The following is a 54,568-nucleotide window of genomic DNA, read 5'->3' as shown; positions in this document are numbered from 1 at the left end:
ACAAAGCCCGCCTGGCTTTCAATCGCATCAGTGACCTCTCGTAACTGGCTAATCACCACCAGGTAAAGCACGACGCCCAGCACCACCGCGATAAACGTCCGCAGGGGCTTGGGCACGCCCAGGCGATCCAGCTTGCTGGCGCCCACGATCAGCAGGATGGCGGCGGCACCGTATAGCAGCACGCGGCCAAATTCGCCGGGTAGCGCAGTGCCCCAAAAGGCATCATTAACCGGCACGCTGAAAAACATGGCGCAGAAGCCGCCCAGAGCAACAAAGCCCATCACACCGGCGTTAAACTGCCCGGCGTAGCCCCACTGAATGGTTAATCCCAGCGCCAGAATGGCGTAACAAGCTGCTTCTACCAGCATGCGCGTGCTGTAGGCGGCGCCCATGATGGCATAGACCGCTAACACCGCGACCAGCAGTACCCCGAACAGGATCAGTTCGCGCAGTGGAAAGCGGCGTTGTTGGGTGGCATCTTGGGGCGTGTAGGCAGGGTTGCGGGTATTTTCTGAGTTACTCATTAGATCACCTTGCCCTTGAATAGTCCGGTGGGGCGCCACACCAGAATGGCCACCAGAATGAAAAACGGCACCACAATTTTGTACTCGGTGCCCACAAAGGCCAGATTTGAGGGTAGCTCTAACCAGGTAGGCAGGCTGTCGCGGAAGGGGCGCAGTAGCACGTTCCAGTTAAACACCGCCAGTGTCTCGGCAAAGCCAACCACAAAACCACCGACAATGGCCCCGTAAGGGTGGCCAACGCCGCCGACAATGGCGGCAGCGAAGATAGGCAGTAGCAGGAAGAAGCTTAAGTCGGGCTTGAAAGTGACATCCAGGGAGAGCAGTGTGCCAGCAATGGCGGCCAACGCCCCGGCAATTATCCAGGTGACCGCCACAATGGTATTGGTATTGATCCCCGAAGCCTGGGCAAGCTCAGGATTATCCGACATGGCGCGCATCGCCTTGCCTAACCGTGAACGGTTAAGGAAAAGGTGCAGCGCCACCACGGCGACGAGGGTAATCACAAACAGGTAGATCTGCGGTTCGGTCACCACGATAGGTGCCCGTACGCCCTCAAGGGGCAGCGCCAGGCGAAAAATCTCTTTGCGGTCATCCACGTAGAGGCTCTGCCCGCCGGTGCCGGAAAACAGCCGGATCAGCCCCTGCAGGATCAAGGTGACACCCAGCGAACCAATCACCAACACGATGGGTTTTACCCCATGAGCGCGTAGCGGCTTATAGAAGGTTTTGTCGATACCCACCGCCAAGGCGGCGGTGAGCAGCATCGCCAGCGGCAGCATTAACACCGCCGTTGGCACGCCAATGCTGGCGCCCGCTGCTGGGAACAGCGTGGTCAGCAGCAGCACCATAAAGGCACCGAAGGTCATCATGTCAGCGTGGGCGAAGTGGGCAAAGCGCATTATGCTGAAAATCAGCGTCACCCCGATTGCCCCGATGGCATAAATGGAGCCACTCACGCTGCCCGAAATCACCACATTATTGATGAAAAAAACCAGTTCGTTCACGTCTATCTCCCTGGGGCTAGCCGCCCAAAAAGCTTTTGGCGACATCGGGGTCGGCAAGTAATGCCGCCCCGGTGTCGGTAAAGCGGTTTTGGCCAGCGGCCAGTACAAAGCCTTTATCGGCGATCGCTAGCGCCTGCTTGGCGTTCTGTTCCACCATCAAAATACCCACGCCAGCGGCGTTGATCTGTTTGACGCGGTCAAAGATTTCATTCATGTACAGCGGAGAAAGCCCCGCAGTGGGCTCATCAAGCAGTAGCAGGCTTGGCTCGGCCATCAAGGCGCGCCCCATGGCGACCATCTGGCGCTGTCCACCGGAAAGCTCACCCGCTGGCTGGCGGCGCTTCTCATACAGCGGTGGAAAAAACTCATATACCTGAGTGAGCATGCGCTTAACGTTCTGCGGCTTTAAAAACGCGCCCATCTCCAGGTTCTCTTGCACTGAAAGGCTGGGAAAAACGTTCTTTTCCTGGGGGACAAAGCCCATGCCGCGCTGCACCAGCTGGTTAGGCGGCAAGTTTTGGATCGGCTGGCCGTTAAGCAGTATGTCGCCCTGATTGACGTGCAGCAGGCCGAAGATTGCTTTCAACATGGTGGATTTGCCCGCCCCGTTAGGGCCGACGATAACCCCGACCTCGTCGGCTTCCAGCGTCATGTTTACCCCGTTAAGGATATTCATGCCGCCATAGCCGCCGTGCACATCCCGTGCCTCGATTAATGGCCTGGTGGTTGATGACATAAGCAAAGAGTCTCAGCAAGGTCGCTTTACAGCGATATCATTATAGTAATTGGCTAATGGGAGAAAATGTCGCGCTTAAGCAGCATCGTTACCAAAGTAGGCCTCAATGACCTCAGGATTGTTCTGAATCTCGTCAATATGGCCCTCGACCATGACGCTGCCTTGGGCCAGTACGATCACCGGGTCGCACAGACGGGCAATCATCTCCATATCGTGCTCAATGACCAGGAAGGTGTAGCCCATCTCGCGGTTGAGGCGCTCAATATTGCCGATCAAGTCGCCCAGTAGAGTGCGGTTAACCCCGGCGGCGATCTCATCAAGAAGCACTACCTTGGCGTCGGTCATCATGGTGCGGCCAAGTTCCAGTAGTTTCTTTTGCCCCCCAGACAAATTGCCTGCCAGCTCGTTGCGCACATGGTGCAGGCCGACAAAGTCGATCACCTCCAGGGCGCGGCGGCGTACCTCGGCCTCTTCCCGGTGCACCTTGCCGGGCTTTAACCAGGCGCTGAAAAGGTCTTCACCGGCTTGCTTGGGCGGCACCATCATCAGATTTTCCAACGCGCTCATCTGGCTGAACTCGTGGGCGATCTGAAAGGTGCGCAGTAACCCGCGATGAAAGCGCTGGTCGGCGCTGAGCGAGGTGATGTCTTCACCGTCGAGTAGCACGCGACCGCTATCCGGGGCTAAAGCACCGGCAATCAGATTAAATAGAGTGGACTTACCCGCGCCGTTAGGGCCAATCATGCCGGTAATGGAGCCCTTCTCCACCTGTATGGAGCAGTCGTTAATCACCTTTAGGCCGCCGAACGCTTTGTTGATTCGCTGTACATCAATAAGAGGGGTCATGGTGTCTCCACGCGATACAGGCGGCTAAAAGCCGCCTGCGCACTATTTATTAAGTTGTTTGTCGCGGTTTTTTTAGCCACCGTTGGCTGGCGGCAAAGGCACCGATAATGAGCAGTGCGCCGAGGGTGGGAATAAGGTAGCCCTCTACCAGCGGAATGGTGCGTAAAAATACAAAGGCCACGGCGGCGGGGGCCACAAAGCGTACTAGAAAACGCCAGAATTTAAACCAGGTGATGTTAGTGCCTAGCTCTTTCATCGCTTCGTTCTGGGTCAATGCCCAGCCTGCGAATAGGGCGATCAGTAGGCCGCCCACCGGCATAAAGATATTGGTCAGGAGCTCGATAAAGTCAAAGGCGCTGCGTCCAAATAGGGTGTGGAAAATCGTTCCCTCCGCCCAGATGTTAAAGCTAACCACGGTGAGTAAGCCCATCGCCCAGGCAGCGACGACCATCAACATGACCGCCTGTGGCCGGGTCATATCAAAGCGTTCCACTAGGTAAGCAGCAACGGGCTCGATTAGCGAAATGGAGGAACTGATTGCGGCGCCGAGCACCAGGATAAAGAACACGCCGCCGACCAAAGCGCCAAACGGCATCTCGGCAAATGCCAGCGGCAGGGTGACAAACATCAACCCAGGCCCTTGCCCGGTTTCCAACCCCGCTCCAAACACCAGTGCAAAAATGGCCAGCCCCGCCACCATGGCAACGGCGGTATCGACAATGGCCACAGCAAAGGCCGTGCGGGTCAGCGACACATCGCTGGGCATATAGGCGCCGTAAGCCATGATGGCCCCCATGCCCAGACTAAGGGTAAAGAATGACTGGCCCATGGCCTGCAGCCAGCCTTCGAGGCTGAGGTCGGCGATATTAAAGGTAAACAGGAAGCTGGCGGCGGCGCCTATATCGCCATTCATCACGCCGTAGGCCAGCACCACCAGCAGGATCACAAACAGCGCGGGCATCATAATGCGCAGGCCCGACTCGATGCCTTTGTGAATACCCATGCCGACTATTAGCGCGGACGCGGCAATGAAAAGGGTGTGATAGAGCGTCATCAGAGCGGGGGATGCCAGCAGAGCGTCAAAGCCGGTGCTAATGGTCTGTGCATCGGCGCCCACCAGCGAGCCGGTCAGCATTAGCCAGGTGTAGTGAATCGCCCAGCCGGCGATCACCGAGTAGAAGCTTAAAATCAAAAACGCCGAGGCGGCGCCCAGCCAGCCGATGGTTTCCCAAGCCCGTGAGGTGCCATGGGTTTTGGTCAGGTGGCGCATACCCATAATCGGGCTCTGGCGACTGGTGCGCCCCAGCATGATCTCGGCAATCAGGATCGGGATGCCGACGGCAAAGATCGTCAGTGCGTAGACCAGTATAAAGGCACCGCCGCCGTTTTCACCGGTGAGGTAGGGGAAGCGCCAAAGGTTACCCAGACCAACGGCTGAGCCAACCGCAGCGAGAAGAAAAGTGCCTTTATGCGTCCATACGTTATGACCGCTCATGGGTAAGAGTGCCCGTATTGGGGTGTCAGAATGGGGGTGGTATCCAAACACCTGTATGAATATAGCGATGTCAGCGTGCTCTGGACGCGCTGAAGTTAGCGTTACTGTGCGATAGAACGCGACTCCTTTCCAGCGTATTAGCGTTTAGGCTGCGTTTAGGGAGCTATCTTGGCAAAGATCATGGCAGAGGGATGAACGCAGAAGGCTGCTGTTAGCGCAGAAGCGGGAGGGCATAAAAAAACCCGCTTGCGCGGGTTTTCAGACAGCTAACTGCTTGGAGCGGTTTACTTCTTGCTGAAACGCTTACGCTCGGTCTCTTTCAGCAGCTTTTTGCGCAGACGGATATGCGCTGGCGTCACTTCGACGAGCTCGTCAGAGTCGAGGAACTCGATGGCCTGCTCCAGAGAGAACTTAATCGGCGGGGTTAAGACGATGTTCTCATCGTTACCGGTGGAGCGCATGTTGTCGAGCTTCTTGCCTTTAGTGGGGTTAACCACCATGTCATTGGCGCGGTTGTTGATACCGATCAGCATGCCTTCGTAAACTTCCGTGGCGTGATCGATAATCAGCTTGCCGCGCTCTTGCAGCGCATACAGCGCATAGGCAAGGGCTTTACCGTCAACCATTGAAACCAGTACGCCGTTGCGACGCTCAATGGAGGCGTCAGGCTTCAGCGGGCCGTAGTGATCAAAACGGCTTGTCAGGATGCCGGTGCCAGAAGTCAGGGTCAAAAACTGACCACGGAAACCGATCAAGCCACGGGCAGGAATGATGAAGTCCAGGCGAACCCGGCCTTTACCGTCCGGCAGCATGTTAGTCATCTCGCCTTTACGGTAGCCCAGCTCTTCCATGATCGAGCCCTGGTGCTGCTCTTCACAGTCGATGATGACTTCTTCGTAGGGCTCCTGCTTCTCACCGTCGATCTCTTTGATGATAACTTCCGGACGACCTACGGCTAGCTCAAAGCCTTCACGACGCATGGTCTCGATCAGCACCGAGAGGTGCAGTTCGCCACGGCCAGACACCTTGAACTTCTCGGGGGTTTCACCCTGTTCAACGCGCAGTGCCACGTTGTGAATCAGCTCTTGATCAAGGCGGTCCTTGATATTACGGCTGGTCACAAACTTGCCATCTTTACCGGCGAACGGCGAATCGTTGACCTGGAAGGTCATTGAAACAGTCGGTTCGTCAACGGACAGAGGCGGCAATGCTTCGACCTTGACCGGGTCGCATAACGTATCGGAAATCGCCAGATCGTCGATGCCGGTGACACAGACGATATCGCCCGCGGTGGCTTCGGTGGTCTGCACGCGCTCAAGACCCATATGGGTCATGACCTGGCCGATTTTGCCCTTACGCACATTGCCGTCAACGCCGATGATCGATACTTGCTGGTTCGGTTTCACCGCGCCGCGCTTGATGCGACCCAGGCCGATAACCCCGACGTAGCTGTTGTAGTCCAGTGCGGAGATCTGCATCTGGAAGGGGCCGTTGAGCTCAACCTGGGGCGGGTCAACGATATCGACGATGGCCTGGAACATGGGATCCATGTTATCTGCCAGCTCTTCTGGATCCATACCGGCAATGCCGTTTAGGGCAGAGCAGTAGATGATCGGGAAATCGAGCTGTTCATCAGACGCGCCCAGGTTGTCGAACAGATCAAAAATCTGGTCGATAACCCAGTCAGGGCGTGCGCCGGGACGGTCAATTTTGTTGACGACCACAATCGGCTTTAGACCCTGGGCGAAGGCTTTTTGAGTCACGAAGCGAGTTTGCGGCATCGGGCCATCAACGGCATCTACTAACAGTAGTACCGAGTCGACCATCGACATGACGCGCTCAACTTCACCGCCGAAATCGGCGTGCCCAGGCGTATCCACGATGTTGATGTGGTAGCCGTTACCTTGGCTGTCTTGCCATTGAATGGCCGTATTCTTGGCCAAAATGGTAATGCCACGCTCTTTCTCCTGGTCGTTTGAGTCCATGATGCGCTCTTGACCTTCTGCTTTACGGTCAAGGGTGCCGGACTGGCTCAGGAGTTTGTCGACCAGTGTGGTTTTACCATGGTCAACGTGGGCAATGATCGCTACGTTGCGCAGGTTATTAACCGCGCTGGAGTTTTGCTGGTTTTGCATGCTGAGAGAGAACTCTTGTGAACACCCGTTTGTCCACGGGTCGGAAAATGCGGGTCGCAAGGGCTGGCAATTGCCGACCATCTTGGCTCAGGGCTTGCGTCCAACGGCTATTCTAGCATGTCAAAGGCGTCGCTGATATTACTGGCGCGTATATCGACCTTAGTCGCCCCCAGGAAAGTTTTCCGAGCGCTCCCCCATCCGCTAGAATAGCCCTTTTCCCATTGGGGCAGGAGCATGACCATCGGCAACCTGATGCGTTTGTTAAGCGATGGCGAGGTTCACTCTGGCGAGCAGCTAGGTGAAACGCTGGGTATTTCTCGTGCTGCGGTGTGGAAGCAGTTAAAAAAACTAGAAGCGCTCGGGGTCGAGCTGGTCGCCGTAAAAGGGCGTGGCTACCGATTGGCGCGGCGGCTGGAGCCGCTGGAAGGGGCCAAGATCGTCGAGCGGTTGCCCGCCTCGGCGCGTCATCACCTTGCCCGGCTATTCGTTGAAGATCAGTTACCCTCCAGTAACGAATATCTGCGTCAACGCTTTGAGCAGGGTGCGGGGCATGGCGAAGTGTGCCTGGTTGAGCTGCAGACGGCGGGGCGTGGACGGCGTGGTCGTGTCTGGTCGACACCCTGGGGGCAAAGCCTCATGCTCTCGGTGGGCTGGCGCTTTGAGTCGGGTATCGCGGTGTTGGAAGGCTTGAGTTTGGCGGCGGGCGTTGTCGTTGCCCAGGTGCTCGAAAAGCATGGTGTGATGCCTAAGCTTAAGTGGCCTAACGATATCCTGCTCTCTGAGCAGGGGGATCGGCCGGGTGATGAGCTAGGCAAGCTGGCCGGCATTCTTATTGAAGTCACCGGGGACGCGGCAGGCCCCTGTGAGGTAGTCATCGGCATTGGCATGAATCTCTGGCTGCCCGAGGCGCAGCGAGCCGCCATCGACCAGCCTGTGGCAGCGCTTTTCGAGCGGCTGCCCAATGTCTCACGCAACCAGTTAGCCTCGGAGGAGGTGGCAGGGCTATTGGCTATGCTGGCTAATTTTGAGCAGGATGGCTTTAGCGCTTGGCGTGATGCTTGGAATCAACGTCACGCCTATGCTGGGCTGCCTATTCGGGTGATCCAGGGGCAGCAGACCAGCGATGCCGTCGCGGGGGATGTGGATGAGAGTGGCAACCTGTGGGTTGCCGAAAATGGTCACTCGCGACGCCTAGCTGGCGGTGAGATTAGCGTACGCAGGCGTTTATGATTCTGGATCTTGATATCGGCAACACCCTGTCTAAGTGGCGGCTCAAGGACGCCGAAAGTAGCGAGATACGTTCCCGTGGAGCGGTGTGGACCCGGGAGGAGTGGCGTCCCGGGGCCGATATTCCCGATCTTGATGTGGTTGAGGCGGTGCGTATATCCAGCGTCGCCAGGGCGGCCGTACTGGAAGAGACGGTCGCCTTGTTGCGTCGTCGGGTGCGTCATGTGTACGTGGCGCGCTCTACCCAGGAGGCCCTAGGCGTCGTTAACGGCTACGAAGAGCCGGGGCGTTTAGGTGTTGATCGCTGGATGGGGGCGCTGGCGGGCTATCAATTGGCGGGCGGTTGCTGCGCGGTGGATTGCGGCAGCGCGATTACCATCGACTTTGTGTTGCCGGGGGGTAGCCACCTGGGTGGCTTTATTGTTCCCGGCCTGCGCTTGATGAAAGAGAGCTTGAAGCTCGGCACCCGCAATGTGGCCATCGATCCTGAAAGTGAAGCCGATGAGCTTTTGGAGCCTGGTCGGCGTACCGTTGATGCTGTCAATCACGGTATCTACATGGCGGCCGTCAGTGCCATTAATCGCATCTATAGTGAAGTATGTGACCAAGAGGGCGTGGCGCTGCCGATGCTGTTAACCGGGGGCGATGCGCGGGTTGTCTCGAGGGGGGTGCAGGTTCCCCATGCGGTATGGCCCGATATGGTTTACGGTGGCTTGGAGGCGTGCTTTCCGATGACCCTCGCCGAGCGAGCGGGCAAAATGTCGGGCGCGCCGCGGGTGCCTGAGCCTGTGGCGCTAGAAAAGATTCGTGCAGGACTTGCTTTCTCTATGCTGCTTTGACAGAATGCAGCGCGTTCCAAGGCAGTCATTTGATGCGCTAGCATCGCAAGCTACGATAAATTAAGTAAATATCTCGCTTGACACTGTTTTGAAGGCTGGCATAATGTGCCGCCACAGTTGGAGAGGTTCCCGAGTGGCCAAAGGGAGCAGACTGTAAATCTGCCGCGAAAGCTTCGAAGGTTCGAATCCTTCCCTCTCCACCAAATTAAGTAGCATCGATTGAGTCGGTGCTGCTGAATGAAAAGCCGGTAGCGGGCATGGTCTACACTTTATAGCTTTTCTACTTATCGTTTCTTGTGAGTTGAAGTTATAAGGCGGCGCGCAGCGGATCGTCATTCTAAGACAGGTTCTGCGGGCGTAGTTCAATGGTAGAACCTCAGCCTTCCAAGCTGATGGTGCGGGTTCGATTCCCGCCGCCCGCTCCAGTTGATGTGTTTAGCTCATGTAGCTCAGGGGTAGAGCACACCCTTGGTAAGGGTGAGGTCGACGGTTCAATTCCGTCCATGAGCTCCATATTGCAGATCAAGCGAGCAAAGCTCGCTTTTTTTGTCTCTGCGTTTAGGTGAGGATTGCAATGCCTAGGCGTAAAGAAGGGGTTGCCAGGGGTGGGTTTCTTCGCTACCATGGCGCCCGCTGTTGTATAGGCGATTGAAAACGCTTGTCGACAGAAGTAAAAGCAAAAGTGGTAGCAAAGAAAGTAGTAGTAAAGAAAGTAGTAGCAAAAATAGAAAGTCAGTACGACGATACAGGCCAGTAGCTCAATTGGCAGAGCAGCGGTCTCCAAAACCGCAGGTTGGGGGTTCGATTCCCTCCTGGCCTGCCAGCCTTCCCCAGGTTGGTATGTCTTTTTCCAAATTCTTTTATCGTTCGCCGTACCCTGAGGAGTCTCGTTTTTATGAAGCCTGGTTCTGTAAAACATGGCGCCGAGGTGCAACAGACGCGCCATGACGGGCTCAAGTGGGCGGCGGTCGTAGCGCTGCTTGTCATTGCTGTTGTTGGTAATACCTATTTCGCCGATATTGGCCTGCTCTACCGCGTGCTCGGTGTAGTGGTGTTGTGTGCGATTGCAGGTTTGATCGCGCTAACCACTACCAAGGGTCGCGATTTAGTAGAGCTTGCCAGAAGCGCCAAGAAAGAGATTCAGCGCGTTGTATGGCCGACCCGTGCCGAAACCATTCAAACCACAGCCATTGTGCTGGTGGCTGTTATGGTGGTGGGGTTGATGCTGTGGTTGATCGATACTCTTCTTGGCTGGGCGATGTCCGGCGTCATTGGTTAGGAGTTTTCATGTCCAAACGTTGGTACGTCGTTCACGCTTATTCTGGGTTTGAAAAGCATGTCATGCGTTCACTGATTGAGCGTGTGAAAATGTATGGTATGGAAGATCGTTTCGGCGAGATTCTGGTGCCGACAGAAGAAGTCGTTGAAATGCGTGACGGCAAGCGCCGCAAGAGTGAGCGTAAATTTTATCCTGGCTACGTGTTAGTCGAGATGGAAATGGCTGATGAAACATGGCACCTTGTCAATGAGACGCCACGTGTTATGGGTTTTATTGGTGGGACGAAAGAGAAGCCGGCAGCCATTACCTCGCGGGAAGCAGATGCTATTCTGGCGCGTGTCAAAGATGGTACCGATAAGCCGCGGCCCAAAACGATGTTTGAGCCGGGTCAGTCAGTACGTGTTGTCGACGGCCCGTTTGCCGATTTCAACGGCGTTGTTGAAGAAGTTAACTATGAAAAGAGTCGCCTGCACGTCAGCGTGCTGATTTTTGGGCGCTCTACACCTGTTGAGTTAGAGTTTTCTCAGGTTGAGAAAGAGTAACGGGTGAGTAGTAAATAGTTAGTAGTAAATAGTTAGTAGCAAATAGTTAGTAGTGAATAGTAGGTAAGCGGTAAGTTTTAATTCGTGTGAAATGGCGAGTCAGCTGTTTCGCTGGTACCGGGGAGCCTTCGGGCGCTATTACCCAACTGGAGTGTTAAAGATGGCCAAGAAAGTACAGGCTTATATCAAACTGCAGGTTGCTGCAGGTAAAGCCAATCCAAGTCCGCCGGTAGGCCCCGCACTGGGTCAGCACGGCGTGAACATCATGGAATTCTGTAAGGCGTTTAACGCCTCGACTCAAGAAATTGAGCCGGGTCTACCAACGCCAGTCGTGATCACTGTCTACTCTGATCGTGGCTTCACGTTTGTCACCAAAACAGCACCTGCTGCCGTGCTGCTGAAAAAAGCCGCCGGTATCAAGTCCGGTTCTGGTGAGCCGAACAAGAAGAAGGTCGGCACCGTGACTCGTGAGCAGCTTGAAGAGATTGCCAAGACCAAAGAGCCTGACTTGACGGCTGCCAATCTTGATGCCGCAGTGCGCACCATTGCTGGTAGCGCTCGCAGCATGGGCCTAAACGTGGAGGGTCTCTGATCATGGCTAAACTGTCTAAGCGTGCGAAAATCATTCGCGAAAAAGTAGATACCACCAAAGCCTACTCTATTGAAGAAGCGGTAGCACTGCTCTCCGAGCTGTCGACTGTTAAATTCAAAGAGTCCGTTGATGTCGCTATCAACCTGGGCGTTGACCCGCGTAAATCCGACCAAGTTGTGCGTGGCGCTACCGTCATGCCTAACGGTACTGGTAAAGATGTGCGCGTTGCTGTCTTTACTCAGGGTGCTAATGCCGATGCCGCTAAAGAAGCTGGCGCCGACATCGTGGGCATGGACGACTTGGCTGAGCAAGTAAAAAAAGGCGTTATGGATTTTGACGTCGTTATCGCTTCGCCAGACGCCATGCGCGTTGTTGGTCAGTTAGGTCAAATTCTAGGTCCGCGCGGCCTGATGCCTAACCCGAAAGTTGGTACCGTAACGCCTGATGTGGCGACTGCGGTTAAAAACGCTAAAGCGGGTCAGGTGCGTTTCCGCACCGACAAAAACGGCATTATCCACACTACGCTGGGTAAAGTGGATTTTGACGCTACAGCGATTAACGGCAACCTGGAAGCACTGGTTGCTGACCTGAAGCGCCTCAAGCCGAGTTCGTCTAAAGGCATTTACTTCAAAAAAATGACCCTGTCTACTACTATGGGCCCGGGCCTAACAATCGATCACTCTGCTTTCGTATAAGCGAGTAATCGTTGGTTTTTTTGAAAGAACCGAGCAAGAACTTTGCGGTCCCCCGTTAGGTTGATATTCACCACCGGGGCATCGTCAAAGACCGCAGGTGCCGCGTTTGACGAGTACGTATTTTTGCGTATACCCAAGCGCGGCTTAATTGCCCTATAAGCGCCTGCGCAGATGGTGTGGCCGCCAGTTGGTTAAAGCTTAAACGGCTTTCTGGTGAGCACCATCCCAAGGCTTTCCGTCTTGCACTGCTGTTAAAACAACTGATTTTACAGTAAGGCGCGGAAAGAGATGGTAACCACCGGAACCTTCCTGGGTTCCGGCACGAAGGAGTGATCACTGTGCCACTAGCACTTGAAGGCAAGAAAGCGATTGTTGCCGAGGTCAGTGAAGCGGCCAAGGGCGCACTCTCCGTCGTAGTTGCTGATTCTCGCGGCGTCACGGTCGGTAAAATGACCGATCTGCGTAAGCAGGCGCGTGAGAATGGTGTAGAGCTGCGTGTTGTACGTAACACGCTGGCTCGCCGCGCTCTCGAGGGCACTCAGTGGGAGTGCTTGAACGATAGCTTCGTTGGTCCTACGTTGTTGGCCTTCTCTACTGATCATCCGGGCGCTGCTGCTCGTCTGTTCAAAGAGTTTGCTAAAGCGGACAAGAACTTCGAAGTAAAAGCGTTGGCCTACGAAGGTGAGCTGATTCCGGCTGCTGACATCGACCGTCTGGCAACCCTACCGACCCACGACGAGGCTATCGCTAAGTTGATGTCGGTAATGAAAGAAGCCTCCGCTGGCAAGCTGGTTCGTACTCTGGCCGCTCTGCGCGACCAGAAGCAAGAAGCAGAAGCTGCCTAAGCAGCGTTTCTTGCAGGTGGCGTGACGTGTATGACGGTATAAATCATAAACGGCGCGATGCCTGAACCGAGCAATGAATCCTGAGTCCTCGGTCGACCGAGACTCCCGCAAAGTTAGGAATGAAAAATGGCACTGTCTAAAGACGATATCATCAATGCTGTAGCCGACATGTCCGTTATGGAAGTTGTCGAGCTGATCGAAGCAATGGAAGAGAAATTCGGCGTATCTGCAGCGGCTGCTGTTATGGCTGGTCCTGCGGGCGGCGGCGAAGCCGCTGCTGAAGAGCAGACTGAGTTTGACGTAGTTCTGACTGCTGCTGGCGACAAGAAAGTTAACGTGATCAAAGCAGTTCGTGAGATCACCGGCCTTGGCTTGAAAGAAGCTAAAGGTGCTGTTGACGGCGCTCCGGCGACCATCAAAGAAGGTCTGTCTAAGGACGACGCTGAAGCAGCTAAAGCTAAGCTGGAAGAAGCGGGCGCAACCGTCGAGCTCAAGTAATTTTTGTGCGGACGGCTTTACGCGCTGCGTAAGCTTCCACGGCTGGCGGCGGGATATCCCGCTGCCGGCCTTTTTCTGTTGTAACTGATGTTTAATCGCAGCAGTGCGGTTGGTAAATAGCAGAGACGATAGAAGCTTAAAAGCGTTATAGAAGATCGTTATTGCAGATTGTGTTATCGAATACAGTGTTACCGACGACTGAGTTATCGACGACTGAGTTATCGAACTAGATTTTCGACGGCGAGCTACCGATTTAGGAGCTTGCTGTTTGTGTCTGACACGCCCGCAGGGCAGATGACCACGCATCGGTCACCCATGGTGAACAAGCTGGGGAATACAGATGGCTTACTCATATACTGAGAAAAAACGCATCCGCAAGGATTTCGGCAAACTGCCCCAAGTAATGGATGTGCCTTACTTGCTGGCGATCCAGCTTGATTCCTATTACGACTTCCTCCAGCAAGATCGTTCGCCCGACGAGCGTCACGAAGTTGGTCTGCACGCGGCGTTTAAGTCCGTGTTTCCAATTGAGAGCTTCTCCGGTAATGCGGCGCTTGAGTATGTCAGCTACCGTTTCGGCACGCCGGCGTTCGATGTTAAGGAGTGCCAGCTGCGTGGCGTGACTTACTCCGCTCCGCTGCGCGTCAAGGTTCGCTTGATCATTTATGATCGCGACTCCTCGAACAAAGCAATCAAAGATATCAAAGAGCAGGAAGTCTACATGGGGGAAATCCCCCTGATGACCGAAAACGGTACCTTTGTTATTAACGGTACTGAGCGGGTTATCGTTTCCCAGCTCCACCGCTCACCCGGTGTGTTCTTCGATCACGATAAAGGCAAGAGCCACTCGTCAGGCAAGCTGCTCTATTCAGCACGCGTGATTCCTTACCGTGGTTCCTGGCTCGACTTCGAGTTTGATCCCAAAGACAACGTCTTTGTGCGTATTGACCGTCGCCGCAAATTGCCGGCCTCGATACTGATGCGTGCGTTGGGGATGAGCACCGAAGAGATCCTCGCCGAGTTCTTTGAAACCAGCGTCTTCCACATCGAGAAATCCGGTTTCTCTGTGGAGCTGGTGCCGTCGCGTCTGCGCGGCGAGACCGCGACTTTCGACATCAAGGATGGCGAAGGTAATGTGATTGTTGAAGAGGGGCGCCGGATTACCCAGAAGCACATTCGCCAGCTTGAAAAAGCAGGCCTTGAGCGTCTGGATGTGCCGATGGAGTACCTCTTCGGCAAAACGCTGGCAAAAGATCAGATCGACTCCAAAACAGGCGAGCTGATCTGCCCGTGCAACACCGAGATTACTCCAGAAGTACTTGAGCGTATGGCTCAGGGCGGCATTGCGCTGATTGAAACCCTGTACACCAACGATCTTGACTGCGGCTCATTCATCTCCGATACCTTAAAGCTGGATACGACCAACTCCGCGCTTGAAGCCTTGGTTGAGATTTACCGCATGATGCGCCCCGGTGAGCCGCCCACTAAAGAGTCGGCCGAGACGCTGTTTAACAACCTGTTCTTCAGCGAAGATCGCTACGACCTCTCAGGCGTTGGTCGCATGAAGTTCAACCGTCGCCTGCGTCGTGAAACGGACTCCGGCTCCGGTGTATTGGATCGTAAGGACATTCTGGATGTGCTGCGCGAGCTGATCAGCATTCGTAACGGCTTCGGTGATGTTGACGATATCGATCACCTGGGTAACCGCCGTATTCGCTGCGTTGGCGAAATGGCTGAAAACCAGTTCCGCGTTGGCCTAGTGCGCGTCGAGCGCGCGGTGAAAGAGCGTCTTTCCATGGCGGAAAGCGAAGGCCTGATGCCCCAAGACTTGATCAACGCCAAGCCAGTTGCGGCGGCGGTGAAAGAGTTCTTCGGTTCCAGCCAGCTTTCCCAGTTTATGGATCAGAACAACCCGCTTTCGGAAGTTACCCACAAGCGTCGTGTCTCAGCACTCGGCCCCGGTGGTTTGACCCGTGAGCGCGCAGGCTTCGAAGTACGTGACGTTCACGCCACGCACTACGGGCGCCTTTGCCCGATCGAAACGCCAGAAGGCCCGAACATCGGTCTGATTAACTCGCTGGCGACCTACAGCCACACTAATAGCTACGGTTTCTTAGAAACGCCGTACCGCAAAGTGGTGGATCGTCAGTTGACCGACGACATTGTGCACCTCTCGGCGATCGAAGAGGGCGATTTTGTTATCGCCCAGGCGTCAGCGGCGGTGGATGAATCCAACAAGCTGAGCGATGACCTGGTTCAGGTACGCCACCGTGGTGAGACCACCTTCATGCGTCCTGAGCAAGTGACGCTGATGGACGTTTCGCCCCGTCAGGTGGTATCGGTTGCTGCAGCATTGATTCCGTTCCTGGAGCACGATGACGCTAACCGCGCCTTGATGGGTTCCAACATGCAGCGTCAGGCGGTGCCGACCCTGCGTGCCGATAAGCCGCTCGTCGGTACCGGCATGGAGCGCTTTGTTGCCCGTGACTCCGGTGTCTGTGCGGTGGCGAATCGTGGCGGGGTGATTGACTCCGTTGACGCGCGTCGTGTGGTGGTACGGGTCAATGAAGATGAAATCATCGGCGGTGAAGCCGGGGTTGATATCTACAACCTGACCAAGTACACCCGTTCGAACCAGAACACCTGTATGAACCAGCGTCCCATCGTGCGTCCTGGCGATAGCGTGGCGCGTGGCGATATTCTCGCCGACGGCCCGTCGGTCGACATGGGCGATTTGGCACTGGGTCAGAACATGCGCATCGCGTTCATGCCCTGGAACGGTTACAACTTCGAGGACTCCATCCTGCTTTCCGAGCGGGTTGTTCAAGAAGACCGTTTCACCACGATTCATATTCAGGAACTGACCTGTGTGTCTCGTGACACCAAGTTGGGTTCGGAAGAGATTACCGCCGACATCCCCAATGTGGGCGAGTCTGCGCTCTCCAAACTGGATGAAGCGGGTGTCGTCTACATCGGTGCCGAAGTTGGCCCGGGTGATATTCTGGTCGGTAAAGTAACGCCGAAGGGTGAAACCCAGCTGACGCCTGAAGAGAAGCTGCTACGTGCCATCTTCGGTGAGAAAGCGTCGGACGTTAAAGACACCTCGCTGCGTGCCCCCACCGGCATGATCGGTACGGTCATCGACGTTCAGGTGTTTACTCGCGACGGCGTAGAGAAAGACTCTCGCGCCCTGTCTATTGAGCGCACGCAGCTTGATGAGGTTCGCAAGGATCTCCAAGAGACCTACCGTATCGCTGAAGAGGCAACGTTTGAACGCCTCAAGCGTACCCTTGAGGGTCAGGCCGTTAACGGCGGTCCTAACCTCAAGAAAGGCGATGTGCTCGACGAAGCGTACCTAGATGAGCTGCCGCGTCAGCAATGGTTCAAGCTGCGCATGCAAGATGAGTCGTTTAATGAGCTGTTGGCCCAGGCCGACGAACAGCTTGAAAACCGTCGTAAAGAGATGGACGAGCGTTTCGAAGATAAGAAACGCAAGCTGACCCAGGGCGACGATCTCGCGCCGGGCGTGCTGAAGATCGTCAAGGTCTATATGGCCGTTAAGCGGCGCATTCAGCCGGGCGATAAGATGGCTGGTCGTCACGGTAACAAAGGTGTTATCTCGGCGATTATGCCGATCGAAGATATGCCGTTTGATGAGAAGGGCGAGTCGGTCGACGTGGTGCTAAACCCATTGGGCGTACCGTCACGGATGAACGTTGGTCAGATTCTGGAAACCCACTTGGGCATGGCCGCGCGCGGTTTGGGCGTCAAGATCGAAGCCATGTTGCGCGATGCACGTGGCCAGCAAGTCGCTGAAATTCGCGATTTCCTGGGCCAGGTCTACAACACTCAAGGCACCCGCGTTGAAGATATTGACTCCCTGACCGATGACGAAGTCATCGCTCTGGCGAAGAATCTCAAAGGCGGTGTGCCGATGGCGACACCGGTGTTCGATGGTGCCAAAGAGCACGAAATCAAACACCTGCTGAAGCTGGCGGACATTCCCGAGTCGGGTCAGATGGCGCTATTCGATGGCCGCACCGGTGACGCTTTTGACCGTCCGGTCACCGTTGGTTACATGTACATGCTGAAGCTCAACCACTTGGTAGACGACAAGATGCACGCGCGTTCTACCGGTTCTTACTCGCTGGTTACCCAGCAGCCCTTGGGTGGTAAGGCGCAATTCGGTGGTCAGCGCTTCGGTGAGATGGAGGTGTGGGCGTTGGAAGCATACGGCGCCGCTTACACACTACAAGAGATGCTCACCGTCAAGTCGGACGACGTCGAAGGCCGCACCAAGATGTATAAAAACATCGTGGATGGCGACCACACCATGCAGGCAGGCATGCCGGAATCCTTCAACGTACTCGTGAAGGAAATCCGCTCGCTGGGCATCGATATCGAGTTAGAGAGCTAGGAGCCGTCATATGAAAGATTTGGTGAAAGTACTCAAATCGCAGTCTCAGTCCGAAGAGTTTGACGCGATCAAGATTACCCTTGCGTCGCCGGACATGATTCGCTCCTGGTCGTTTGGCGAGGTGAAGAAGCCTGAGACCATTAACTACCGTACCTTTAAACCGGAGCGGGACGGTCTGTTCTGCGCCAAAATTTTTGGCCCGGTAAAGGATTACGAGTGCCTGTGCGGCAAGTATAAGCGCATGAAGCACCGCGGTATTATCTGTGAAAAGTGTGGCGTTGAAGTCACCAAGGCCGCCGTGCGCCGTGAGCGCATGGGGCACATTGAGCTCGCCTCGCCGGTGGCGCACATTTGGTTTTTGAAGTCACTGCCTTCGCGTATCGGTATGTTCCTCGATATGACCCTGCGTGATATCGAGCGCGTGCTCTATTTTGAAAGCTTCGTCGTTATCGACCCCGGCATGACCACCCTTGAGCGTGGTCAGCTGTTGAACGACGAGCAGTATTTCGAAGCGCTGGAAGAGTTCGGTGACGACTTTGATGCCCGCATGGGTGCCGAAGCCGTTCAGGAACTGCTCAAAGACATCGATCTGGAAGAAGAGATTAATCATCTGCGCGAAGAGATTCCGCAGACCAACTCGGAAACCAAGATCAAGAAGCTGTCTAAGCGCCTTAAGCTACTGGAAGCCTTCTATCACTCTGGCAATGCGCCGGCGTGGATGGTCATGGAAGTGCTGCCTGTGCTGCCGCCGGACCTGCGTCCGCTGGTACCGCTCGACGGTGGCCGCTTCGCGACCTCTGATCTCAACGATCTTTACCGTCGTGTGATCAACCGTAACAACCGCCTCAAGCGTCTGCTTGATCTCAATGCGCCGGATATTATCGTGCGCAACGAGAAGCGCATGCTCCAGGAAGCGGTCGATGCGCTGTTGGATAACGGTCGTCGTGGCCGTGCGATCACGGGCTCCAATAAGCGCCCGCTGAAATCGCTTGCCGACATGATCAAAGGTAAGCAGGGTCGTTTTCGTCAGAACCTGCTGGGTAAGCGCGTCGACTACTCGGGCCGCTCGGTGATTACCGTCGGGCCGACGCTGCGTTTGCACCAGTGCGGCCTGCCCAAGAAAATGGCCCTTGAGCTGTTCAAGCCGTTTATCTACTCCAAGCTGCAATCCTTGGGCTACGCCTCAACGATTAAAGCCGCCAAGAAGATGGTCGAGCGCGAGCTGCCGGAAGTGTGGGACATCCTGGCCGATGTCATCCGCGAGCACCCGGTACTGCTTAACCGCGCACCGACGCTTCACCGTCTGGGCATCCAGGCGTTTGAGCCGCTGTTGATTGAAGGTAAAGCGATTCAGCTGCACCCGCTGGTCTGTGCCGCCTACAACGCCGACTTTGACGGTGACCAGATGGCGGTACACGTACCGCTAACCCTGGAAGCCCAGCTTGAAGCGCGTGCGTTGATGATGGCCACCAATAACGTGCTGTCGCCCGCTAACGGCGAGCCGATCATCGTGCCGTCGCAAGACGTTGTTCTGGGTCTTTACTACATGACCCGTGAAAAGATCAACGCCAAAGGCGAAGGCATGGTGTTCTCCGACCTCAATGAGGTAGAGCGCGCGTTTGGCACTCAGTCAGTATCGTTACACGCCCGCGTGAAAGTACGCCTGGACGAAACGGATATTCAAGAAGAGAACGGTGAGCGTAGCTTCCACCGCCGTATTTACGAGACCACTGTCGGCCGTGCATTGCTGTTCCGTATCCTGCCTGAAGGCGTGCCCTTCGAGCTGATCGATCAGCCGATGAAGAAGAAGGCGATCTCCAGTCTGATCAACGAAGTCTATCGTCGTGCCGGCCTCAAGCCGACCGTCATCTTCGCTGACCAACTGATGTATACCGGTTTCCGTCTGGCGACCTGGTCCGGCGCCTCTATCGGTGTTAACGACTTCGTTATCCCGGAAGCTAAAACCGAGATCGTTGACGCGGCAGAAGCCGAAGTTAAAGAGATCGAAGACCAGTTCTCCTCTGGCCTGGTAACAGCAGGTGAGAAGTACAACAAGGTTATCGATATCTGGTCCAAGGCCAACGATAAAGTCGCCAAAGCGATGATGGTCGGTATCTCGAAAGAGACCGTCGTCGATCGTGATGGAAACGAAGTTGAGCAGGACTCGTTTAACAGCGTCTTTATCATGGCCGACTCCGGTGCGCGTGGTTCTGCTGCCCAGATCCGTCAGCTGGCGGGTATGCGTGGTTTGATGGCCAAGCCGGATGGCTCGATCATCGAAACGCCGATCGTCGCCAACTTCCGTGAAGGCCTGAACGTACTGCAGTACTTCATCTCGACCCATGGTGCGCGTAAAGGGCTTGCGGATACGGCATTGAAAACCGCCAACTCCGGTTACCTGACCCGTCGCCTGGTCGACGTGGCGCAGGACTTGGTTATCACCGAAGTCGACTGTGGCACTGAAAACGGCTTGACGCTTCATCCGATCATCGAGGGCGGCGACATTATTGTACCGCTCTCCCAGCGCGTGCTGGGCCGAGTGGTCGCTCAGGATGTCGTGCATCCTGGCAGCGGTGAAGTGTTAATCGCTAAAGGTACCTTGCTCGATGAGAAGTGGTGTGCCGAGCTCGACACCATGGGTGTTGACGAGATCATAGTGCGCTCGACGATCACCTGTGAGACCCCGCACGGCGTGTGTGCCTCTTGTTACGGCCGCGATTTGGCCCGTGGCCATCAGGTCAATATCGGTGAAGCGGTCGGCGTCATCGCCGCACAGTCGATCGGTGAGCCGGGTACCCAGCTCACCATGCGTACCTTCCACATCGGTGGCGCGGCATCGCGTTCCTCGGCAGTGGATAGTGTACAGGTCAAGCACGGCGGTAAAGTTCGTCTGCACAACATCAAACACGTTGAGCGTGGCGACGGTAAGCTGGTGGTGGTCTCTCGTTCGAGTGCTTTGGCCGTCGCTGACGATCATGGCCGTGAACGTGAGTACTACAAGCTGCCTTACGGTGCTGAGCTCTCCGTCCGTGATGGCGATGTCGTTGATGCCGGCGCGACGGTGGCCAAGTGGGATCCGCACACTCACCCGATCGTGGCTGAAGTAGAGGGTAAAGCGCAGTTTATCGACCTCGACGAGGGTGTCACCATGCACCGTAGCGTCGATGAGATGACCGGCCTCTCCTCTATTGAAGTTATCGAGTCAGCAGCGCGTCCGATGGCTGGCCGTGACAAGCGCCCCATGGTTATGCTGCAAGACAGTGTTGGCGAATACGTTTCTGTCTCCGGCTCTAACACGCCTGTGCAGTACTTGCTGCCAGGCAACTCGATTATTTCGGTTGATGATGGTGCGACCATCGGTGTGGGTGAAGTGGTTGCCCGTATCCCGGTAGAGGCGTCGGCGAACAAAGACATCACCGGTGGTCTGCCGCGGGTAGCTGACTTGTTCGAAGCGCGTAAGCCGAAAGAGTCCTCTATCCTGGCCGAGATCAGCGGTGTGGTCAGCTTCGGTAAAGAGACCAAAGGCAAGCGTCGTCTGATGATTACCCCGGAATCAGGCGATCCGTTTGAAGCCTTGATCCCGAAGTGGCGTCAAATTGCTGTATTCGAAGGCGAAACCGTCGAGAAAGGCGAAGTGATTTCCGACGGCCCCAGCAATCCTCACGATATCCTGCGGTTATTGGGTGTTGAGGAGCTTGCTAAGTACATCACTGCCGAAGTGCAAGACGTTTATCGTCTGCAGGGCGTTGGCATTAACGATAAGCACATCGAAGTGATTGTGCGTCAGATGCTGCGCAAGGTAGAGATTACCGATTCGGGTGATTCTGACTTCATTACCGGCGACCAAGCAGAGCTGGTGCGCGTGCTGGAGCAGAATGATCGTCTTGAGAAAGAGAAGAAATTCCCAGCCAATTACCAGCGTATGCTGCTGGGTATTACCAAGGCTAGTCTGGCCACCGAATCGTTCATTTCCGCAGCCTCCTTCCAGGAGACAACGCGCGTACTGACCGAAGCAGCGGTGACCGGCAAGCGTGATTACTTGCGTGGCCTGAAAGAGAATGTGGTAGTGGGTCGTCTGATTCCGGCAGGTACCGGTTTGACTCACCACGCAGAGCGTCGTCGCAAGCGCGAAGATGTTGAGCAACTGTTCAATCCCTCGGCTACCGAGGTTGAGCAGGAGCTAGGTGCCCAGTTGACCGCTCTGGATACAGATGACGAGCTGTAAACTGGCACTGAATAATAGTTAGTACACGAATAGCTGACCTGAAAGACGGTGAGCCTTGCCGGTTAAACCGCCGGCAAGGCTTGACGTACCCTAGGGTCAGCCTTTAGAATGCGCAGCCTTTAACAGTGGGGTGGGTGCGCCCGCACCCGCTGCATGTATTTGTTAAAGGCTAAGGCAACCATTGGAGTCAGCTAAACACCATGGCAACGATTAATCAGCTAGTGCGCAAGCCACGCAAGCGCCCCGTCACTAAAAGTGATGTGCCAGCGCTGCAGGCTTGTCCGCAAAGACGTGGCGTATGTACGCGCGTTTACACCACCACACCGAAGAAGCCTAACTCGGCCCTGCGTAAGGTTTGCCGTGTACGCCTGACCAACGGCTTTGAAGTGTCTTCTTATATCGGTGGTGAAGGTCACAACCTTCAAGAACACTCGGTCGTTTTGATTCGCGGCGGACGTGTAAAGGATTTGCCAGGTGTGCGTTATCACACTGTTCGTGGCGCCCTTGACACCTCCGGCGTTCAAAATCGTCGTCAGGGTCGTTCTAAATACGGTACTAAGCGTCCTAAGTCCTAAGATCTGTTTAACAGTTCCAAGGTGCTGGGAAGCTATACAGCAAGAACTGCGTGTTGGGCTTGCTGAGTAACGATTATCACGAATTTGACGGTCTGATAAGAGTAAGGTCGGGCAGCGCTTGTGGTATTTGAAGATCGTACACAGGTTGCATGAGTTCCGGGTTTACCTGAAAGATCCTTAATTGAGGGCTTATCATGCCTAGAAGAAGAGTAGTAGCTAAACGCGAGATTCTGCCGGATCCTAAGTTCGGAAGTGAGCGTCTGGCGAAGTTCATGAACCACCTGATGGTCAGCGGCAAGAAGTCCATAGCTGAGCGTATCGTCTACGGTGCGTTGGACAAGGTTGCCGAGCGTAGTAAAGAAGATCCGCTGGAGATCTTCGACAAAGCGCTGGAAGCCATCCAGCCAATGGTCGAAGTGAAGTCGCGCCGTGTAGGTGGTGCGACCTATCAGGTTCCGGTTGAAGTACGTCCGTCTCGCCGTCAAGCGCTCGCCATGCGCTGGCTGGTGGACGCGGCGCGTCGTCGCGGTGAGAAAACCATGGTGCAGCGTCTGGCCGGCGAAATGGTGGATGCTGCTGAAGGTAAAGGCTCCGCTGTTAAGAAGCGCGAAGACGTGCATCGTATGGCGGAAGCCAACAAGGCCTTCTCGCACTATCGTTTTTAAGATCGGCGTTTCTAAGATCGGCGTTTCTAAGGGCAGCGTTTCTGAGAGCGGCGTTTCCAGGAACGCTGTTCATGAAACCGGCGTTTTTAAGTACGACCTTATGGCTTTTATATGCACGTTGTTCAGCAGGGTGAAGTGTTCGCTGAGTCGCGTCGTTGCAACACATGAGTTGCAATACCTAGCCGCTACCCTGATGGGTGGCGGAGGTCGCATAAGCCTCGCTTGCATACGCCGCTAAATTAACGAGCATCGCCAACAAACGGGAGTTTCACCGTGGCACGCAAGACTCCACTAAATCGCTACCGTAATATCGGTATCGTCGCTCACGTCGACGCGGGTAAAACCACGACGACTGAGCGTGTACTGTTCTACACCGGCCTTTCCCACAAAGTGGGTGAAGTGCACGACGGTGCTGCAACCATGGACTGGATGGAGCAGGAGCAGGAGCGTGGTATTACTATCACCTCAGCTGCGACTACCTGTTTCTGGCAGGGCATGAGCAAGCAGTTCCCTGAGCACCGTATCAACATTATCGACACCCCGGGGCACGTTGACTTCACCATTGAAGTTGAACGTTCGCTGCGTGTGCTCGATGGTGCGGTCGTTGTGCTGTGTGGCTCTTCCGGCGTTCAGCCGCAGACCGAAACAGTATGGCGCCAGGCCAATAAGTACGAAGTACCACGTATGGTTTTCGTCAATAAGATGGACCGTACCGGCGCTGACTTCTTTATGGTTGTCAACCAGTTGAAAGAGCGCTTGGGTGCTAATGCTGTGCCGATCCAGATTAACTGGGGCACAGAAGAGGACTTTAAAGGCGTTATCGACCTGATTCAGATGAAGGCTATCCTGTGGGATGAGGAAAGCCTGGGTATGAATTATGATCTCGTGGATATTCCTGCTGATCTACAAGAAACAGCAGAGAAGTACCGCGAAGAGATGGTTGAAGCTGCTGCCGAAGGCTCCGACGAGCTGATGGATAAGTACCTTGAAGGTGGCGAGCTAACGGTTGAAGAGATCAAGGCCGGACTGCGCGCGCGCACCCTGGCTAACGATATCGTCCTGGTGACCTGTGGTTCTGCCTTTAAGAATAAGGGTGTTCAAGCGGTACTGGACGGCGTTATCGAATACATGCCTTCGCCGACGGAAGTTAAAGCGATCGAAGGTGAGCTGGACGATAAAGACGGCACCGTTGATACCCGTGAAGCGGATGACAGTGCGCCGTTTGCGGCGTTGGCGTTTAAAATTGCCACCGACCCCTTCGTCGGTACGCTGACCTTTATCCGTGTCTACTCGGGCGTTCTGAAATCTGGTGACGGCGTATATAACTCCGTTAAGCAGAAAAAAGAGCGTGTTGGTCGTATCGTTCAGATGCACGCCAACTCTCGTGAAGAGATCAAAGAAGTCCTGGCGGGCGATATCGCTGCCTGTATCGGTCTGAAAGATGTCACCACCGGTGATACCCTGTGCGATATCGATAACAAGATTGTTCTCGAGCGCATGGAGTTCCCGGATCCGGTTATCTCGGTTGCCGTAGAGCCCAAGTCTAAGGCTGACCAAGAGAAGATGGGCGTTGCCCTGGGCAAGCTTGCTCAGGAAGATCCCTCCTTCCAAGTCAAGACCGACGAAGAGACCGGCCAGACGATTATTTCTGGTATGGGTGAGCTTCACCTGGATATTCTTGTTGACCGTATGCGTCGCGAGTTTAAGGTTGAGGCCAACATCGGTAAGCCGCAGGTGGCCTATCGCGAAACCATTCGCGGCAGTATCGAGCAAGAAGGCAAGTTTGTGCGTCAGTCCGGTGGTCGTGGTCAGTATGGTCACGTTTGGCTGCGTATTGAGCCGCTGACAGCAGAAGAAAAGGGTGAAGGCGAAGACGAACTGTTCTTCAAGTTCAACTCTGAAATCGTGGGTGGCACGGTTCCCAAGGAATACGTACCTGCGGTTGAGAAGGGTGCTTTTGAGCAGCTCAAAAACGGTGTCATCGCGGGCTACCCGATGATCGACGTTAAAGTAACGCTGTTCGATGGCTCCTTCCACGACGTGGACTCTAACGAGACTGCGTTTAAGATTGCTTCTTCTATGGCAGTAAAAGAAGGTGCCAGGAAGGCCAAGGCCGTGCTGCTGGAGCCGGTGATGAAGGTCGAAATCGTGACCCCCGAAGAGTTTATGGGTGACGTCATGGGTGACCTGAGCCGTCGTCGCGGCCTGGTGCAGGGTATGGATGACTCCTCTTCTGGTAAAGTCATTCGTGCGACGGTGCCGCTGGGCGAGATGTTCGGTTATGCAACCGATCTGCGCTCACAAACCCAGGGCCGTGCGAGCTACTCCATGGAGTTCTCGAAGTACGACGAGGCGCCCTCCAGCGTCGTTGAAGCCGTCATCAATCAAAACGGTTAACCGTTAGCAACGTAAAGAGGTTATAGCAGTGGCTAAGGAAAAATTTGAACGTTCCAAACCGCACGTCAACGTCGGCACCATTGGTCACGTCGACCACGGTAAAACGACTCTGACTGCGGCCCTAACTCGCGTGTCTGCTGAGGTTTTCGGCGGCGACTGGCGTGAATTTGATACCATCGATAACGCTCCTGAAGAGCGCGAGCGTGGTATCACTATCGCTACTTCACACGTGGAATATCAGTCTGAAGAGCGTCACTACGCGCACGTTGACTGCCCAGGACACGCTGACTACGTCAAGAACATGATCACCGGTGCTGCGCAGATGGACGGCGCGATCCTGGTATGTTCTGCCGCAGACGGCCCGATGCCGCAAACCCGCGAGCACATCCTGCTGTCTCGTCAGGTTGGCGTACCGTTCATCGTTGTGTTCCTGAACAAAGCGGACATGGTCGATGACGAAGAGCTGCTTGAGCTGGTAGAGATGGAAGTTCGCGAACTTCTAGACCAGTACGACTTCCCGGGCGACGACACGCCGATCATCACTGGTTCTGCGCTGATGGCACTGAACGGTGAAGATGAGAACGGTATGGGTACGACTGCCGTTGCTAATCTAATCAAAGCTCTGGATGCTTACATTCCTGAGCCGGAGCGTGCTATTGACCAGCCGTTCCTGATGCCGATCGAAGACGTGTTCTCTATCTCTGGTCGCGGTACTGTTGTTACCGGTCGTGTAGAACGCGGTATCGTCACGCCGGGTAGTGAAGTCGAAATCGTCGGTATCCGTGATACCGTTAAGACTATCGTTACCGGTGTTGAAATGTTCCGTAAACTGCTCGACGAAGGTCGTGCTGGTGAGAACGTTGGCGCCCTGCTGCGTGGTACTAAGCGTGATGACGTCGAGCGTGGCCAAGTTCTGGCCAAGCCGGGCACCATCAACCCGCACACTGTCTTCGAAGCAGAAGTTTACGTGCTGTCCAAAGAAGAGGGTGGTCGTCATACGCCTTTCTTCAAGGGCTACCGTCCGCAGTTCTACTTCCGTACCACCGACGTAACCGGTACTTGTGAACTGCCGGAAGGCGTTGAAATGGTCATGCCGGGTGACAACGTTCAGATGGTTGTTACCTTGATCGCGCCGATCGCAATGGACGAAGGTTTGCGCTTCGCTATTCGTGAAGGCGGCCGTACTGTCGGTGCTGGCGTTGTGGCCAAGATCGTCAAGTAAGCAAGATGCTCGAGTGATGAAGGGGGCTCTGATGAGCCCCCTTTTCTGCGCACCATCAGCAAATGTTTGACATGGGCTTGTGGCGTGCCTATAATGCGCATCCTTTGAATGCGTGGGTAGACGGCTCGCGCCGTCGACATCCATTGGAGTTTAGGGCAAATGCAGAACCAAAAGATTCGCATTCGGTTGAAAGCGTTCGACCATCGCCTGATCGATCAGTCCACAGCGGAAATTGTTGAAACCGCTAAGCGTACTGGTGCTCAGGTTCGTGGGCCGATTCCGCTGCCGACCAACCGCGAGCGCTATACCATTCTGATCTCACCGCACGTTAATAAAGATGCGCGTGACCAGTATGAGATTCGTACTCATAAGCGTGTGCTCGACATCGTTGAGCCAACCGAGAAAACTGTTGATGCATTGATGAAACTCGATCTCGCCGCAGGCGTTGACGTGCAAATCAAGCTCAACTAATTACACTAGTCACTTGCGGCCCAGCGCTCATCGCTTGTTTTAACAAGATTGCATGAGCAGCAGCCGCCGCGCCGTGAGGCGCTACACAATGTGCTAGTGGAATGCTCTGGAAAGGGCAGCCATAGCGGGTGATAGCCCCGTACACTATAGGAGACTGAGTATGACTATCGGTTTAGTCGGTAAAAAGGCCGGGATGACCCGTGTCTTTACCGAAGACGGCGCGTCTGTGCCCGTAACCGTTATTGAAGTTGATCCTAATCGTGTTACTCGCGTTAAATCCGTTGAATCTGACGGTTACGCGGCGATTCAGGTCACATCTGGTTCTCGTAAAGCCAAGCACCTCACCAAAGCGCAAGCTGGACAGTTTGCCAAAGCGGGTGTTGAGGCTGGTCGTGCGCTGATGGAGTTTCGTCTTGCTGAAGGCGAAGAGATTCCTGAAGTGGGCGGCGAACTCACCGTATCCCTCTTCGAAGCTGGTCAAATGGTTGACGTGACTGGCACCTCTAAGGGTAAAGGCTTCCAGGGTGCTGTTAAGCGCTGGAACTTCCGTACCCAAGACATGACTCACGGTAACTCTCTGTCGCATCGCGCGCCGGGCTCTATCGGCATGTGTCAGACTCCGGGTCGCGTTTTCAAAGGCAAAAAGATGGCCGGTCAAATGGGTAATGCCCGTTGCACCGTGCAGAGCCTTGAGATCGTCCGTGTCGACGCCGAGCGTAACCTGCTGCTGATTAAAGGCGCCGTACCGGGTGCTCCTGGTAGTGACGTTATCGTTCGCAGCGCCGTGAAAGCAGGCTGAAGGGGATAATTACCAATGAATCTGAATCTTGCTGCAGGCGCGGGTACCGTTGAAGTAGCCGACGCCACTTTTGGCAAAGAATTCAACGAAGCGCTCGTTCACCAAGTGGTTACTGCTTATTTGGCAGCTGGCCGTCAGGGAACTCGCGCACAAAAGAGTCGTTCCGACGTTCGTGGTGGTGGTAAAAAGCCTTGGCGTCAGAAGGGCACCGGTCGTGCACGTGCCGGTACTATCCGCTCTCCGCTATGGCGTAGCGGCGGCGTAACCTTCGCGGCACGTCCGCAAGACTACACCCAGAAGGTTAACCGCAAGATGTACCGCGCAGCGATGCGCTCCATCCTGTCTGAACTAGTACGTCAAGAGCGCCTAGTCGCGATTGAAGAGTTCAGCGTCGATGCGCCCAAGACCAAGCAGGTAGCTGCCAAGCTGAAAGAGCTCAACCTTGAAAAAGTGTTGATCGTCACTGAAGAGATTGACGAGAAGCTCTATTTGGCCGCACGCAACCTTCCCCACGTTGACGTGGTGGATGTCGCGGCAGCTGACCCGGTAAGCCTGGTAGCCTTTGATAAGGTCCTGATTACCGTCTCCGCCCTGCGTAAATTCGAGGAGAAGCTGGCATGAACCAGGAACGCGTATTCAAGGTTCTGCTTGGACCGCACGTGACCGAAAAAGCCGCGATGGCAGCCGAGCGCAACCAGTACGTTTTCAAGGTGGCATCTGATGCTACCAAGCCCGAGATCAAGAAGGCCGTTGAAGCACTTTTCGGCAAAAAGGTCGGCAGTGTTCAGGTACTGAACATGAAGGGTAAAACCAAGCGTACTGCAAACGGCATTGGCCTACGTAAGGGTTACCGCAAAGCATATGTAACTCTGGCTGCGGGTGAAACGCTCGAAGACTTCACAGGCGCCGAATAAGGGCAGGAGTACGGATAATGGCAATCGTCAAGACCAAACCCACTTCCGCCGGTCGTCGCCACGTCGTCAAGATCGTTGGCGAGGAACTGTTTAAAGGCCGTGCGTATGCACCGCTGTTAGAAAAACAGTCCAAGTCCGGCGGCCGTAACAACTACGGTCGTATCACCACCCGCCACGTAGGCGGTGGTCATCGTCACCACTATCGGTTGATCGACTTCAAGCGCACTAAAGATGGCATTCCTGCCACCGTTGAGCGTCTTGAGCACGATCCCAATCGCAGTGCGCACATTGCACTGCTGAAGTATGCCGATGGTGAGCGTCGTTACATCATTGCACCGAAAGGTGTCAGCGCGGGTGACGTGCTGGAATCGGGTGTTAACGCGTCAATCAAGAAAGGCAATGCCTTGCCGCTGCGTAACGTCCCGTTGGGTTCTACGGTGCACTGCATCGAACTTAAGCCGGGTAAAGGTGCGCAGATTGCTCGCAGTGCTGGTACAAGCGCCCAGTTGGTTGCGCGTGAAGGTAACTACGCCACCCTGCGTCTTCGCTCCGGCGAAATGCGTAAAGTGTTGGCCGAGTGCCGCGCGACCTTGGGTGAAGTGAGCAACTCTGAGCACAGCCTGCGTCAACTTGGCAAGGCCGGTGCGAAGCGCTGGAGAGGTGTGCGTCCGACTGTTCGCGGTGTCGCGATGAACCCGGTGGATCACCCGCACGGTGGTGGCGAAGGCCGCACCAGCGGTGGTCGTAACCCGGTCACCCCATGGGGTGTGCCGACTAAGGGCTACAAGACGCGTAAGAACAAGCGCACCGACAAGCTGATCATTCGCCGTCGTAACAAGACGCGTTGATCTAATTTGCCAAGACATTAAGAGGTAACGGCTGTGCCACGTTCACTAAAGAAAGGTCCCTTCATTGACCTTCATCTTTTGAAGAAGGTAGAGGCTGCAGTAGAGAAGAACGATCGCAAACCAATCAAGACTTGGTCGCGTCGTTCGATGATCCTGCCAAACATGGTAGGTCTCACTATCGCGGTCCATAACGGTCGCCAGCACGTCCCGGTGCACGTATCCGAGGAAATGGTTGGCCACAAATTGGGCGAATTCGCTGCTACCCGCACTTATCGTGGGCATGTGGCGGATAAGAAAGCCAAACGGTAAGCCAGAGAGGATTGAGAGATGGAAGTCACAGCTAAGCTGCTTGGCGCTCGTTTATCCGCCCAGAAGGCCCGTTTGGTGGCTGACCAGGTGCGCGGTAAACCTGTCGCCGAGGCACTCGACCTGCTGACCTTCTCACCGAAGAAGGCTGCCAAGCTGGTTAAGAAGGTGCTGCAATCCGCTATAGCAAATGCGGAAGAAAATAACGGCATGGATATTGACGAGCTGCGTGTCTCGACCATCTGCGTCGATGAGGGCATGACGCTCAAGCGTATCAAGCCGCGTGCCAAGGGGCGTGCGGATCGTATCTTGAAGCGCACGTGCCACATCACCGTCAAGGTAGCCGAGAAGTAGGAGTCGACCGATGGGTCAGAAAGTCAATCCAACAGGCATTCGACTGGGCATCGTCAAAGACCATGCTTCTGTCTGGTATGCTGAGCGCGGCGCTTACGCCGATAAGCTCAATAATGATCTCGAAGTGCGTAGCTTCCTGGAAGAGCGTCTTAAAAGCGCCTCCGTTAGCCGCATCCACATCGAGCGTCCGGCGAACAACGCCCGCATCACTATTCACACTGCCCGTCCGGGTATCGTGATTGGTAAAAAAGGTGAAGATGTCGACCGTTTGCGTCGCGATCTTACCGAGATGATGGGTGTTCCCGTGCATGTGAACATCGAAGAAGTTCGCAAGCCGGAGCTGGATGCCAAGCTAGTCGCTGCCAACGTAGCGGGTCAGCTTGAGCGTCGCGTGATGTTCCGTCGTGCCATGAAGCGCGCGGTACAGAACGCAATGCGTCTTGGCGCTGGTGGCATCAAGATTCAGCTGTCAGGTCGTCTGGGTGGCGCTGAAATCGCACGTACCGAATGGTACCGCGAGGGTCGCGTTCCGCTGCACACGTTGCGTGCGGATATCGACTACGCCACTTACGAAGCTCACACCACCTACGGCGTTATCGGCGTCAAAGTGTGGATCTTCAAGGGTGAAATCCTCGGCGGTATCGAGGAAGTACGTGCCAAGGCTAAGCAACAGCAGCCTGCCGGCAACGCGCCCAAGAAGAAAGGTTCCAGGTAAGGGGAGAGCGAGTCGATGTTACAGCCCAAGCGTATGAAATTCCGCAAGATGATGAAGGGCCGCAACCGTGGCCTGGCGCATCGCGGAAGCAAGATCAGCTTCGGGGAATATGGCCTAAAAGCTACCGGTCGCGGACGCATTACTGCGCGCCAGATCGAAGCAGGCCGTCGTGCGATCACGCGTCACGTTAAGCGTGGCGGTAAGATTTGGATCCGCGTTTTCCCTGATAAGCCGATCTCTAAAAAGCCGCTCGAAGTTCGTATGGGTAAAGGTAAAGGTTCTGTTGAGTACTGGGTTGCCCAGATCCAACCGGGTCGGGTCCTGTATGAAATCGAAGGCGTGTCGGAAGAGCTCGCACGTGAAGCGTTTGAGCTTGCCGCACAGAAAATGCCCTTATCCACCACCTTTGCGAAACGGACGGTGATGTGATGAAAGCCCAGGAAATTCGTGAAAAGTCCGCAGGAGAGCTCCAGGAGCAACTCCTCGAACTCCTCCGCGAGCAGTTTAACCTGCGCATGCAGAAGGCCACTGGCCAACTGAGCCAGACTCATCTGCTCAAGCAGGTCCGCCGGGATATTGCCCGCGTTAAGACTTTGCTCAACGAGAAGGCAGGTGATTGAGATGGCCGAAGAAAAAACAACGCGTACGCTCACTGGTAAAGTAGTGAGCGATAAGATGGACAAGTCCATCGTCGTGATGATCGAGCGGCGCGAGCGTCACCCGATCTACGGAAAATACGTTAAGCGCTCCACCAAGCTGCACGCCCATGACGAGGCGAACCAGGCTAAGGCAGGCGATACGGTTTCCATTCAGGAGTGCCGTCCGCTTTCCAAGAAGAAAGCCTGGACGCTCGTCGAGGTGGTTGAACACGTCAAGGGTTAATCCCTGGACTTGTCAATCAGTGTAGTCAGATTAGGTTTGGAGAAAACCGATGATTCAGACTCAGACAATGCTGGATGTCGCCGACAACAGCGGAGCGCGCCGGGTGCAATGCATCAAGGTGTTAGGCGGTTCACACCGTCGCTACGCTCGCGTTGGTGATATCATCAAGGTCACGGTTAAGGAAGCGATTCCGCGTGGCAAGGTCAAAAAAGGCCAGGTGCTAAAAGCGGTCGTGGTCCGGACCCGTAGTGGCGTCCGTCGTCCCGACGGTTCGCTCATCCGTTTCGATGGAAATGCGGCAGTTTTGTTGAATAACACCAACGAACAGCCCATCGGTACCCGTATTTTTGGGCCGGTGACTCGTGAACTTCGTAATGAAAAGTTCATGAAGATCATTTCCTTAGCGCCTGAAGTGCTGTAAGGAGCGAGGCGGATATGCAAAAGATCAAACGTGACGATGAAGTCATCGTCATCGCCGGGAAGGATAAAGGCAAGCGTGGCACCGTTAAGCGGGTATTAGAGAACCGTTTCTTGGTGTCCGGTGTGAACATGATTAAACGTCACACCAAGCCAAATCCCATGGCGGGTAATCAGGGCGGTATCGTCGAGCGCGAGGCTCCGATTCACGCGTCCAACGTAGCCATCTTCAATTCGGAGACCGGTAAGGCGGATCGCGTCGGCTTCCAAGTGAAGGAAGACGGTACCAAGGTACGTATCTACAAGTCGACGCAGACGCAGATCGACGCCTAACGCGAGTCGGGTAGCAAAATGGCGAACTTGAAAGAACGTTATCAAAACGAGGTAGCAGCTCAACTCAAAGAAGAGTTCAGCTATGCCAACGTTATGCAGGTACCCCGGATCACGAAAGTGACTCTGAATATGGGTATCGGCGAAGCAGTCAACGATAAAAAGTTGATTGACAATGCCATCGGTGATCTAGAGAAGCTCTCTGGTCAAAAGCCGTTGGTGACCAAGGCACGTAAGTCCATCGCGGGCTTCAAGGTGCGCGAAGGTTGGCCAATCGGCATCAAGGTTACACTGCGCGCTGAGCGTATGTGGGACTTCTTGGACCGTTTGGTTTACATCGCGATTCCCCGCGTGCGTGACTTCCGTGGTCTTAACCCGAAGTCTTTTGACGGTCGCGGCAATTACTCCATGGGTGTGCGTGAGCAGATCATCTTCCCGGAGATCGAGTATGATAAAATCGATCGTATCCGGGGGTTGGACGTCACTATCACTACTACCGCCAAAACCGACGAGGAAGGTCGCGCGCTATTAACTGCGCTGAACTTCCCCTTCAAGAAATAAGGGTTGGATCATGGCTAAGAAAAGTATGGTAGAGCGTGAGCTTAAGCGTACGCAGCTGGTGGCGAAGTATGCTGCCAAGCGCGCTGAACTCAAGAAAATCATCTCGGATGTGAACACTTCTGAGGAAGATCGCTTCGAGGCGACGCTGAAGCTGCAGCAACTGCCGCGCGACTCAAGCCCGGTACGTCAGCGTAATCGCTGCCGTATCACCGGTCGTCCGCACGGTTTTTACAACAAGTTCGGCCTCGGCCGTAACAAGCTGCGTGAAGCCGCCATGCGTGGCGACGTTCCTGGACTGAAAAAGTCCAGTTGGTAACGCCACGTAGTATCATCAGGAGCGCACATTAAATGAGCATGCAAGACACTCTGGCGGATATGTTTACTCGTATCCGCAATGCGCAGATGGCCACCAAGGAGACGGCAACCATGCCGTCCTCCAAGCTGAAAGTGCAAGTGGCCCGAGTGCTAAAGGAAGAAGGCTACATTGCCGACTTTACGGTAGCGGAAGGCGCTAAGCCTGAGCTAACCGTGACTCTCAAGTACTTTGAGGGTAAGCCGGTCATTGAGCACATTCAGCGGGTTTCCAAGCCGTCCCTGCGCCGTTACATGGGCAAGGACAACCTGCCTAAGGTCGCCGATGGTCTGGGTATCGCGATTGTCACCACATCCAATGGTGTCATGACCGATCGTGCCGCGCGCCAAGCGGGTGTCGGTGGCGAAGTCATCTGCACCGTATTCTAGGAGGCTGGAATGTCCCGCATTGCGAAATATCCGGTTAAAGTGCCTGCCGGCGTTGAAATCAAAATCAATGCTGACCAGCTGACCGCCAAAGGCGGCCAGGGCACGCTATCTATGACCATCCACTCTGATGTAGTGGTCGGTCAAGAAGATGGCCAGCTGACCTTCGCCCCGAGCGAATCTGCCAAGAGCTGGGCAATGGCCGGTACTACCCGCGCCCTCGTTCAGAACCTGGTAACGGGCGTATCCGAGGGTTTTACACGAACTCTCGAAATTGTTGGCGTCGGTTATCGTGCCCAAGCTAAGGGCCAGACGCTCAATCTTTCACTGGGCTTCTCGCACCCGGTCGACTACGAACTGCCTAAGGGTGTCTCAGCGGAAACGCCGAAAAACACCGTGATCGTGCTGAAAAGCGCGGACAAGCAGCAGCTCGGTCAGTGCGCCGCGGAAATCCGCGCTTTCCGTCCGCCCGAGCCGTATAAAGGCAAGGGTGTCCGGTACGCCGACGAGCAGGTGCGTCGCAAAGAAGCCAAGAAGAAGTAAGGCAGGGTTATGAACGCGAAGAAAGAATCTCGTCTCCGTCGTGCCCGCCGCGCTCGCGCCAAGATCCGCGAGCTGGGCGTGTATCGCCTGTGCGTCAACCGTACTCCGCGTCACATCTATGCGCAGATTATCTCGCCGGATGGTGGCAAAGTGCTAGCCAGTGCTTCTACGCTGGACAAAGCACTGCGCGAGGGTGCGACCGGCAACTCAGATGCCGCCTCTAAAGTAGGTGCTCTGATTGCCGAACGCGCTAAAGAAGCAGGCATCACCCAGGTGGCCTTCGATCGTGCTGGCTTTAAGTATCACGGCCGCGTCAAGGCGCTGGCCGACGCCGCACGTGAAGGCGGCCTGGAATTCTAAAGGGTTTTACGATGGCGAAGAACGAACAGCAAAGCGGTGATCTGCAAGAGAAGTTAGTGCAGGTCAACCGCGTCGCCAAGGTGGTCAAGGGTGGTCGTATTTTCGGCTTCACCGCACTGACCGTCGTTGGTGATGGTAAAGGTCGTGTCGGTTTCGGACGTGGCAAGGCGCGTGAAGTGCCTGTCGCAATCCAGAAAGCGATGGATCAAGCTCGTCGCAACATGGTCAAGGTCAACCTTTCAGGCCATACGCTGCAGTACCCGGTCAAAGCCCGTCACGGTGCTTCCAAGGTATATATGCAGCCGGCTTCTGAAGGTACCGGCATCATCGCCGGTGGCGCCATGCGCTCTGTATTAGAGCTTGCCGGTGTCCACGACGTACTGGCCAAGTGCTACGGTTCCACCAACCCGGTTAACGTGGTGCGAGCGACTGTTAAAGGTCTCTCCTCCATGCAAGCACCGGAAGACATTGCCGCTAAGCGCGGCCTGTCTGTCGAAGCGATCACGGGGTAAGGCACCATGGCAGCAACGATCAAGGTTACCCAGATCCGCAGCACCATCGGCATCTTGCCCAAGCACAAAGCTACTATGAAAGGCTTGGGTCTGCGTCGCATCGGTCATACGGTTGAACTGGAAGACACCCCTGCCGTACGCGGCATGATCCACAAGGTAACTTACCTTGTGCGCGTTGAGGGAGAGTAATCCATGAAGCTCAATAACCTAAGCCCGGCTCCGGGCTCCAAACACGCTGCAAAGCGCGTTGGTCGTGGCATCGGTTCCGGTCTTGGTAAGACCGGTGGCCGTGGTCACAAAGGTCAGAAAGCACGTAGTGGCGGCAGTGTTAAGCCTGGTTTCGAAGGCGGTCAGATGCCTTTGCAGCGTCGTTTGCCGAAGTTCGGCTTTACGTCTGCAAAATCTCTGGTCTCTGAGGAAGTACGCCTGGCTGAACTGGCCAAAGTTGCCGGTGGCGAAGTCACCCTAGCGTCTTTGAAAGAAGCCAACGTGCTAAAGGATTCTACGCTACACGCGAAGATCATCCTTTCTGGCGAATTGAAAACGGCGGTTACCGTTCGCGGAATCAAGGTCACCAAAGGTGCCCGTGAAGCGATCGAAGCCGCTGGCGGCAAGGTAGAGGACTAAATGGCCAAGTCAGGAAACATGCCGGCGATGGGCAGCGGTCTGAGTGAACTGTGGGCGCGTTTGCGCTTCGTGCTCCTCGCCATCGTGGTGTACCGTATTGGTGCCCACATTCCCGTACCCGGTATCAATCCTGACCAGCTTGCTGCCTTGTTTAGGGAGCAACAGGGAACCATCCTAGGCATGTTTAACATGTTCTCGGGTGGCGCTCTGGAGCGCATGAGTGTTCTCGCCCTGGGTATAATGCCCTACATTTCGGCGTCGATTATCATGCAGCTCATGACTGCGGTCTCCCCTCATCTTGAGCAGCTCAAGAAAGAGGGTGAGGCTGGCCGCCGCAAGATTAGTCAGTACACCCGCTACGGCACGGTGATACTGGCGTTTGTCCAGGCTGTCGGCATGTCCGTCGGCCTGGCCAGCCAAGGCATCGCGTACACTGCAGACCTCAGCTTCTATTTCACCGCCGTGATTACGTTTGTATCGGGCGCGGTGTTTATGATGTGGCTGGGTGAGCAGATTACCGAGAAGGGCATCGGCAACGGTATTTCGCTGCTGATCTTCGCCGGTATTGTCGCTGGACTGCCCAGTGCCGTGGGCCAAGCCTTTGAGCTTGCCCGTAATGAAGGGGCCTGGAATGTTCTGCCGCTGTTAGCGCTGTCAGTGTTAGGTGTTGCGACAGTCGCCTTCGTGGTTTTCATTGAGCGCGGCCAACGTCGCCTCAAGGTTAACTACCCCCGGCGGCAAGTGGGCAATAAGATGTATGCAGGGCAAAGTAGCTACCTGCCTTTGAAGGTCAACATGGCCGGCGTAATTCCGGCGATTTTTGCCTCCAGTATTCTGCTCTTCCCGGCCTCTATAGGTCAGTGGGTAGGTGCCGGTGAAGGTATGGAGTGGTTGCAGCGTGCATCCCAGGCATTAGGTCCAGGTCAACCGCTTTACATCTTGCTTTTCGCGGCGGCAGTGGTATTCTTCTGCTTCTTTTACACAGCGCTGGTCTTCAACCCCAAGGATGTGGCTGACAATCTTAAAAAGTCAGGCGCTTTCCTGCCGGGCATTCGCCCCGGCGAGCAGACCGCTCGCTATATCGACAAGGTCATGACACGTTTGACCCTGTTCGGTGCCTTGTATATCACTGCGGTTTCCTTGATGCCCCAGTTCTTGATTGTGGCGTGGAACGTGCCGTTTTTCTTCGGCGGTACCTCGTTGTTAATCGTAGTCGTGGTCATCATGGACTTCATGGCCCAGGTGCAGTCGCATCTCATGTCGCATCAGTATGACTCAGTGATGAAGAAGTCCAACCTGAAAGGCTACGGTAGCGGCGGTATCATGCGCTGAGGCGCCGTCCACCCCTACTACGTGAGAGGGGGCGCGCCGCGAGCCGGTTTTTGGAGAAAGATCGATGAAAGTTCGAGCTTCCGTAAAGAAAATGTGCCGTAACTGCAAGATCATTCGTCGCAATGGCGCTGTCCGCGTCATCTGTAGCGAACCACGGCACAAACAGCGTCAGGGCTAACAGCTCTGGGTTGTATTAAGCGGGTGCCAGCATACCCCTTGCCTTAGGGCACTAAAAGGGGTATGCTGTTGCGCCTTTTGTAGATGAATAAACGAGCAAGCCGCTCAAATTTCGGAGTAAGCTGATGGCCCGTATTGCAGGCGTCAATATCCCGGACAACAAGCATGCGGCGATCTCGCTGACCTATATCTTCGGGATTGGCCGTACCCGTGCTGAGCACATCTGTGCTGCAGCCGGTATCGCGCCTACTGCCAAGATCCAGGACCTGTCTTCTGAAGAAGTCGACACCCTGCGTTCTGAAGTTGGCAAGTACACCGTAGAAGGCGACCTTCGTCGTGATGTTACGCTTAACATTAAGCGTCTCATGGACTTAGGTTGCTACCGTGGTCTGCGTCATCGTCGTAGTCTTCCGCTGCGTGGTCAGCGGACTAAGACTAACGCGCGCACCCGTAAGGGCCCGCGTAAGCCGATCCGCAAATAACACGCACGTTCTGGCGTAAAGACAGGAATAGACATCAACATGGCTAACCCGCGTAGTAACCGTAAAAAGGTTAAAAAGCAGGTAGTGGATGCGATTGCACATATCCATGCCTCTTTTAACAACACGATCGTGACGATCACAGACCGCCAGGGCAATGCTCTTTCATGGGCAACTGCCGGTGGTTCGGGTTTTCGTGGTTCTCGCAAGAGCACCCCGTTCGCTGCTCAAGTGGCAAGCGAACGTGCAGCAACTGCTGCAGCCGAGTATGGTGTGAAAAACGTAGACGTACTGGTTAAAGGCCCAGGTCCCGGTCGTGAATCCGCCGTGCGCGCACTGAATGCCGCCGGCTTCCGCGTGCAAAGCATCGTAGACGCGACGCCCATTCCCCATAATGGCTGCCGTCCGCCGAAGAAACGCCGCGTTTAAGGAGACAGATTCATGGCTCGTTATATTGGACCGAAGTGCAAACTGTCTCGTCGTGAAGGCACAGACCTCTTTTTAAAGAGTGGTGTGACTCCCTTCGAGAAAAAGTGTAAATCCGAACAGATTCCGGGTGTACACGGCCAGCGTCGTCAGCGTCTTTCAGACTACGGCTTGCAGCTTCGCGAGAAGCAAAAGGTACGTCGCATGTACGGCGTACTCGAAAAACAGTTCCGTAACTACTACAAAGAAGCCGCTCGCCTGAAAGGTGCGACCGGTGAAGTTTTGTTGCAGTTGCTCGAATCCCGACTGGATAACGTCGTCTACCGTATGGGCTTCGGCTCGACTCGCTCTGAAGCGCGTCAGCTGGTCAGCCACAAGGCGATTTCCGTGAACGGCCGCACCGTTAACGTAGCTTCCTACCAAGTGAAGCCGGGTGACGTTGTTTCCATTCGCGAAAAAGCGAAAAACCAAGCACGTATTCAAAGCGCTTTGTCGATTGCGGCAAACCGTGGCGATATCGCTTGGATCGAAATCGACGCCAAGAAGATGGAAGGCACTTTCAAGGCTCTGCCTGAACGCGGTGACCTGTCTGCCGACATCAACGAAAACCTGATCGTCGAGCTGTACTCCAAGTAAGCAGTTTTCTGTTTCTTGTCGATCTGGTGCCGGTTTAACCCCAGTGCCAGGTCGTACCGAGTATCAAGTATCCGTTTGGCAGCCTGAAAGGTGTTCATATGCAGCGTTCAGTGACAGAGTTTCTCCGTCCTCGCGACATCAAGGTCGAAGAAATCAGCGCACATCACGCCAAAATCGTGCTCGAACCGTTCGAGCGTGGCTTTGGTCACACCCTGGGGAATGCACTGCGTCGCATTCTGCTTTCGTCTATGCCCGGCTGTGCCGTGGTAGAGGCTGAAATCGCCGGCGTCGAGCACGAATACAGTGCGCTCGAAGGGGTGCAGGAAGATGTCATTGAAATCCTCCTGAACTTGAAAGATGTTGCGATCAAGATGCACAGCCGCGATGAGGCGGTGCTCACGCTGAACAAGCAGGGCCCAGCCGTCGTCACCGCTGGCGACATTGCGCTTGATCATAGCGTCGAAATCGTCAACCCGGATCACGTCATTGCTCATGTCAATGAAGGTGCCGAGCTGAAAATTCAGCTTAAAGTAGCGCTGGGTCGTGGCTACGAACCGGCTGACGCACGCGGCTCTGATGAAGAGACTCGTGCTATTGGCCGCCTGCAGCTGGATGCCACCTTCAGCCCTGTCCGGCGTGTTTCCTACTCGGTTGAAGCCGCTCGTGTAGAGCAGCGCACCGACCTCGATAAGCTAATTATCGATCTGGAAACCGACGGTACCTTGGATCCGGAAGAGGCTATCCGTCGCAGTGCGACCATCCTGCAAGAGCAGCTGGCCGCCTTCGTCGACCTGGAAGCTGATAAAGAACAGGAAGTCGAAGAGGAAGAGGATCATGTCGATCCAATTCTATTGCGCCCCGTAGACGATCTTGAGTTGACCGTTCGCAGCGCGAACTGCCTAAAAGCCGAGAATATTTACTATATCGGTGATCTTATCCAGCGCACAGAAGTTGAGCTGTTGAAGACACCGAATCTCGGTAAAAAGTCTTTGAATGAAATCAAAGATGTATTGGCAGCTCGCGGCTTGTCCCTCGGCATGCGGTTGGAAAATTGGCCGCCAGCAAGCCTGAAGGACGACAAGGCCTCCGCGTGAGCGTCGACTTGAGTCCCAGTTTGGTAAGGAATTACAACCATGCGTCATCGTAAGAGTGGTCGTCATCTGAATCGCACCAGCTCGCATCGCCAGGCAATGTTTAAAAACATGTCTGTCTCGCTGGTCGAACATGAAGTCATCAAGACAACCCTGCCGAAGGCCAAGGAACTGCGTCGCGTTATCGAGCCGCTGATTACCTTGTCTAAGCAGGATAGCGTTGCAAACCGTCGTTTGGCATTTTCCCGTACGCGCTCTAAAGAAGCCGTCGGTAAACTGTTTAACGAACTAGGTCCGCGTTATGCCGAGCGTCCGGGCGGTTACGTCCGTATTCTTAAGTGCGGTTTCCGCACCGGCGACAATGCGCCTATGGCGTTCGTTGAGCTAGTTGATCGCCCGGTTGTTGAAGAAGCTGCTGCTGAAGAGTAATCCTCTGCGCTAGGCAACTTTAATAGCAAATGAAAACCGACCCCTCTGTGGGTCGGTTTTTTATATGCCTCAACTATCTTCTGTTATTTCCCATGGAACGCCCCTTTTTCTTGGCTTAACTGCGTATATACTCTATGTATCGTAAATAGCCTTAAGAGCTGTTTTAAAACCGTTTTAAGGACTATGTTAAGAACTGTGTTAAAAACTATGTTAAGAACCGTGTTAAGAACAGTTTTACCGCCACCGGAAAGCCTTGCGCTGGGCCTTGATTATGGCATGGTAGTAAAGGTGAACAGCGGGTCCTTCATCGTGGGTCGTTAACAAGCAAGGGGCAGGTATGTATGCGAGGGTAAATCACAGCGTCGATCGTGCGTCGGCGCTATGGGCGCTGTGTATGGGAGTATTGCTCACGTTAGTGCTAGCCAGCAACGTGCATGCCGACAATCCACGTTATGCCGGTATCGTGGTGGACTTAGATAATGGCGAAGTGCTCTACGCGGAAAATATTGACGATCAGCGCTATCCTGCGTCGTTAACCAAAATGATGACGCTCTATATGACCTTTGAAGCGTTGGAAGATGGCCGCTTGCGTTTGAACCAACCGTTGCCTGTTTCCCCTTATGCGGCCGCTAAACCCGCGGTTAAGCTCTGGCTATCCGCTGGCAGTACAATTCCAGTCGATACCGCGATTCGCGCGCTTGCCGTTCGCTCAGCTAACGATGTTGCTGCTGTGGTCGCCGAAGCGATTGGTGGCAGTGAGGCGCGTTTTGCGCAAATGATGACTACCCGGGCGCGTGAGCTGGGTATGCACGCTACTACTTTTCGTAATGCCTCAGGTTTGCCGGATGACGGCCAAATTACCACCGCGCGGGATATGCTGACCCTTTCAGTGCGTGTGATGCAGGATTTTCCGCAGTACTACCACTATTTCGGCCTGCAAGAGTTCACCTACCGAGGCACCCGGCACACTAGCCATAATCGTCTGGTGCGGGACTATCCCGGCGCAGATGGTTTGAAGACTGGTTTTATTCGTGCCTCTGGCTTTAACGTCGCGACGACGGCGATACGCGGCAATCGGCGTTTGGTGGGGGTTGTGATGGGTGGGTTTTCATCCCAGTCTCGAGATACCCACATGGCCAACCTACTCGATCGCAGCTTCCTGCGTGCCTCGCTGCGCGACCAGCAAAACTGGATGGGCGACACGGATTTCTCACGCGAATTTATGGCCTTTGCTTCCCCCCCCAAGCCGGCTGCCCCCCCAACGCCTGAACAGCGCCAGCCAGTCGTGGCAGTGGTAGAGACGACTTCACTGTCTCAGCAGGTGGCGTCAGCGCCTGCCTTAGATTTGGAAGAGCAGTTGGCTGATATTGTTACCGTTCAGCGCCCCGCCTCCGTTAATGAAGCTCCTCAACCTGATCCGCTGCAAGCCTTTATTGAGCGTGAGCAGAGGTTGGCTGCGGCCAATCAATCGGGCGGTACTTGGGGCATTCAAGTTGGCGCTTTTAGCCAAGAGACACAGGCTCGCCAGCTTGCACAGCAAGCTGCTCACCGCATAGGCGAAAGCGTAGGCGGACGCGTTGAGGTGGATACCGTGCAAGGCCAAACGCCTGTTTATCGTGCCCGACTGGTCGCACTGGACGAGCAGCGCGCTCGCCAGGCCTGCCGCGACCTGCACTCTCAAGGCATGGATTGCATGGTCGTTAACGCTAGCCTCTAAGGTGGTGCGTGGCTATCACCCCGCCAATGACAAGTTGGCGGGGTTTTTGCTTTTAAGCGGATAATAAAAAGAGGAGGTTGCGGTGACAACGTCACTAAAAGGCATACTCTGCATGTGTTTGGGCGTTCTGTTTTTAGCCTTGGGCGATGCTGTTTCTAAATGGTTAGGCGAGACCCATTCGCCGCTGCAGATTATTTTCTTTCGTGCGTTAGTCTCGCTACCGATGATTGCGCTGTTGGCCCACTTTGCCGGTGGATTACGCAAACTGCGAACTAAGCGCCCCGGCGTACATTTTCTGCGCGGATTGATTTATACCGCCACCATGGTGTGCTTCGTATGGGGTCTGACGCTTTTACCGCTAGCGGAAGCCACGGCAATCGCCTTTGTCGCGCCGCTATTTGTCACGCTGCTCTCCGTGCCATTACTGGGTGAGCGGATTGATCCGCCGGTGCTCATCGCATCGTTAGTGGGATTTGCTGGCGTGGTGATTGTGGTGCGCCCCGGTGGTGACGCATTTCAGGTGGGGGCATTGGTGCTCGTGGCCGCCGCGTTTTTTTATGCCCTGATGATGATTACCGCCCGCCGCTACGGTGCCCGAGAGCATCTATGGGCGATGCTCTTTTATATGACCTTTGTGCCACTAATAGTGACAGGACTAACCCTGCCATGGGTGTGGCAAACGCCGCTACTGTGGCACTGGGTGGGTTTTTTTGCATCAGGCGTGCTCGGCGTCGCGGCCACGGCCTTTATCACCTTGGCGTTTCGCTTTGCACCCGCCGCCATTGCCGCCCCGTTTGATTACACCGCGATGCTCTGGGCGGTGCTGCTGGGTTGGTGGTTCTGGGGCGAGATGCCGGATATCTGGGTGTGGGTGGGCAGCGCCTTGATTATGGTCAGCGGGTTAGCGGTGGCGTATCACGACCGCCGGACAACCCTTAAGCGCCGCCCAACGGCCTGAGTTTTAATCGCTACGCGAGACCTGAAACGACCGCGCTGCCTGATACGGGTCCGGCTGGCCACAGATGGCTGAGATCACCGCTAAGCCGTTGGCTCCTGCGCGCTGCACGGCGCTGGTATGCTCGGCTTTCAGCCCACCAATTGCCACACTGGGAAGCAGGCAAGCCTTCACCAGCGAGGCGAGGCCACCAAAGCCGATGGGCTGGGCGTGATCCTGTTTGCTTACGGTCGCAAACACGGGGCCAATTCCCACGTAATCAAGTAGCTTCACGGGGGCGACTTGAAGCTGAGCGAGGGTGTTAATCGACAGTCCGATAATCGCTTGCTCGCCTAACAGGCTGCGGGCCGCCTGCACGGCTGCGTCGCTCTGGCCAACATGCAGGCCGTCAGCCTGACTCTCCAGCGCCACACTCAAGCGGTCGTTAATAATCAGCGGCACGCCGGTTCCCGCTAGAAGCGCTTTTAGGCGTTTGGCTTGGGCCACCATCTGTTCATCGCTGGCGTGCTTATCGCGCAGTTGCACAATGGTAACGCCGCCTTTTACCGCCGCTTCAACCGTCTGCTCTAAGCCAGCATCGCCGCACAGCGCAGCGTCAGTCACCAAATAAAGCGATAGATCAAGCGGCATGACGCGCCTCCAACTGGGTATGAGTGGTGAGGTCGTCAGGGGTGAGTTGGTACAGCGCATCCAGCAGTGCCACTTGAAAGCTGCCAGGCCCCTGGGCAGCGTTGCCTGCACGCGTCCCCGCGACGGCAAAACAGGCCAGCGCGGCGGCGGTGGCTTCCAGCAGGGGGGCACGATTAGCCGCTATAAAAGCGGCCACCAGCGCGCTTAGCCCACAGCCTAAGGTGGTTACTCGAGGCATTAATGGATGGCCACCACTAATACGATAGTGTTGTGTACCGTCGGTTAGCCAGTCGCTTTCGCCGGTCATTGCGACAATACAGCTGTGCTGTTTTGCTAGCGCTATCGCGGCGTCGACAGCTTGGTCGGTGGCGGCTGTCGAATCCACACCGCGTCCTTGGTTGTCTAAGCCATTGAGAGCAAGGATTTCAGAGGCATTGCCACGAATCACGCTGGGTTTAGCGGCCAGCAGCTTTGCGCACAACGTTTGCCGATAGCGCGTTGCGCCAACGGCGACGGGGTCTAACACCCAGGGAATTGCATGCTGATGGGCGGTCGCGGTGGCGATCAGCATGGCGTCGGCCCAGTGGCTAGAAATCGTACCAATGTTAATCGACAGCCCGTCGGAAAGAGCGGTGAACTCAGCGACTTCTTCCGGTGCATGCAGCATCGCGGGTGAGGCACCTGTAGCTAGCAGCAGGTTCGCGGTGCTGTTCATGGCCACATAGTTGGTCATGCAGTGAACGAGTGGCGCCTTTGTGCGCAGCGCTGCAAGGTAATCGCCAAGCGGAGGTAAGGTCATAGCATCCTCCCGGCAGGGAGGTGGTAGGCGTTACCAGAACTCCCTACGCCGGTGTTATCCGGTTCAGGTTCAAAGGGTGCTTCTCAGCTCTCCCTTAACGGAGGGCGCCCCTGTCGAGGGGTTACTATCCTTACCTGAAGTGGCCCTGTAAAGCCCCGGATACGGATGATGGCAATCTAACGAAACGAAATGCGTGTACCGTAGGTAAGCATTTCATCAGGCGTTATGGCTTTACCTTCGACCCCAATCATCTCGTCGCCGCACTGGTCAGCGAAGGTCAGCACGCCGTGGGTCAAGCCCAGTTGGCCAAGCGTGTCGCGGATTTCGCCCGTGCCCAGAAATGTGCTGACGTGCCCTTTGCTGTCGCTAAGGTCAGACACGCCGTTAGCGTGATGAAAACGTACCTTGTAGATGCCATCCATGGATTCAACTTCAACAATCGGCGAAAAGCCGTTGTGCAGAGCATTGGAAAGTTGCTTTAGCGTCAGTTGGTCGCCCAGTGTCATATCAATCGCAGTCATAAAAACCTCCTGAAGGACGCCCTTAATGAGGGCCATCGATCATGTGGCGGGAACGTCTTTTTTGTAAACCTTATGGCTAATAAGTGTAGAGTTTTTGTTTAGGATTGCTAGTGCGCTTATCGGTATCTCAATACCACACGGCTTTGACATAGCCTACGTGTTTGTAAGGGCTAGCATTATGACGCTAAAGCCCCCATGGTAAGCGGTACGTGAGGCTCAATGAACAACTTCAGCGACAGGAGAGCGAAATCGACGTCACGTTTGTGAAACGCCCTGATCAAGGCAAAATGAAAGATGTTATCTTCGTTAAAGACCCGGACGGCTACTGGATTGAAGTGATTCAAGCAGATCTGATGGTCGGTAAATGCGACTCATGAGGCCCGCCAATGGCTAAACTACTGTTCCGGCTGCGCCACGTTACCGATGAAGAAGCGATGGAGGTGCGTGACCTGCTGGCGGCGCATGGCTTTGACACCTATGAAACCCAGGCGGGTTTTTTCCGCCTGGGGGTTGATGCTATTTGGCTGCGCAACCCGCATCAACACGACGCGGCCATCGCCGCGCTAGAGGCTTACCAAGCCGAGCGCCTGGAGCGCGCCCAGCGCGAGCACCAAGCGGCGGTTGAGCGGGGTGAGGCAGAGACGTTATGGAAGCGCCTGGCTGCCCATCCGCTGCAGGTCGTACTGGTGCTGTTGGCGGTTGGGCTGATTGCCGCCCTCACACTTCTGCCGTTCCTGGGCCTATCGCGGGCTTAAGCCGCTGGCAAGTGGCCGCGCTTGAGGTACATCATTACACCTTCATCACTTGCTGTTAATGCCGGTGCCGCACCGCTGGGGTAGCGGCACCAGGTACCCGCTGTATAGCGATGCTTACTGTCGCTCAGGGCGCCTTCCAGAATTAAAAACTCCAGACCGCCCCGCAGGGTGGGGTAGTTAATAGACGTGCCCGCCGACCAGCGTTCAAGGCTGGTGCGCTCCTGCTTATAGGTATGCAGCATCTTATAGGCGATGCGCGGGCGCCGATCAGGCTGCCAGGGCAGCCGGTGGGCAGGCACCGCCAGCTGTAGCGTGTCGTTGGGGTCGAACTGGTGCAGTTTGACAAAAATCAGCGCGCCCTCTTCGCCAATCTGCGGCGTATGGGCGGTGCCAACAGGGTTTCTTAGGTAGCTGCCCGCCGCGTAGCGGCCATGCTCATCGCCGAACACGCCTTCCAATACCAGAATCTCTTCGCCGCCACCGTGGGTATGACGCTCAAACTGGGTATTGGGGGCGTAGCGGACAAGGCTGGTTGCGCGGGCAACTTCATCGCCAATGCGGTCAAACATCATGCGTTCTACCCCCGCACTTGGGGAGTCGACCCACTGATACTCTTCCGGGGTAACGCAGGCAAAGTGGCTAAAATCGGCGTTTAAACGCATGGGAAAGGGCTCTTTGCGGTGAAGGTTGGTAACGGGGAGGGGTGTTAGTCTCCTTATCGACAGCGAAAAATGCAACCAAAAAGCCGCCCGAAGGCGGCATCAAAGTGTCTGGCTGCTTACTCAGGGCGCTTCAGTGAGCTCGGAAAGAATATGGTGGGCTGCCTCAATACGCGCCTGATTGGGATAGTTGCGGTTGGCCAGCAGCACAATGCCGGTCTGTTCGCTGGGCACAAAGGCTACATAGCCGCCAAAACCATTGGTGGAGCCGGTCTTGTTGTAGAGCGCTTCTTCTCTGGGGGCGAGCGGCTGGGTTAAGCGGTTGACGGGGTTGGGTTCCAAGATCATCTCAAGGGAGTTGCCTTCCAGCAGTTGTTCAAGCGCCACCGGATAGGCATAGCTTTCCCAGCCTAGGCCTTGCGTCATATTGCCGATCCCAAAGTATCCGGTGCGCGTGGCTGCCAAGGCCTGGCTTAGTGGCTCGTCTAGTTTGCTCCCTTCATCTCCTACCTCAAGCCCTGCGCCGTTCATATGGGCTTCCACAAACGTCAGCACGTCAGCGGCCGTCGATTTCAAGCCGTAAGCCTGAGCATCCAGCATGCCTGGATTCACCCGAATGGGCTTATCCTCTTTTGAGTAACCGTAGGCGTAGTGCGCCTGCTGAGCTTCTGGCACTTGGTAATAGCTGTGCTCAAGCCCTAGCGGGGCGAACACTACTTCTTCCATAAGCGTCTCGAACGGTTTGCCAAGGCGTTGGGCGGTTAAATAGCCCATCAGGCCTATGCTTGGGTTGGAGTAGAGACGATGGCTGCCGGGGGCAGATTCAGGCTGCCACTGGCGGTAGTAGTCGAGCATCTGCGCTTCGCTTTGTACCGCATCGGGGAACTGCAGCGGCAGCTCGCCTGCCGTATAGGTGCCCAGTTCCAGCAGCGTGATGTCATCGAAGGCGCTGCCTTCAAGGGCTGGCAGGTACTGGCTGGCCGGGTCGGAAAGCGAAAGGGCGCCGCTGGATTGCGCATAGCCTGTTAGTGCAGCCGTAAAGATCTTGCTCACTGAGCCAAGTTCAAACAGTGTCTCTTCTGTGACCGGAGCGCCGGCTTCTTGATCGGCTTCCCCATAATTAAAATAGTGCTGCTGGCCGTTGATGCTCAGCGCGACCGCCATGCCTGGAATACGATGCTCAGCCATCAATGGCGCAATAGTGTCGTTCACCAGCGCCTCGATGTCTGCGTTATCAGGCACATTAGATGCCCAGGCAGAGCTGTCGATCAGAAGAGAACCTGTCATGATGAGGACGGAGTTTGCTGCTAACATCTTACGCATACCAATATCCTGTTGTGATTAGCGCGGAGTGAAAGCTGGGGTAGTATTCCCAGCCGCGAAGAGCGTGACAGCGGTTAATTTACGGTGTGCTGTGCGAATTGACAAACAGCGATATTTTGCCCGAGTCATTAGAAAAATTTGGGGGTCAAAGTGGTGCGTCCCTACCTGCCCTTGAAGGCGCTGCGTGCTTTTGAAGCGTCGGCCAGGCATTTAAGCTTTACCCGCGCGGCAGAAGAGCTACACGTCACCCAGGCGGCGGTCAGTCATCAGGTCAAACTGCTCGAAACCCAGTTGAAGGTGCCGCTGTTCAAGCGCTTGCCCAGGGGGTTAATGCTTACCCAGGAGGGTGAGCGGCTGCTGCCGGTGCTGAAGAGTTCATTCGATCAGATCTCCCACACACTGGAACGGGTGGGCGAGAGCAACTACCGAGAAGTATTAAACGTCGGTGTGGTAGGCACCTTTGCCGTCGGCTGGCTACTGCCAAGGCTGGCAGATTTTCAGGACAAATACCCCTTTGTCGATCTACGTCTCTCTACCCATAATAATCGCGCTGAGCTAGCCGGTGAAGGGCTCGACTTTGCTATCCGCTTTGGCACTGGCGCGTGGCATGGCACCGCGGCGCAGCCGCTATTGCCGGCGTCATTGTCGGTGATGTGCATTCCGGCTATTGCGGAGCGTCTTAACACGCCGGCCGATGTGTTAGGCGAGACCTGGCTGCGCTCTTATCGCGCCGATGAATGGGCCGAGTGGCTATTAGCGGCGGGGCTGCCGAGCAGCTATCCCGTGACCAAAAGCATTGTGTTTGACTCCTCCATCGCCATGGTGGAAGCGGCATTGCAAGGCGCCGGGGTGGCCCTGGCGCCCCCGCTGATGTTCCCCCGCCAACTGAGCAGCGGCGCGCTGGTACAACCTTTCGACACCGCCGTCAGTTTAGGCGGCTACTGGCTGACTCGCCTGCAAACACGCACTGAAACCCATGCGATGGCGTGTTTTCGGGAGTGGCTGCTCAAAGCGACCAACGCCTGAGCAGCGCTTGTTTATCCGACCCGCTTAATGGCTATGCTCACTGTGGTCATGGTCATGGTCATGGTCATGGTCATGGTCATGGTCATGGTCATGGTCATGGTCATGGTCATGGTCATGGTCATGGTCATGGTCATGGTCATGGTCATGGTCTTCGTGATCGTGACTGTGCTCATGATCACCATGCCCGGGCTCTTCATGTCCGGGCTCTGCCAACGCATCGTGCAGCACCCGCGCATTGTGGCGCATCATGCCCAGGTAACTACTCGCTTCGCCTTCGCTTGCCAGCGCATCGGCGTAGAGCGTGCCCGCAATCGGCAGGCCCGTCTCTTCAGATAGCTGGGTAATGATCGACTGATTGGTCATGTTCTCGTGGAATAACGCCTGCACGTTCTCCTCCGCAATCACATCCACCAGTGCTGCCATGCTGGCGCCGCTGGGATCGGCTTCCGTCGAAAGCCCGACGGGGGAGAGGAAGTTAACCCCATAGGCGCTTGAGAAGTAGCCAAAGGAGTCGTGTCCGGTGATCACGCTGGTGGAGGCTGGGATCTCGTCAATCAGCGCACGAATCTCGGCGTCCACCTCGGCGATTTGCTGTAAATACTGCTCCGCATTGGCGCGATATTCGTCCGCGTTGTCAGCATCGGCCGCGATTAATCCATCGCGGATATTGGCCACATACACCTCGGCCTGGCGCATATCCTGCCAAGCGTGAGGATCTTGATTGCCATGGTCGTGACCGGCGTGCTCATCCGCATGTTCTGCGTGACTATGCTCATCATGGTCATGGTCATGGTCATGATCGTGGTCATCGTGGCTGTGCTCTTCGTGGGCATGCTCTTCGTGGCCATGAGCCTCATGGTCATGCCCATGCTCGTCATGCCCGGCGTAGGCGAGCGGCTCGATACCGTCGGTGGCGGTAACCAACGCACCCGAGTAGTCGCTGGCGCTAATTAAACGCTCCATCCAACCCTCAAACAGCAGGCCGTTGAAGACCACCAAATCAGCATTCGCCAGGGAGCGTGCATCGCCGGGGCTGGGGGAGTAAACGTGGGCATCGCCATCGGCAGCGACCAGAGAGGTCACATCCACATGTTCACCGCCTACATTTTCCACCATATCCGCGAGGATCGAGAAGCTGGTAACCACCTGAACGCGCTCATTCGCCATGGCCGCAGGCAGCGCCAGCAGGGCGGAAACACCGACTAACCAGCGCGACGACCGATGTGATAAATAGCCAAGCGACATACAACACTCCTTACAGTTAAGCCAAACATACAGGCTAAAAATTAAGCCCCTTGCTCAGCAGTCAGCGGCGTTGTTTTACGCCGCAGTTTAGCTGCCAAGCTGTGGTAGCGACCAAACAGGGCCGAGAAGAGATAACCAAACCCGGCCAGCAGAATAATGCTGGGGCCCGAAGGGATATCCAGATGAAACGAGAGAAGCAGGCCGCCGGTGCTTGCCACCATGGCCAGCACAATGGCAATGCCGATCAAGCCCTCTAAGCGTTTGCTCCAAAAGCGCGCCGAGGTGGCGGGCAGCATCATCAGGCCCACCGCCATCAGCGTGCCCAGGGTTTGAAAACCGGCGGTTAGGTTGAGTACCAGCAGCCCCAAAAACACGCTGTGTACCCAGCCGCTGCGACGGCTCTGGCCGCGCAAAAACAGCGGGTCCAGGCACTCCACCACCAGGGCGCGAAACACGACCGCCAGCGTCAACACAATCAGCGTGCTGATACCTGCGATCAGCAGTAGCGCGGTGGAGTTAATCGCCAAAATCGAGCCAAACAGCACGTGGGTTAGATCAACACTGCTACCGCCCAGCGAAATCAGCATCACACCGGCGGCTAGCGAGATAATAAAAAAGCTCGCCATGGCGGCGTCTTCACGCTGGCCACCCATCTTCGATACGGCCCCCGCCAGCAGCGCGACCATCAAGCCAAACAGCACTCCACCAATGCTCATAATCGGCAGCGAAAACCCTGCCAGCAAGAACCCGAGCGCAACGCCGGGAAGAATCGCGTGGGCCATGGCGTCGCCAATCAGGCTCATGCCACGCAGCACCAAAAATACCCCCAACGGCGGCGCGGCCAGCGAAAGCGCCAAACCGCCGACTACCGCGCGACGCATAAAGCCGTAATCGAACGGGCTGACAAACCACGCATTAAGCAGATCCAGCATGGCGTCCTCCCAACGTAAACGGCACCACCTGGGCAGGCGCATGTTGATGTGTCAGCGTACTAGGCGCGACCCAGCGGCCATGGCCGCCGTTGAGCATCAGCACCTCGTCGGCCAAGCGGCGCAGGTGATCCATATCGTGGAGCACGACAATAATAGTCGCGCCGTCATCGGCCATCTGGCGGAGAATACGGATCAAAATATCCACGGTTTCGCTATCCACGTTGGCAAACGGCTCATCGAGCAGTAACAGCTCGGCCTCCTGCATTAGCGTGCGACCAATCAGGGCACGCTGGCGCTGGCCGCCAGAAAGCTCGCCCAGCGGACGGTGGGCCAAATGCGAAATACCCAGCCGCGCCATAATCTCGCGACCCTTACGGTAGTGCCCTGCACAGTAGCCGGTTAGTGCGCCGTGGCTAGGCCAACTGCCGGTCATCACCAGCTCTTCCACGCTCATCGGGAAGGTCAAATCTAATGCTAATTGCTGGGGCAGCCACGCTCGGCGCTCTTTAGATACCGTGCAGACCACTTCGCCACTAATCGGCCGCAACTCACCCATAATCGCCTGAATCAGCGTGCTTTTACCGGCACCATTAGCACCGATGAGCGCGGTAATTGCCCCCGGCTTAAAGTCGCCTTCAACGTGTTCCAACACCGTGCGCCGCGCCTGGGCTAAGTGCAGGTTGTGCAGCTGTAGGCGTGATAAAGCGCGTTGACTCATCCCAGCCACCCGCCAGCCCAAACCACCAACCCCCAAAGCACCAACAACGGCACGGCAACAAATAGCAGCCGTTTAATAGCCGATAGCGACATCAAGGAGAAGTGGCAGGGGCCCTCCTTGTTATGGCGGTGCGTATGCTCACTCATCAAGTGGCCTCGTATCATATCGAATAGGTTATAACATTACGTTTAGCAAGGGTAAAAAATTGCTGATTATTTTACCCGTTCACACAGTGCTGGCAACGATAAAGCACTGGCGGCATACCGACGCCAGCGCTTTAGAGAAGTAACAACATGAGCGGTATCAGTAGCGCCAGGTAGCGCCTAGCTGCTGTGGCCCCACGTTGAGCGCATATTCACCAGGAATCATAAGCGGCCCAAGCGAAAGATTAGCGGGCTGAAAGCGGTTTATCGCCGAAGACGCCTGATTGGGCTGCGACCAAATTTGTAGCTCATTCACCAGCATCCCGGTGGCGAAGTTGATCGCACCGTCGCTTTCCCGGCCATCGGCGGCGATCACTGCCCCTGCTACGCCATTCACTACCAGTGAACTGACGCGGGCACCCCAGCCGCGCCGCTCGCGCTCCGCCTGAGCAAGCTGCAAGCCCAGCGCCTGCACACCGCTTAAATCACCGCTGGCTTTCAAACGCTCATACTCTGCTAATGCTGCCGGGTGCGGCTGGCGGTCGCTCAGCATACCGGCCACGGCCAAGGCTGATTTCACCACCCCTACCCGGGCATCAAAACGGTCATCCGGGTCGCTCGCCTCGCTGGATTGGTACACATTCACCGCCAAGCTGGTGCCGTAAATGCCAGTCCAGCCCCACTGCCAAACGTTGGCGTGGCTAGCGCCGCTCTCAAATACCTCATCGTACTCATTCCACTGCCCATCCGTTGGGGGCAGCGTTTGAGTTTGCGCCTGGGCTTGTAACGAGACAGGCAGAACGACTACCAGGGTGGTCACCAGCGCGGCGAGAAGACGAAAAGCATGCATGAAGAGGTGCCTATAAAAGGAAGCAGTAGCGCTAAGCGTAGCACGGAGTTAGTCAGTCGTTAGCGTGGAATCAATGTTAGCTAAGTATGACTAAGGTCAATGGCGCAGTGGAGTAAAGGATGGTTAGATGAGCAAAACGACCATCAGGAGCGCCGCATGGATGACTTTTCGCCCAGTGATTTAAAAACCATTCTTCACTCCAAGCGCGCTAACCTCTATTACCTGCAGCATTGCCGGGTGTTGGTGAACGGTGGCCGGGTAGAGTACGTCACCGATGAGGGCAGCAAATCCCGCTATTGGAATATCCCCATTGCCAACACGACCTCGATACTGCTGGGCACCGGCACCTCGATTACCCAAGCGGCGATGCGTGAGCTAGCCAAGGCCGGTGTATTAGTCGGGTTTTGCGGTGGCGGTGGCACGCCGTTGTTTGCGGCCAACGAGGTGGATGTAGACGTTGCCTGGTTGACCCCGCAGAGCGAGTACCGGCCCACGGAGTACCTGCAATATTGGGTGCGCTTCTGGTTTGACGATGCAAAACGCCTGGATGCCGCCCGTGCCTTTCAGCAAGCCCGCCTTGCCCGCATCGAAGCGCTGTGGACAAGCCGGGTGATGAAGGACGCAGGCTTTAGTATTTCCACTGATCACCTGCACAGCGCACTGGCTCACCACCGCGAAGCGATCAAAAAAGCCCCCAGCACCGTTGATTTGCTCACCCTGGAGGCGCGGTTAACCAAAACGCTGTTCAAGCTGGCGGTGAATGCGGTCGAGTACGGTGACTTCACCCGCGCCAAACGCGGCTCGGGCACCGACCCCGCCAACCGCTTTCTCGATCACGGTAACTACCTTGCTTACGGCCTGGCGGCGACCGCCACCTGGGTGCTGGGTATTCCCCACGGGCTTGCGGTACTCCACGGCAAAACCCGCCGGGGCGGCTTGGTGTTTGATGTGGCCGACCTGGTCAAAGACGCTGTGATTCTGCCTCAGGCGTTTATTTCTGCCATGCGCGGCGATGAAGAGCAGGAGTTCCGCCAAGCCTGTATCGAGCGCTTAACCCGCACCGAATCCCTCGATTTTATGATCGATACGCTCAAGGAAGTCGCCCAGGAGCTGGGGAGCGGCGAAGCATGAACGTGCTGCTGATTTCCCAGTGCAACAAGAACGCCCTGAAACAAACCCGCCGCGTGCTTGATCAGTTTGCCGAACGCCGCGGCGACCGCACCTGGCAAACACCCATCACCCAAGCCGGGCTGGATACCTTGCGCAAACTACTGCGCAAAACCGCCCGCAAGAATACCGCCGTCGCCTGCCACTGGATTCGTGGTCACGACCACAGCGAGCTGCTGTGGGTGGTGGGGGATGCTGCTCAGTTCAATCTCAATGGCGCAGTACCGACCAATACCACTGCCCGCGATATTTTGCGCCGCCAGGATGAAAACGACTGGCACAACGGCGAAGATATTCTCCTGCTCACCGCCCTGGCTGCGTTACTGCACGACCTGGGCAAAGCCTGCAACGCCTTTCAGCAGCGGCTCAAAGGAAAGCTGGAAGGGCGCAACTTATATCGCCATGAGTGGGTATCGTTAAGGC

65 protein-coding genes, 4 tRNA genes, 1 pseudogene and 1 riboswitch (2 of these 71 only partly in view) are annotated in these 54,568 nt (G+C 55.6%); of the genes and pseudogenes, 53 read left to right on the top strand and 17 right to left on the bottom strand.

Annotation, left to right across the window (positions count from 1 at the left end; genetic code table 11):
* The 6 genes from QT230_RS12160 to typA all read right to left on the bottom strand — a co-directional run.
* A protein-coding gene (locus QT230_RS12160) for a branched-chain amino acid ABC transporter permease (RefSeq protein WP_308322081.1) crosses the window boundary here: on the bottom strand, positions 1–524 show its start. The gene continues 802 nt to the left of window position 1, outside the view; 524 of the gene's 1,326 nt are visible here — the first part of the coding sequence; its start codon is at positions 522–524; its stop codon lies off the left edge, out of view.
* Positions 524–1,528 (bottom strand): branched-chain amino acid ABC transporter permease, encoded by a 1,005-nt coding sequence (locus QT230_RS12155; RefSeq protein WP_308322080.1) that lies wholly within the window; start codon positions 1,526–1,528, stop codon positions 524–526. The genes QT230_RS12160 and QT230_RS12155 overlap by 1 nt, the downstream gene beginning before the upstream one ends.
* Positions 1,529–1,544: 16 nt before the next feature.
* The gene (locus QT230_RS12150) at positions 1,545–2,264 is read right to left on the bottom strand and encodes an ABC transporter ATP-binding protein (protein WP_308322079.1); all 720 of its coding nucleotides are present in this window, start codon (positions 2,262–2,264) and stop codon (positions 1,545–1,547) included.
* Positions 2,265–2,339: 75 nt separating this feature from the next.
* Positions 2,340–3,110: an ABC transporter ATP-binding protein gene (locus tag QT230_RS12145; RefSeq protein WP_308322078.1), complete on the bottom strand. Its 771-nt coding sequence runs from the start codon at positions 3,108–3,110 to the stop codon at positions 2,340–2,342.
* A gap of 49 nt (positions 3,111–3,159) precedes the next feature.
* The gene (locus QT230_RS12140; protein WP_308322077.1) at positions 3,160–4,605 is read right to left on the bottom strand and encodes a sodium-dependent transporter; all 1,446 of its coding nucleotides are present in this window, start codon (positions 4,603–4,605) and stop codon (positions 3,160–3,162) included.
* A 284-nt stretch (positions 4,606–4,889) separates the two neighbouring features.
* Positions 4,890–6,740 carry a translational GTPase TypA gene (gene typA, locus QT230_RS12135; protein WP_308322076.1) on the bottom strand — a complete coding sequence of 617 codons (1,851 nt, stop codon included), beginning with the start codon at positions 6,738–6,740 and terminating at the stop codon, positions 4,890–4,892.
* A 234-nt stretch (positions 6,741–6,974) separates the two neighbouring features.
* Between typA and QT230_RS12130 the strand changes: the two genes are divergently transcribed.
* The 16 genes from QT230_RS12130 to rpsG all read left to right on the top strand — a co-directional run bounded on the left by QT230_RS12130 (position 6,975) and on the right by rpsG (position 23,139).
* On the top strand, positions 6,975–7,970 hold the full coding sequence (locus QT230_RS12130; RefSeq protein ID WP_308322075.1) for a biotin--[acetyl-CoA-carboxylase] ligase: 996 nt from the start codon (positions 6,975–6,977) through the stop codon (positions 7,968–7,970).
* Positions 7,967–8,806, top strand: a complete 840-nt coding sequence (locus QT230_RS12125; protein WP_308322074.1) for a type III pantothenate kinase — start codon at positions 7,967–7,969, stop codon at positions 8,804–8,806. Before QT230_RS12130 ends, QT230_RS12125 begins: the two co-directional genes overlap by 4 nt.
* Positions 8,807–8,925: 119 nt before the next feature.
* Positions 8,926–9,009 (top strand) — tRNA-Tyr (locus QT230_RS12120).
* 148 nt (positions 9,010–9,157) lie between these two features.
* Positions 9,158–9,231, top strand: a tRNA-Gly gene (locus QT230_RS12115).
* A gap of 13 nt (positions 9,232–9,244) precedes the next feature.
* Positions 9,245–9,319 (top strand) — tRNA-Thr (locus QT230_RS12110).
* A 234-nt stretch (positions 9,320–9,553) separates the two neighbouring features.
* Positions 9,554–9,629 (top strand) — tRNA-Trp (locus QT230_RS12105).
* A gap of 72 nt (positions 9,630–9,701) precedes the next feature.
* Positions 9,702–10,085 (top strand): preprotein translocase subunit SecE, encoded by a 384-nt coding sequence (gene secE / locus QT230_RS12100; protein WP_308322073.1) that lies wholly within the window; start codon positions 9,702–9,704, stop codon positions 10,083–10,085.
* Between the two features lie 8 nt (positions 10,086–10,093).
* Positions 10,094–10,627, top strand: coding sequence for a transcription termination/antitermination protein NusG (gene nusG, locus QT230_RS12095; protein ID WP_308322072.1), 534 nt, complete (start codon positions 10,094–10,096; stop codon positions 10,625–10,627).
* 160 nt (positions 10,628–10,787) lie between these two features.
* Positions 10,788–11,219 (top strand): 50S ribosomal protein L11, encoded by a 432-nt coding sequence (gene rplK / locus QT230_RS12090; protein WP_308322071.1) that lies wholly within the window; start codon positions 10,788–10,790, stop codon positions 11,217–11,219.
* 2 nt (positions 11,220–11,221) lie between these two features.
* Complete coding sequence (rplA, locus tag QT230_RS12085) at positions 11,222–11,914, top strand: 50S ribosomal protein L1 (protein ID WP_308322070.1); 693 nt, start codon at positions 11,222–11,224, stop codon at positions 11,912–11,914.
* A 338-nt stretch (positions 11,915–12,252) separates the two neighbouring features.
* Entirely contained in the window at positions 12,253–12,759 is a 507-nt protein-coding gene (gene rplJ / locus QT230_RS12080; RefSeq protein ID WP_113269841.1) for a 50S ribosomal protein L10, read from the top strand.
* A gap of 126 nt (positions 12,760–12,885) precedes the next feature.
* A complete protein-coding gene (rplL, locus tag QT230_RS12075; RefSeq protein WP_308322069.1) occupies positions 12,886–13,257 on the top strand; it encodes a 50S ribosomal protein L7/L12 in 372 nt (123 codons plus the stop codon).
* A 340-nt stretch (positions 13,258–13,597) separates the two neighbouring features.
* On the top strand, positions 13,598–17,674 hold the full coding sequence (gene rpoB / locus QT230_RS12070; RefSeq protein WP_308322068.1) for a DNA-directed RNA polymerase subunit beta: 4,077 nt from the start codon (positions 13,598–13,600) through the stop codon (positions 17,672–17,674).
* Positions 17,675–17,684: 10 nt separating this feature from the next.
* The gene (rpoC, locus tag QT230_RS12065) at positions 17,685–21,899 is read left to right on the top strand and encodes a DNA-directed RNA polymerase subunit beta' (RefSeq protein ID WP_308322067.1); all 4,215 of its coding nucleotides are present in this window, start codon (positions 17,685–17,687) and stop codon (positions 21,897–21,899) included.
* A 200-nt stretch (positions 21,900–22,099) separates the two neighbouring features.
* Complete coding sequence (rpsL, locus tag QT230_RS12060; RefSeq protein ID WP_308322066.1) at positions 22,100–22,474, top strand: 30S ribosomal protein S12; 375 nt, start codon at positions 22,100–22,102, stop codon at positions 22,472–22,474.
* 194 nt (positions 22,475–22,668) lie between these two features.
* Positions 22,669–23,139 (top strand): 30S ribosomal protein S7, encoded by a 471-nt coding sequence (gene rpsG / locus QT230_RS12055; RefSeq protein WP_308322065.1) that lies wholly within the window; start codon positions 22,669–22,671, stop codon positions 23,137–23,139.
* On the opposite strand, the gene QT230_RS20865 is transcribed toward rpsG, so the two are convergent.
* Positions 23,072–23,212 (bottom strand): hypothetical protein, encoded by a 141-nt coding sequence (locus QT230_RS20865; protein ID WP_374694461.1) that lies wholly within the window; start codon positions 23,210–23,212, stop codon positions 23,072–23,074. The two genes, rpsG and QT230_RS20865, sit on opposite strands and share 68 nt — an antisense overlap.
* 200 nt (positions 23,213–23,412) lie before the next feature.
* On the opposite strand from QT230_RS20865, the gene fusA reads away from it, so the two are divergent.
* The 32 genes from fusA (at position 23,413) to QT230_RS11895 (ending at position 43,380) form a co-directional block, all read left to right on the top strand.
* Complete coding sequence (gene fusA, locus QT230_RS12050; RefSeq protein ID WP_308322064.1) at positions 23,413–25,536, top strand: elongation factor G; 2,124 nt, start codon at positions 23,413–23,415, stop codon at positions 25,534–25,536.
* Positions 25,537–25,564: 28 nt separating this feature from the next.
* Entirely contained in the window at positions 25,565–26,758 is a 1,194-nt protein-coding gene (gene tuf, locus QT230_RS12045) for an elongation factor Tu (protein WP_308322063.1), read from the top strand.
* Between the two features lie 159 nt (positions 26,759–26,917).
* Positions 26,918–27,229 (top strand): 30S ribosomal protein S10, encoded by a 312-nt coding sequence (rpsJ, locus tag QT230_RS12040; RefSeq protein ID WP_007112007.1) that lies wholly within the window; start codon positions 26,918–26,920, stop codon positions 27,227–27,229.
* Between the two features lie 160 nt (positions 27,230–27,389).
* A complete protein-coding gene (gene rplC, locus QT230_RS12035; RefSeq protein ID WP_009288142.1) occupies positions 27,390–28,028 on the top strand; it encodes a 50S ribosomal protein L3 in 639 nt (212 codons plus the stop codon).
* A 15-nt stretch (positions 28,029–28,043) separates the two neighbouring features.
* Entirely contained in the window at positions 28,044–28,649 is a 606-nt protein-coding gene (rplD, locus tag QT230_RS12030) for a 50S ribosomal protein L4 (protein ID WP_308322060.1), read from the top strand.
* Positions 28,646–28,942 carry a 50S ribosomal protein L23 gene (rplW, locus tag QT230_RS12025; protein WP_308322059.1) on the top strand — a complete coding sequence of 99 codons (297 nt, stop codon included), beginning with the start codon at positions 28,646–28,648 and terminating at the stop codon, positions 28,940–28,942. The genes rplD and rplW overlap by 4 nt, the downstream gene beginning before the upstream one ends.
* A gap of 17 nt (positions 28,943–28,959) precedes the next feature.
* Positions 28,960–29,790 carry a 50S ribosomal protein L2 gene (gene rplB, locus QT230_RS12020; RefSeq protein ID WP_308322058.1) on the top strand — a complete coding sequence of 277 codons (831 nt, stop codon included), beginning with the start codon at positions 28,960–28,962 and terminating at the stop codon, positions 29,788–29,790.
* 33 nt (positions 29,791–29,823) lie between these two features.
* On the top strand, positions 29,824–30,099 hold the full coding sequence (gene rpsS / locus QT230_RS12015) for a 30S ribosomal protein S19 (RefSeq protein ID WP_027337511.1): 276 nt from the start codon (positions 29,824–29,826) through the stop codon (positions 30,097–30,099).
* Positions 30,100–30,117: 18 nt separating this feature from the next.
* Positions 30,118–30,450 (top strand): 50S ribosomal protein L22, encoded by a 333-nt coding sequence (gene rplV / locus QT230_RS12010; RefSeq protein ID WP_007112002.1) that lies wholly within the window; start codon positions 30,118–30,120, stop codon positions 30,448–30,450.
* 10 nt (positions 30,451–30,460) lie between these two features.
* Positions 30,461–31,165 (top strand): 30S ribosomal protein S3, encoded by a 705-nt coding sequence (gene rpsC, locus QT230_RS12005; protein ID WP_087108946.1) that lies wholly within the window; start codon positions 30,461–30,463, stop codon positions 31,163–31,165.
* A gap of 15 nt (positions 31,166–31,180) precedes the next feature.
* Positions 31,181–31,594 carry a 50S ribosomal protein L16 gene (gene rplP, locus QT230_RS12000; protein WP_007112000.1) on the top strand — a complete coding sequence of 138 codons (414 nt, stop codon included), beginning with the start codon at positions 31,181–31,183 and terminating at the stop codon, positions 31,592–31,594.
* Positions 31,594–31,785 (top strand): 50S ribosomal protein L29, encoded by a 192-nt coding sequence (gene rpmC / locus QT230_RS11995; protein WP_007111999.1) that lies wholly within the window; start codon positions 31,594–31,596, stop codon positions 31,783–31,785. Before rplP ends, rpmC begins: the two co-directional genes overlap by 1 nt.
* Position 31,786: 1 nt before the next feature.
* Positions 31,787–32,047, top strand: coding sequence for a 30S ribosomal protein S17 (gene rpsQ / locus QT230_RS11990; RefSeq protein ID WP_308322045.1), 261 nt, complete (start codon positions 31,787–31,789; stop codon positions 32,045–32,047).
* A 49-nt stretch (positions 32,048–32,096) separates the two neighbouring features.
* Positions 32,097–32,468, top strand: coding sequence for a 50S ribosomal protein L14 (rplN, locus tag QT230_RS11985; protein ID WP_008959163.1), 372 nt, complete (start codon positions 32,097–32,099; stop codon positions 32,466–32,468).
* 14 nt (positions 32,469–32,482) lie between these two features.
* Positions 32,483–32,797 carry a 50S ribosomal protein L24 gene (gene rplX, locus QT230_RS11980; protein ID WP_007111996.1) on the top strand — a complete coding sequence of 105 codons (315 nt, stop codon included), beginning with the start codon at positions 32,483–32,485 and terminating at the stop codon, positions 32,795–32,797.
* Between the two features lie 18 nt (positions 32,798–32,815).
* Entirely contained in the window at positions 32,816–33,355 is a 540-nt protein-coding gene (rplE, locus tag QT230_RS11975) for a 50S ribosomal protein L5 (protein WP_007111995.1), read from the top strand.
* Positions 33,356–33,365: 10 nt separating this feature from the next.
* Positions 33,366–33,671, top strand: a complete 306-nt coding sequence (gene rpsN / locus QT230_RS11970; RefSeq protein ID WP_113269837.1) for a 30S ribosomal protein S14 — start codon at positions 33,366–33,368, stop codon at positions 33,669–33,671.
* A gap of 32 nt (positions 33,672–33,703) precedes the next feature.
* Positions 33,704–34,096, top strand: a complete 393-nt coding sequence (gene rpsH / locus QT230_RS11965) for a 30S ribosomal protein S8 (RefSeq protein WP_071695003.1) — start codon at positions 33,704–33,706, stop codon at positions 34,094–34,096.
* A 9-nt stretch (positions 34,097–34,105) separates the two neighbouring features.
* Complete coding sequence (gene rplF / locus QT230_RS11960) at positions 34,106–34,636, top strand: 50S ribosomal protein L6 (protein WP_308322042.1); 531 nt, start codon at positions 34,106–34,108, stop codon at positions 34,634–34,636.
* Positions 34,637–34,645: 9 nt separating this feature from the next.
* Positions 34,646–34,996 (top strand): 50S ribosomal protein L18, encoded by a 351-nt coding sequence (rplR, locus tag QT230_RS11955; protein ID WP_008959159.1) that lies wholly within the window; start codon positions 34,646–34,648, stop codon positions 34,994–34,996.
* Between the two features lie 11 nt (positions 34,997–35,007).
* On the top strand, positions 35,008–35,508 hold the full coding sequence (rpsE, locus tag QT230_RS11950; protein ID WP_308322039.1) for a 30S ribosomal protein S5: 501 nt from the start codon (positions 35,008–35,010) through the stop codon (positions 35,506–35,508).
* A gap of 6 nt (positions 35,509–35,514) precedes the next feature.
* Positions 35,515–35,697, top strand: a complete 183-nt coding sequence (gene rpmD / locus QT230_RS11945; protein WP_308322038.1) for a 50S ribosomal protein L30 — start codon at positions 35,515–35,517, stop codon at positions 35,695–35,697.
* A 3-nt stretch (positions 35,698–35,700) separates the two neighbouring features.
* Positions 35,701–36,135, top strand: coding sequence for a 50S ribosomal protein L15 (gene rplO / locus QT230_RS11940; RefSeq protein ID WP_308322037.1), 435 nt, complete (start codon positions 35,701–35,703; stop codon positions 36,133–36,135).
* The gene (gene secY, locus QT230_RS11935) at positions 36,136–37,467 is read left to right on the top strand and encodes a preprotein translocase subunit SecY (protein WP_308322036.1); all 1,332 of its coding nucleotides are present in this window, start codon (positions 36,136–36,138) and stop codon (positions 37,465–37,467) included.
* A gap of 64 nt (positions 37,468–37,531) precedes the next feature.
* Positions 37,532–37,645, top strand: a complete 114-nt coding sequence (gene rpmJ / locus QT230_RS11930) for a 50S ribosomal protein L36 (protein ID WP_008959154.1) — start codon at positions 37,532–37,534, stop codon at positions 37,643–37,645.
* A 124-nt stretch (positions 37,646–37,769) separates the two neighbouring features.
* On the top strand, positions 37,770–38,126 hold the full coding sequence (gene rpsM, locus QT230_RS11925; protein ID WP_022520863.1) for a 30S ribosomal protein S13: 357 nt from the start codon (positions 37,770–37,772) through the stop codon (positions 38,124–38,126).
* A gap of 39 nt (positions 38,127–38,165) precedes the next feature.
* Complete coding sequence (rpsK, locus tag QT230_RS11920; protein WP_007111985.1) at positions 38,166–38,552, top strand: 30S ribosomal protein S11; 387 nt, start codon at positions 38,166–38,168, stop codon at positions 38,550–38,552.
* A gap of 12 nt (positions 38,553–38,564) precedes the next feature.
* A complete protein-coding gene (gene rpsD, locus QT230_RS11915; protein WP_008959152.1) occupies positions 38,565–39,185 on the top strand; it encodes a 30S ribosomal protein S4 in 621 nt (206 codons plus the stop codon).
* Between the two features lie 98 nt (positions 39,186–39,283).
* Positions 39,284–40,279: a DNA-directed RNA polymerase subunit alpha gene (locus QT230_RS11910; RefSeq protein WP_064235085.1), complete on the top strand. Its 996-nt coding sequence runs from the start codon at positions 39,284–39,286 to the stop codon at positions 40,277–40,279.
* Between the two features lie 39 nt (positions 40,280–40,318).
* Positions 40,319–40,705 (top strand): 50S ribosomal protein L17, encoded by a 387-nt coding sequence (gene rplQ, locus QT230_RS11905; RefSeq protein WP_308322026.1) that lies wholly within the window; start codon positions 40,319–40,321, stop codon positions 40,703–40,705.
* Between the two features lie 337 nt (positions 40,706–41,042).
* Positions 41,043–42,422, top strand: coding sequence for a D-alanyl-D-alanine carboxypeptidase family protein (locus tag QT230_RS11900; RefSeq protein ID WP_308322024.1), 1,380 nt, complete (start codon positions 41,043–41,045; stop codon positions 42,420–42,422).
* Positions 42,423–42,504: 82 nt separating this feature from the next.
* Positions 42,505–43,380, top strand: a complete 876-nt coding sequence (locus QT230_RS11895; protein WP_308322022.1) for a DMT family transporter — start codon at positions 42,505–42,507, stop codon at positions 43,378–43,380.
* A gap of 3 nt (positions 43,381–43,383) precedes the next feature.
* Here QT230_RS11895 and thiE read toward each other — a convergent pair whose 3' ends face one another.
* The 3 genes from thiE to QT230_RS11880 form a co-directional block, all read right to left on the bottom strand.
* Positions 43,384–44,007: a thiamine phosphate synthase gene (gene thiE / locus QT230_RS11890; protein ID WP_308322021.1), complete on the bottom strand. Its 624-nt coding sequence runs from the start codon at positions 44,005–44,007 to the stop codon at positions 43,384–43,386.
* Positions 43,997–44,806, bottom strand: coding sequence for a hydroxyethylthiazole kinase (gene thiM / locus QT230_RS11885; protein WP_308322019.1), 810 nt, complete (start codon positions 44,804–44,806; stop codon positions 43,997–43,999). Before thiM ends, thiE begins: the two co-directional genes overlap by 11 nt.
* A gap of 23 nt (positions 44,807–44,829) precedes the next feature.
* Positions 44,830–44,928, bottom strand: a riboswitch (TPP riboswitch).
* A gap of 54 nt (positions 44,929–44,982) precedes the next feature.
* Positions 44,983–45,327 (bottom strand): hypothetical protein, encoded by a 345-nt coding sequence (locus QT230_RS11880; protein ID WP_308322017.1) that lies wholly within the window; start codon positions 45,325–45,327, stop codon positions 44,983–44,985.
* Positions 45,328–45,572: 245 nt separating this feature from the next.
* On the opposite strand from QT230_RS11880, the pseudogene QT230_RS11875 reads away from it, so the two are divergent.
* Positions 45,573–45,704: pseudogene (locus QT230_RS11875) on the top strand (lactoylglutathione lyase); the annotation flags it as partial.
* A gap of 9 nt (positions 45,705–45,713) precedes the next feature.
* Positions 45,714–46,082: a DUF6164 family protein gene (locus QT230_RS11870; RefSeq protein ID WP_308322016.1), complete on the top strand. Its 369-nt coding sequence runs from the start codon at positions 45,714–45,716 to the stop codon at positions 46,080–46,082.
* Here QT230_RS11870 and QT230_RS11865 read toward each other — a convergent pair.
* Together QT230_RS11865 and ampC are read right to left on the bottom strand one after the other, a co-directional pair.
* Positions 46,079–46,744, bottom strand: a complete 666-nt coding sequence (locus tag QT230_RS11865; RefSeq protein WP_308322014.1) for a cupin domain-containing protein — start codon at positions 46,742–46,744, stop codon at positions 46,079–46,081. The genes QT230_RS11870 and QT230_RS11865 overlap by 4 nt on opposite strands.
* A 120-nt stretch (positions 46,745–46,864) precedes the next feature.
* Positions 46,865–48,064: a class C beta-lactamase gene (ampC, locus tag QT230_RS11860; RefSeq protein WP_308322012.1), complete on the bottom strand. Its 1,200-nt coding sequence runs from the start codon at positions 48,062–48,064 to the stop codon at positions 46,865–46,867.
* A gap of 150 nt (positions 48,065–48,214) precedes the next feature.
* Between ampC and QT230_RS11855 the strand changes: the two genes are divergently transcribed.
* Entirely contained in the window at positions 48,215–49,090 is an 876-nt protein-coding gene (locus tag QT230_RS11855) for a LysR family transcriptional regulator (RefSeq protein ID WP_308322010.1), read from the top strand.
* Between the two features lie 24 nt (positions 49,091–49,114).
* Here QT230_RS11855 and QT230_RS11850 read toward each other — a convergent pair whose 3' ends face one another.
* The 5 genes from QT230_RS11850 to QT230_RS11830 form a co-directional block, all read right to left on the bottom strand.
* Positions 49,115–50,335: a metal ABC transporter solute-binding protein, Zn/Mn family gene (locus QT230_RS11850; RefSeq protein ID WP_308322008.1), complete on the bottom strand. Its 1,221-nt coding sequence runs from the start codon at positions 50,333–50,335 to the stop codon at positions 49,115–49,117.
* A gap of 41 nt (positions 50,336–50,376) precedes the next feature.
* On the bottom strand, positions 50,377–51,267 hold the full coding sequence (locus QT230_RS11845) for a metal ABC transporter permease (RefSeq protein WP_308322005.1): 891 nt from the start codon (positions 51,265–51,267) through the stop codon (positions 50,377–50,379).
* On the bottom strand, positions 51,251–51,985 hold the full coding sequence (locus QT230_RS11840) for an ABC transporter ATP-binding protein (RefSeq protein ID WP_308322004.1): 735 nt from the start codon (positions 51,983–51,985) through the stop codon (positions 51,251–51,253). Before QT230_RS11840 ends, QT230_RS11845 begins: the two co-directional genes overlap by 17 nt.
* Positions 51,982–52,131 carry a hypothetical protein gene (locus QT230_RS11835; RefSeq protein ID WP_308322003.1) on the bottom strand — a complete coding sequence of 50 codons (150 nt, stop codon included), beginning with the start codon at positions 52,129–52,131 and terminating at the stop codon, positions 51,982–51,984. Before QT230_RS11835 ends, QT230_RS11840 begins: the two co-directional genes overlap by 4 nt.
* A 157-nt stretch (positions 52,132–52,288) precedes the next feature.
* The gene (locus tag QT230_RS11830; RefSeq protein ID WP_308322002.1) at positions 52,289–52,978 is read right to left on the bottom strand and encodes a hypothetical protein; all 690 of its coding nucleotides are present in this window, start codon (positions 52,976–52,978) and stop codon (positions 52,289–52,291) included.
* A gap of 156 nt (positions 52,979–53,134) precedes the next feature.
* On the opposite strand from QT230_RS11830, the gene cas1f reads away from it, so the two are divergent.
* Complete coding sequence (gene cas1f / locus QT230_RS11825) at positions 53,135–54,109, top strand: type I-F CRISPR-associated endonuclease Cas1f (RefSeq protein WP_308322001.1); 975 nt, start codon at positions 53,135–53,137, stop codon at positions 54,107–54,109.
* Positions 54,106–54,568: the start of a type I-F CRISPR-associated helicase Cas3f gene (gene cas3f, locus QT230_RS11820; RefSeq protein ID WP_308322000.1), read on the top strand. The gene runs 2,882 nt beyond the window's last position; the window shows 463 of its 3,345 coding nt (coding positions 1–463); it begins with the start codon at positions 54,106–54,108; the stop codon falls past the right edge of the window. Before cas1f ends, cas3f begins: the two co-directional genes overlap by 4 nt.

It is taken from the genome of Halomonas sp. SpR8, assembly GCF_031010195.1.
In the GTDB taxonomy this organism is placed as follows: Bacteria; Pseudomonadota; Gammaproteobacteria; order Pseudomonadales; family Halomonadaceae; genus Vreelandella.
This window is presented reverse-complemented; position numbering and strand designations above follow the sequence as displayed.

Coding starts and splice junctions, on each gene's coding strand:
- QT230_RS12150 (WP_308322079.1), bottom strand. CDS start 2,264: ATGTCATCAACCACCAGGCCATTAATCGAGGCACGGGATGTGCACGGC.
- QT230_RS12145 (WP_308322078.1), bottom strand. CDS start 3,110: ATGACCCCTCTTATTGATGTACAGCGAATCAACAAAGCGTTCGGCGGC.
- QT230_RS12140 (WP_308322077.1), bottom strand. CDS start 4,605: ATGAGCGGTCATAACGTATGGACGCATAAAGGCACTTTTCTTCTCGCT.
- typA (WP_308322076.1), bottom strand. CDS start 6,740: ATGCAAAACCAGCAAAACTCCAGCGCGGTTAATAACCTGCGCAACGTA.
- QT230_RS12130 (WP_308322075.1), top strand. CDS start 6,975: ATGACCATCGGCAACCTGATGCGTTTGTTAAGCGATGGCGAGGTTCAC.
- QT230_RS12125 (WP_308322074.1), top strand. CDS start 7,967: ATGATTCTGGATCTTGATATCGGCAACACCCTGTCTAAGTGGCGGCTC.
- secE (WP_308322073.1), top strand. CDS start 9,702: ATGAAGCCTGGTTCTGTAAAACATGGCGCCGAGGTGCAACAGACGCGC.
- nusG (WP_308322072.1), top strand. CDS start 10,094: ATGTCCAAACGTTGGTACGTCGTTCACGCTTATTCTGGGTTTGAAAAG.
- rplK (WP_308322071.1), top strand. CDS start 10,788: ATGGCCAAGAAAGTACAGGCTTATATCAAACTGCAGGTTGCTGCAGGT.
- rplA (WP_308322070.1), top strand. CDS start 11,222: ATGGCTAAACTGTCTAAGCGTGCGAAAATCATTCGCGAAAAAGTAGAT.
- rplL (WP_308322069.1), top strand. CDS start 12,886: ATGGCACTGTCTAAAGACGATATCATCAATGCTGTAGCCGACATGTCC.
- rpoB (WP_308322068.1), top strand. CDS start 13,598: ATGGCTTACTCATATACTGAGAAAAAACGCATCCGCAAGGATTTCGGC.
- rpoC (WP_308322067.1), top strand. CDS start 17,685: ATGAAAGATTTGGTGAAAGTACTCAAATCGCAGTCTCAGTCCGAAGAG.
- rpsL (WP_308322066.1), top strand. CDS start 22,100: ATGGCAACGATTAATCAGCTAGTGCGCAAGCCACGCAAGCGCCCCGTC.
- rpsG (WP_308322065.1), top strand. CDS start 22,669: ATGCCTAGAAGAAGAGTAGTAGCTAAACGCGAGATTCTGCCGGATCCT.
- QT230_RS20865 (WP_374694461.1), bottom strand. CDS start 23,212: ATGAACAGCGTTCCTGGAAACGCCGCTCTCAGAAACGCTGCCCTTAGA.
- rpsJ (WP_007112007.1), top strand. CDS start 26,918: ATGCAGAACCAAAAGATTCGCATTCGGTTGAAAGCGTTCGACCATCGC.
- rplC (WP_009288142.1), top strand. CDS start 27,390: ATGACTATCGGTTTAGTCGGTAAAAAGGCCGGGATGACCCGTGTCTTT.
- rplD (WP_308322060.1), top strand. CDS start 28,044: ATGAATCTGAATCTTGCTGCAGGCGCGGGTACCGTTGAAGTAGCCGAC.
- rplW (WP_308322059.1), top strand. CDS start 28,646: ATGAACCAGGAACGCGTATTCAAGGTTCTGCTTGGACCGCACGTGACC.
- rplB (WP_308322058.1), top strand. CDS start 28,960: ATGGCAATCGTCAAGACCAAACCCACTTCCGCCGGTCGTCGCCACGTC.
- rplV (WP_007112002.1), top strand. CDS start 30,118: ATGGAAGTCACAGCTAAGCTGCTTGGCGCTCGTTTATCCGCCCAGAAG.
- rpsC (WP_087108946.1), top strand. CDS start 30,461: ATGGGTCAGAAAGTCAATCCAACAGGCATTCGACTGGGCATCGTCAAA.
- rplP (WP_007112000.1), top strand. CDS start 31,181: ATGTTACAGCCCAAGCGTATGAAATTCCGCAAGATGATGAAGGGCCGC.
- rpmC (WP_007111999.1), top strand. CDS start 31,594: ATGAAAGCCCAGGAAATTCGTGAAAAGTCCGCAGGAGAGCTCCAGGAG.
- rpsQ (WP_308322045.1), top strand. CDS start 31,787: ATGGCCGAAGAAAAAACAACGCGTACGCTCACTGGTAAAGTAGTGAGC.
- rplN (WP_008959163.1), top strand. CDS start 32,097: ATGATTCAGACTCAGACAATGCTGGATGTCGCCGACAACAGCGGAGCG.
- rplX (WP_007111996.1), top strand. CDS start 32,483: ATGCAAAAGATCAAACGTGACGATGAAGTCATCGTCATCGCCGGGAAG.
- rplE (WP_007111995.1), top strand. CDS start 32,816: ATGGCGAACTTGAAAGAACGTTATCAAAACGAGGTAGCAGCTCAACTC.
- rpsN (WP_113269837.1), top strand. CDS start 33,366: ATGGCTAAGAAAAGTATGGTAGAGCGTGAGCTTAAGCGTACGCAGCTG.
- rpsH (WP_071695003.1), top strand. CDS start 33,704: ATGAGCATGCAAGACACTCTGGCGGATATGTTTACTCGTATCCGCAAT.
- rplF (WP_308322042.1), top strand. CDS start 34,106: ATGTCCCGCATTGCGAAATATCCGGTTAAAGTGCCTGCCGGCGTTGAA.
- rplR (WP_008959159.1), top strand. CDS start 34,646: ATGAACGCGAAGAAAGAATCTCGTCTCCGTCGTGCCCGCCGCGCTCGC.
- rpsE (WP_308322039.1), top strand. CDS start 35,008: ATGGCGAAGAACGAACAGCAAAGCGGTGATCTGCAAGAGAAGTTAGTG.
- rpmD (WP_308322038.1), top strand. CDS start 35,515: ATGGCAGCAACGATCAAGGTTACCCAGATCCGCAGCACCATCGGCATC.
- rplO (WP_308322037.1), top strand. CDS start 35,701: ATGAAGCTCAATAACCTAAGCCCGGCTCCGGGCTCCAAACACGCTGCA.
- secY (WP_308322036.1), top strand. CDS start 36,136: ATGGCCAAGTCAGGAAACATGCCGGCGATGGGCAGCGGTCTGAGTGAA.
- rpmJ (WP_008959154.1), top strand. CDS start 37,532: ATGAAAGTTCGAGCTTCCGTAAAGAAAATGTGCCGTAACTGCAAGATC.
- rpsM (WP_022520863.1), top strand. CDS start 37,770: ATGGCCCGTATTGCAGGCGTCAATATCCCGGACAACAAGCATGCGGCG.
- rpsK (WP_007111985.1), top strand. CDS start 38,166: ATGGCTAACCCGCGTAGTAACCGTAAAAAGGTTAAAAAGCAGGTAGTG.
- rpsD (WP_008959152.1), top strand. CDS start 38,565: ATGGCTCGTTATATTGGACCGAAGTGCAAACTGTCTCGTCGTGAAGGC.
- QT230_RS11910 (WP_064235085.1), top strand. CDS start 39,284: ATGCAGCGTTCAGTGACAGAGTTTCTCCGTCCTCGCGACATCAAGGTC.
- rplQ (WP_308322026.1), top strand. CDS start 40,319: ATGCGTCATCGTAAGAGTGGTCGTCATCTGAATCGCACCAGCTCGCAT.
- QT230_RS11900 (WP_308322024.1), top strand. CDS start 41,043: ATGTATGCGAGGGTAAATCACAGCGTCGATCGTGCGTCGGCGCTATGG.
- thiE (WP_308322021.1), bottom strand. CDS start 44,007: ATGCCGCTTGATCTATCGCTTTATTTGGTGACTGACGCTGCGCTGTGC.
- thiM (WP_308322019.1), bottom strand. CDS start 44,806: ATGACCTTACCTCCGCTTGGCGATTACCTTGCAGCGCTGCGCACAAAG.
- QT230_RS11880 (WP_308322017.1), bottom strand. CDS start 45,327: ATGACTGCGATTGATATGACACTGGGCGACCAACTGACGCTAAAGCAA.
- QT230_RS11870 (WP_308322016.1), top strand. CDS start 45,714: ATGGCTAAACTACTGTTCCGGCTGCGCCACGTTACCGATGAAGAAGCG.
- QT230_RS11865 (WP_308322014.1), bottom strand. CDS start 46,744: ATGCGTTTAAACGCCGATTTTAGCCACTTTGCCTGCGTTACCCCGGAA.
- ampC (WP_308322012.1), bottom strand. CDS start 48,064: ATGCGTAAGATGTTAGCAGCAAACTCCGTCCTCATCATGACAGGTTCT.
- QT230_RS11850 (WP_308322008.1), bottom strand. CDS start 50,335: ATGTCGCTTGGCTATTTATCACATCGGTCGTCGCGCTGGTTAGTCGGT.
- QT230_RS11845 (WP_308322005.1), bottom strand. CDS start 51,267: ATGCTGGATCTGCTTAATGCGTGGTTTGTCAGCCCGTTCGATTACGGC.
- QT230_RS11840 (WP_308322004.1), bottom strand. CDS start 51,985: ATGAGTCAACGCGCTTTATCACGCCTACAGCTGCACAACCTGCACTTA.
- QT230_RS11835 (WP_308322003.1), bottom strand. CDS start 52,131: ATGAGTGAGCATACGCACCGCCATAACAAGGAGGGCCCCTGCCACTTC.
- QT230_RS11830 (WP_308322002.1), bottom strand. CDS start 52,978: ATGCATGCTTTTCGTCTTCTCGCCGCGCTGGTGACCACCCTGGTAGTC.
- cas1f (WP_308322001.1), top strand. CDS start 53,135: ATGGATGACTTTTCGCCCAGTGATTTAAAAACCATTCTTCACTCCAAG.